The organism is Microcoleus sp. Pol1C5, from assembly GCF_036701115.1.
GTDB lineage: Bacteria > Cyanobacteriota > Cyanobacteriia > Cyanobacteriales > Microcoleaceae > Microcoleus.
Genome location: NZ_JAUBQE010000040.1, coordinates 1 through 57,671, shown reverse-complemented (window position 1 = coordinate 57,671; position 57,671 = coordinate 1). Strand labels below are relative to the sequence as shown.

General features: G+C 46.1%; 42 protein-coding genes, 1 tRNA gene and 1 pseudogene. 20 read left to right on the top strand and 24 right to left on the bottom strand.

The window, feature by feature from the left end:
- Positions 1 to 72: 72 nt before the first annotated feature.
- The 4 genes from QUA23_RS21155 (at position 73) to QUA23_RS21140 (ending at position 5,008) form a co-directional block, all read left to right on the top strand.
- Positions 73 to 606, top strand: coding sequence for a hypothetical protein (locus QUA23_RS21155; protein WP_333073490.1), 534 nt, complete (start codon positions 73 to 75; stop codon positions 604 to 606).
- 10 nt (positions 607 to 616) lie between these two features.
- A complete protein-coding gene (locus QUA23_RS21150; protein WP_333073488.1) occupies positions 617 to 2,746 on the top strand; it encodes a glycosyltransferase in 2,130 nt (709 codons plus the stop codon).
- A 14-nt stretch (positions 2,747 to 2,760) separates the two neighbouring features.
- A complete protein-coding gene (locus tag QUA23_RS21145; RefSeq protein ID WP_333073486.1) occupies positions 2,761 to 3,831 on the top strand; it encodes a glycosyltransferase family 1 protein in 1,071 nt (356 codons plus the stop codon).
- 94 nt (positions 3,832 to 3,925) lie between these two features.
- A complete protein-coding gene (locus QUA23_RS21140; protein ID WP_333073484.1) occupies positions 3,926 to 5,008 on the top strand; it encodes a glycosyltransferase family 1 protein in 1,083 nt (360 codons plus the stop codon).
- 149 nt (positions 5,009 to 5,157) lie between these two features.
- On the opposite strand, the gene petG is transcribed toward QUA23_RS21140, so the two are convergent.
- Entirely contained in the window at positions 5,158 to 5,277 is a 120-nt protein-coding gene (petG, locus tag QUA23_RS21135) for a cytochrome b6-f complex subunit V (protein ID WP_006632329.1), read from the bottom strand.
- A 180-nt stretch (positions 5,278 to 5,457) separates the two neighbouring features.
- Between petG and QUA23_RS21130 the strand changes: the two genes are divergently transcribed.
- Positions 5,458 to 5,838 carry a c-type cytochrome gene (locus QUA23_RS21130; RefSeq protein ID WP_333073482.1) on the top strand — a complete coding sequence of 127 codons (381 nt, stop codon included), beginning with the start codon at positions 5,458 to 5,460 and terminating at the stop codon, positions 5,836 to 5,838.
- A 148-nt stretch (positions 5,839 to 5,986) separates the two neighbouring features.
- Here QUA23_RS21130 and QUA23_RS21125 read toward each other — a convergent pair whose 3' ends face one another.
- The 5 genes from QUA23_RS21125 to QUA23_RS21105 all read right to left on the bottom strand — a co-directional run bounded on the left by QUA23_RS21125 (position 5,987) and on the right by QUA23_RS21105 (position 15,467).
- Positions 5,987 to 11,302: a DUF4347 domain-containing protein gene (locus QUA23_RS21125; protein ID WP_333073481.1), complete on the bottom strand. Its 5,316-nt coding sequence runs from the start codon at positions 11,300 to 11,302 to the stop codon at positions 5,987 to 5,989.
- A gap of 669 nt (positions 11,303 to 11,971) precedes the next feature.
- The gene (locus tag QUA23_RS21120; RefSeq protein ID WP_333039208.1) at positions 11,972 to 12,331 is read right to left on the bottom strand and encodes an NIL domain-containing protein; all 360 of its coding nucleotides are present in this window, start codon (positions 12,329 to 12,331) and stop codon (positions 11,972 to 11,974) included.
- A 157-nt stretch (positions 12,332 to 12,488) separates the two neighbouring features.
- Positions 12,489 to 13,367: a sulfate ABC transporter permease subunit CysW gene (gene cysW, locus QUA23_RS21115; protein WP_333073479.1), complete on the bottom strand. Its 879-nt coding sequence runs from the start codon at positions 13,365 to 13,367 to the stop codon at positions 12,489 to 12,491.
- Positions 13,357 to 14,217 (bottom strand): sulfate ABC transporter permease subunit CysT, encoded by an 861-nt coding sequence (cysT, locus tag QUA23_RS21110; RefSeq protein ID WP_333059981.1) that lies wholly within the window; start codon positions 14,215 to 14,217, stop codon positions 13,357 to 13,359. The genes cysW and cysT overlap by 11 nt, the downstream gene beginning before the upstream one ends.
- Before the next feature lie 89 nt (positions 14,218 to 14,306).
- A complete protein-coding gene (locus QUA23_RS21105) occupies positions 14,307 to 15,467 on the bottom strand; it encodes a sulfate ABC transporter substrate-binding protein (protein ID WP_333073477.1) in 1,161 nt (386 codons plus the stop codon).
- A 365-nt stretch (positions 15,468 to 15,832) separates the two neighbouring features.
- On the opposite strand from QUA23_RS21105, the gene QUA23_RS21100 reads away from it, so the two are divergent.
- Positions 15,833 to 17,989 carry a WD40 domain-containing protein gene (locus QUA23_RS21100; protein WP_333073475.1) on the top strand — a complete coding sequence of 719 codons (2,157 nt, stop codon included), beginning with the start codon at positions 15,833 to 15,835 and terminating at the stop codon, positions 17,987 to 17,989.
- A gap of 125 nt (positions 17,990 to 18,114) precedes the next feature.
- Positions 18,115 to 18,187 (top strand) — tRNA-Thr (locus QUA23_RS21095).
- 164 nt (positions 18,188 to 18,351) lie between these two features.
- On the opposite strand, the gene QUA23_RS21090 is transcribed toward QUA23_RS21095, so the two are convergent.
- The 7 genes from QUA23_RS21090 to QUA23_RS21060 all read right to left on the bottom strand — a co-directional run bounded on the left by QUA23_RS21090 (position 18,352) and on the right by QUA23_RS21060 (position 27,670).
- Positions 18,352 to 20,241 carry an aminopeptidase P family protein gene (locus QUA23_RS21090; RefSeq protein WP_333073473.1) on the bottom strand — a complete coding sequence of 630 codons (1,890 nt, stop codon included), beginning with the start codon at positions 20,239 to 20,241 and terminating at the stop codon, positions 18,352 to 18,354.
- A gap of 16 nt (positions 20,242 to 20,257) precedes the next feature.
- Positions 20,258 to 21,427: a pyridoxal phosphate-dependent aminotransferase gene (locus QUA23_RS21085; protein ID WP_333073730.1), complete on the bottom strand. Its 1,170-nt coding sequence runs from the start codon at positions 21,425 to 21,427 to the stop codon at positions 20,258 to 20,260.
- Positions 21,428 to 21,514: 87 nt separating this feature from the next.
- On the bottom strand, positions 21,515 to 24,556 hold the full coding sequence (locus tag QUA23_RS21080; protein WP_333073471.1) for an SMC family ATPase: 3,042 nt from the start codon (positions 24,554 to 24,556) through the stop codon (positions 21,515 to 21,517).
- A gap of 216 nt (positions 24,557 to 24,772) precedes the next feature.
- The gene (locus QUA23_RS21075) at positions 24,773 to 25,948 is read right to left on the bottom strand and encodes an exonuclease SbcCD subunit D (RefSeq protein ID WP_333073469.1); all 1,176 of its coding nucleotides are present in this window, start codon (positions 25,946 to 25,948) and stop codon (positions 24,773 to 24,775) included.
- Positions 25,949 to 26,028: 80 nt separating this feature from the next.
- Complete coding sequence (locus QUA23_RS21070) at positions 26,029 to 26,370, bottom strand: DUF5615 family PIN-like protein (protein ID WP_333059996.1); 342 nt, start codon at positions 26,368 to 26,370, stop codon at positions 26,029 to 26,031.
- A 3-nt stretch (positions 26,371 to 26,373) separates the two neighbouring features.
- Positions 26,374 to 26,700, bottom strand: coding sequence for a DUF433 domain-containing protein (locus tag QUA23_RS21065; protein WP_333073728.1), 327 nt, complete (start codon positions 26,698 to 26,700; stop codon positions 26,374 to 26,376).
- A gap of 67 nt (positions 26,701 to 26,767) precedes the next feature.
- Positions 26,768 to 27,670, bottom strand: a complete 903-nt coding sequence (locus tag QUA23_RS21060; RefSeq protein WP_333073467.1) for an ion channel — start codon at positions 27,668 to 27,670, stop codon at positions 26,768 to 26,770.
- Between the two features lie 112 nt (positions 27,671 to 27,782).
- On the opposite strand from QUA23_RS21060, the gene QUA23_RS21055 reads away from it, so the two are divergent.
- On the top strand, positions 27,783 to 28,103 hold the full coding sequence (locus tag QUA23_RS21055; protein WP_333039230.1) for a hypothetical protein: 321 nt from the start codon (positions 27,783 to 27,785) through the stop codon (positions 28,101 to 28,103).
- A 362-nt stretch (positions 28,104 to 28,465) separates the two neighbouring features.
- On the opposite strand, the gene QUA23_RS21050 is transcribed toward QUA23_RS21055, so the two are convergent.
- The 4 genes from QUA23_RS21050 to QUA23_RS21035 all read right to left on the bottom strand — a co-directional run bounded on the left by QUA23_RS21050 (position 28,466) and on the right by QUA23_RS21035 (position 32,999).
- Positions 28,466 to 29,800: a hypothetical protein gene (locus QUA23_RS21050; RefSeq protein WP_333073466.1), complete on the bottom strand. Its 1,335-nt coding sequence runs from the start codon at positions 29,798 to 29,800 to the stop codon at positions 28,466 to 28,468.
- Positions 29,801 to 30,332: 532 nt separating this feature from the next.
- Positions 30,333 to 30,854: a hypothetical protein gene (locus QUA23_RS21045; protein ID WP_333073465.1), complete on the bottom strand. Its 522-nt coding sequence runs from the start codon at positions 30,852 to 30,854 to the stop codon at positions 30,333 to 30,335.
- Between the two features lie 300 nt (positions 30,855 to 31,154).
- Positions 31,155 to 31,505 carry a hypothetical protein gene (locus QUA23_RS21040; protein ID WP_333073464.1) on the bottom strand — a complete coding sequence of 117 codons (351 nt, stop codon included), beginning with the start codon at positions 31,503 to 31,505 and terminating at the stop codon, positions 31,155 to 31,157.
- Between the two features lie 393 nt (positions 31,506 to 31,898).
- Positions 31,899 to 32,999, bottom strand: a complete 1,101-nt coding sequence (locus QUA23_RS21035; RefSeq protein ID WP_333073462.1) for a saccharopine dehydrogenase NADP-binding domain-containing protein — start codon at positions 32,997 to 32,999, stop codon at positions 31,899 to 31,901.
- Positions 33,000 to 33,261: 262 nt separating this feature from the next.
- Between QUA23_RS21035 and QUA23_RS21030 the strand changes: the two genes are divergently transcribed.
- On the top strand, positions 33,262 to 33,417 hold the full coding sequence (locus tag QUA23_RS21030; RefSeq protein ID WP_333073460.1) for a hypothetical protein: 156 nt from the start codon (positions 33,262 to 33,264) through the stop codon (positions 33,415 to 33,417).
- Positions 33,418 to 33,486: 69 nt separating this feature from the next.
- Here the strand turns inward: QUA23_RS21030 and crtO are convergent, their stop codons facing one another.
- Together crtO and QUA23_RS21020 are read right to left on the bottom strand one after the other, a co-directional pair.
- Complete coding sequence (gene crtO, locus QUA23_RS21025; RefSeq protein ID WP_333073459.1) at positions 33,487 to 35,184, bottom strand: beta-carotene ketolase CrtO; 1,698 nt, start codon at positions 35,182 to 35,184, stop codon at positions 33,487 to 33,489.
- A gap of 467 nt (positions 35,185 to 35,651) precedes the next feature.
- Positions 35,652 to 36,752 (bottom strand): tetratricopeptide repeat protein, encoded by a 1,101-nt coding sequence (locus QUA23_RS21020; protein WP_333073458.1) that lies wholly within the window; start codon positions 36,750 to 36,752, stop codon positions 35,652 to 35,654.
- A 150-nt stretch (positions 36,753 to 36,902) separates the two neighbouring features.
- On the opposite strand from QUA23_RS21020, the gene QUA23_RS21015 reads away from it, so the two are divergent.
- From QUA23_RS21015 to pstB, 7 genes are all read left to right on the top strand, one after another.
- Positions 36,903 to 37,229 (top strand): YbjQ family protein, encoded by a 327-nt coding sequence (locus QUA23_RS21015; RefSeq protein ID WP_333073457.1) that lies wholly within the window; start codon positions 36,903 to 36,905, stop codon positions 37,227 to 37,229.
- A 269-nt stretch (positions 37,230 to 37,498) separates the two neighbouring features.
- The gene (locus tag QUA23_RS21010) at positions 37,499 to 38,122 is read left to right on the top strand and encodes a hypothetical protein (RefSeq protein ID WP_333073456.1); all 624 of its coding nucleotides are present in this window, start codon (positions 37,499 to 37,501) and stop codon (positions 38,120 to 38,122) included.
- Between the two features lie 323 nt (positions 38,123 to 38,445).
- Positions 38,446 to 39,597, top strand: a complete 1,152-nt coding sequence (locus tag QUA23_RS21005; protein ID WP_333073454.1) for a sulfate ABC transporter substrate-binding protein — start codon at positions 38,446 to 38,448, stop codon at positions 39,595 to 39,597.
- Between the two features lie 50 nt (positions 39,598 to 39,647).
- The gene (locus QUA23_RS21000; protein ID WP_333073452.1) at positions 39,648 to 40,637 is read left to right on the top strand and encodes a PstS family phosphate ABC transporter substrate-binding protein; all 990 of its coding nucleotides are present in this window, start codon (positions 39,648 to 39,650) and stop codon (positions 40,635 to 40,637) included.
- 18 nt (positions 40,638 to 40,655) lie between these two features.
- Entirely contained in the window at positions 40,656 to 41,600 is a 945-nt protein-coding gene (gene pstC / locus QUA23_RS20995; protein ID WP_333073450.1) for a phosphate ABC transporter permease subunit PstC, read from the top strand.
- A 5-nt stretch (positions 41,601 to 41,605) separates the two neighbouring features.
- Positions 41,606 to 42,502 (top strand): phosphate ABC transporter permease PstA, encoded by an 897-nt coding sequence (gene pstA, locus QUA23_RS20990; RefSeq protein WP_333073447.1) that lies wholly within the window; start codon positions 41,606 to 41,608, stop codon positions 42,500 to 42,502.
- Between the two features lie 37 nt (positions 42,503 to 42,539).
- Entirely contained in the window at positions 42,540 to 43,346 is an 807-nt protein-coding gene (gene pstB, locus QUA23_RS20985; RefSeq protein ID WP_333073444.1) for a phosphate ABC transporter ATP-binding protein PstB, read from the top strand.
- Positions 43,347 to 43,545: 199 nt separating this feature from the next.
- Here pstB and metH read toward each other — a convergent pair whose 3' ends face one another.
- From metH to tnpA, 3 genes and pseudogenes are all read right to left on the bottom strand, one after another.
- Positions 43,546 to 47,097 (bottom strand): methionine synthase, encoded by a 3,552-nt coding sequence (gene metH / locus QUA23_RS20980; protein WP_333073442.1) that lies wholly within the window; start codon positions 47,095 to 47,097, stop codon positions 43,546 to 43,548.
- Between the two features lie 142 nt (positions 47,098 to 47,239).
- Entirely contained in the window at positions 47,240 to 47,515 is a 276-nt protein-coding gene (locus tag QUA23_RS20975) for a hypothetical protein (protein ID WP_333073441.1), read from the bottom strand.
- 184 nt (positions 47,516 to 47,699) lie between these two features.
- A pseudogene (gene tnpA, locus QUA23_RS20970) lies at positions 47,700 to 48,131 on the bottom strand (IS200/IS605 family transposase).
- 507 nt (positions 48,132 to 48,638) lie between these two features.
- Between tnpA and QUA23_RS20965 the strand changes: the two are divergent.
- Both QUA23_RS20965 and QUA23_RS20960 read left to right on the top strand, forming a co-directional pair.
- Positions 48,639 to 49,319, top strand: a complete 681-nt coding sequence (locus QUA23_RS20965) for a transposase (protein WP_333073727.1) — start codon at positions 48,639 to 48,641, stop codon at positions 49,317 to 49,319.
- A gap of 734 nt (positions 49,320 to 50,053) precedes the next feature.
- Positions 50,054 to 51,175, top strand: coding sequence for an EAL domain-containing protein (locus QUA23_RS20960; RefSeq protein WP_333073438.1), 1,122 nt, complete (start codon positions 50,054 to 50,056; stop codon positions 51,173 to 51,175).
- A gap of 76 nt (positions 51,176 to 51,251) precedes the next feature.
- Here the strand turns inward: QUA23_RS20960 and QUA23_RS20955 are convergent, their stop codons facing one another.
- Complete coding sequence (locus QUA23_RS20955) at positions 51,252 to 52,127, bottom strand: SDR family oxidoreductase (protein ID WP_333073725.1); 876 nt, start codon at positions 52,125 to 52,127, stop codon at positions 51,252 to 51,254.
- A 171-nt stretch (positions 52,128 to 52,298) separates the two neighbouring features.
- Entirely contained in the window at positions 52,299 to 53,084 is a 786-nt protein-coding gene (gene xth / locus QUA23_RS20950) for an exodeoxyribonuclease III (RefSeq protein WP_333073436.1), read from the bottom strand.
- Between the two features lie 416 nt (positions 53,085 to 53,500).
- On the opposite strand from xth, the gene QUA23_RS20945 reads away from it, so the two are divergent.
- Positions 53,501 to 56,017 (top strand): GTPase, encoded by a 2,517-nt coding sequence (locus QUA23_RS20945; RefSeq protein WP_333073435.1) that lies wholly within the window; start codon positions 53,501 to 53,503, stop codon positions 56,015 to 56,017.
- Positions 56,018 to 56,030: 13 nt separating this feature from the next.
- The gene (locus QUA23_RS20940; protein ID WP_333073434.1) at positions 56,031 to 57,623 is read left to right on the top strand and encodes a GTPase; all 1,593 of its coding nucleotides are present in this window, start codon (positions 56,031 to 56,033) and stop codon (positions 57,621 to 57,623) included.
- Positions 57,624 to 57,671: the final 48 nt, after the last annotated feature.

Here is a 57,671-nt window from a genome sequence, read left to right as displayed (position 1 = left end):
TATAATGATTGAAACAGCAAAGATGCCTGTTCCATAATAAATCATAGTAAGCTATCTAAAGGAGACGAAAGTTTGCAGTACGAAGAAATACCAACTCAACAGATAATACATAAATTGCGACAAACTTTGGAGCCGAGAATTGGTATTGCTGAGCCTCCCCTGTTGAGAACAGAAAATAGTGCGACCGCCCAAAATGAAGATGACGAAGACATCGCCCTTTTAAAGACAGGTTTCGACATTTATAACATCCCCATTACCTCTTACCAAAGGCGACTCGGTTCCGCAGTCATCGCCGTTAGAAAAATAGTCCGAAAATTGCTCAGACCCGTACTAGAACGCCAAGTTATTTACAATTTCGCTAATACCCGCGTAGTTCAAACACTGAGCATTCAATTGCAAAAATTGCAAGAAAATCAGCAAACTCTAGAGAAAAAAATTCAATCCGACTTCAGCAGCGCATCTCCCGAACTTACAGCACAGCTTGAGACTCAACAAAGAGCGATCGCAGCTTTTCAGTCGGAAATAGAGCAAATTAAAGAAGTGCAGCAGCAACATACTGCTATTTTAGAGAAGATTACCGCTGAATTGCTCGATCGACAAAAATAAAGCATCAAAGATGACCACACTGCCCATATGTTCGTTAATTATAGTCAATTATAACGGTCTGCGCCACACGAAAGATTGCTTAAAATCTCTACAAAAACTTGCGTATCCCGAATCGCAACTAGATTTAATTGTAATTGATAATTGTTCTCAAGACGATTCCGTTACTTCCCTGCGCGAACAATTTCCAAAAGTTCGGATTTTTGTCAACTCCGCCAACAACTTTGCTAAAGCCCTCAACCTCGGTATCAGCGAAGCAAAAGGGCAATATATCGCCTTTCTAAATAATGATGCTACCCTTGACACTCACTGGTTAGAGATTCTTGTAAAACGGCTAGAAACTAATAAAGAAGTAGGTGCGACTAGCGGCAAATTGCTGTTTAAAGACGGGCGAATTAACAGCGCAGGCATTCAGCAATTACCTAATTTTTATTGGCAAGATGTCGGTTTTGGCGAAAAAGATTCGGGACAGTACGATACAGAACAGGAAGTCGAAGGGCTTTGTTGGGCTGCGGTGCTTTTTCGCAGAAAATGTCTCGAAGATGTGGGGCCGATAGATGAAGATTTTGTGATGTATTTTGAGGATGTAGAGTTTGCCAAACGCTGCCACAAACGCGGTTGGAAAATGCTTTATACTCCCGCAGCTATCGCCCATCACGAATATAGGGGTTCGAGTAAAGGAAGCAAACTTACCGAGTATTTCTGCAACCGGAATCGGTTTTTGTATTTGGCAAAACATGAACCGTTGCAATTAGTCAAGGGAATTCATACTTCTGATTTTTTTACTAACAAGCAGTACGATTTGCTGTTTGAGAGTTTATTTGTAGCGATTAAAAAGCTGCTGGATTATCAGAAACCAGAAATCATTGAAACTGTATTGCCACAGTTGTCGGAAAAGTTGGCGGTGATTTACAGTCGGATGAAGATCGATCGCATTTTGTCTCGATTGCAGGTGGTTCGGGGCGATCGCAAAATGTCGATCGCCATTTACGATCACGGGCTGCATTTTATTGGTGGTGGCCAAAAATACGTCGCTACTATCGCCTCGGTGCTACAAAATGAATTTGACATTACTTTTATCGCTAACAAACCAGTTGCTGTTTCCGACTTAGCATCGTGGTACGGACTCAACCTTTCAGGATGCAAAATTAAAATTATGCCCTTGGCGTTTTACGAGAAACGCGGAATGCAGTGCATCGATTCCAGCATCATCGTGGAAGATATGGAAAATCCCTTTGATGAAATTGCCACAGAAAGCAAAAACTACGATATTTTTATCAACGCGAACCAACTGGAAAAAGTTAAGCCACTGTCGCCAATCTCAATATTTTTCTGCCACTTTCCCAATACCTTCCGCAACCGTCATTTTGCTGTCGATGACTACACTTTCATTATTGCCAACAGTCAATTTACTGTTAAGTGGTTGGAGAAACGCTGGAACCTACAGCCAACTTTTCTGCTTTATCCGCCGATAGAAATGGCAACACTTAAAGTGCCGAAAGAAAAAATAATTTTGGCGGTGGGACAGTTTGAAGCTGGGGGAACAAAAAAGCAAATTGAACTAATTAAAGCTTTCCGCTGTTTGCTAGCAGATTATCCAGAAGAATTTCAAGGATGGCGGCTAATTTTAGCCGGAAGTAGCATTCCGAAAAATCCTTATTTAAAGACTGTTCAGAATTTATTGAAGCAAGATTCAAGGGCGATCGAGCTAAAAGTCAATGCTGACTTTGATGAGGTAAAATCGCTTTATGCTAGAGCGAGCATATTTTGGCACGGCTGCGGTTTGGGTGAAGTCAATCCTCAAAGATTTGAGCATTTCGGGATGGCGACTGTCGAAGCCATGCAAAATAGTTGTGCTCCGATTGTTTTCAACGGCGGTGGCCAACCGGAAATTGTGGAACATGGGCGATCGGGCTTTTTGTTCAATACCGTTGAGGAACTGTGCCAGCATTCACATCAACTAATTGTTAATCCCGATTTGCTAGCCGAACTTCAAGCTGGTGCACAGCAACGCAGTCAGAACTTTAGACTTGCACATTTCGATAAAAAAGTCAATAGTTTTTTTGAGATTCTTCACCAAGAGTATGCTACAATTCGGCTGCCAAATCCTGCCGATATAGCTCAAATGCTCGATCGAACTTAAAGGCTAATTCAAGCGTGTCTAACCCACTTTTAATCAATTTATCCTTCTTAAGTCCTGAACCAACGGGAATCGGAACTTATGCAGCTAATCTTTTCCCGCAACTGCAACAGCTAGAACCCACATTACTTGTTTCCCAGCAAATTGACAATTATACTTGCTATCACATCCCCGAAACTCTGACACCGAATCGCGGCCCGAAAGGACAAATTAACAGGCTGCTGTGGACTCAGTTTGAATTACCTAAACTTTACCAAAAATTACAGTCTACCCTGATATTTTCCCCAATTCCCGAAGCACCTTTGTATTCCGGCTGCAGCTACATCGTCACAGTTCACGATTTAATTCCTTTGCGATTTCCCCAACGGTTTTCTCGATTAACAGCTTATTTCCGCTACTACATACCGCAGGTTTTGCGGCAAGCAGAACACATTATTTGCGATTCTCAAGCAACGGCGGCAGATGTTGCTAACTTTTTCCAGATTCCGCGTCAGAAAATGACCGCCATTCCCCTAGCTTGCGATAATATTAATTTTAGATATCTCGACTTGCCAACCAAAAATTATTTTCTTTATACCGGCAGACACGATCCTTACAAAAACTTGGAAAGATTAATTACTGCATTTGCGAGTTTGCCCGATCGCGCAAATTGGGAATTGTGGCTAGCTGGGCCTCCCAATGCCTACACGCCACAGTTGACAGCACAAGTTGAAGAATTAGGTTTACAATCTTTGGTAAAATTTCTCGGTTACGTTCCCTATTCTCAATTGCCCGTACTGATGAATCAGGCGATCGCCCTAGTTTTCCCTACACTTTGGGAAGGATTCGGCTTACCAATTTTAGAAGCAATGGCTTGCGGCACACCCGTCATCACATCCAACCTATCATCAATGCCAGAAGTAGCCGGAGATGCGGCATTATTAGTCAATCCTTACAGCGTCGGAGAAATAGCCGAAGCCATGCAAACAGTAGCCACAGATTCAAAAGTGCGATCGAACTTAAAAACTGCTAGTTTAGCCAGATCATCTCAATTTAGCTGGCACAAAACCGGAAAAGCAACCGCCAACATATTACAGCAATATCTTTAAATCTCCCCTCTCTTCCTTTCTCCTCTCTGCGTCCTCTGCGCCCTCTGCGGTTAAAAAAACTCCCACCAAAAAACCGCAATCTACATATTATCCCATGTCCAATTCCCAATCCAACCTGATCATCAATCTCTCATTCCTAATTTCCAAACCAACAGGCTTAGCCATCTACGCCAAAAACCTATTTCCTCACCTAAAATCCCTCAATCCCACATTACTAACAGCCGAAAAATTTCCCAATAGTAACTGCTACCAAATCCCCGCAAACCTAACCCCTGAACAAGGAACCAAAGGACACATCAACCGATTACTTTGGACACAAACCCAACTCCCCAAAATTTACAAACAGCTAAAATCTAACCTGTTATTTTCCCCAATTCCCGAAGCTCCTTTATTTGCAGGTTGCCGCTATATAATTACAGTACATGACTTAATAGCGCTGCGATTTCCCCGCCGCTTCGATCCTCTGAGACCTTACCACCGCTACTACATTCCCCAAGTCCTGCGGCAGGCTCAACACGTCATTTGCGACTCTGAATCAACTGCTAAAGATATTGCTAATTTTTGCAACATTCCTACTAATTTAATTACGCCCATTTTTCCCGGATACGATACCAGTTTTTTCCGTTTTTTAGACTTACCAACAAGCAATTATTTTCTTTATATCGGTCGCCACAATCCTTATAAAAACGTGCAGCGAGTTGTAGCAGCATTTGCTGCTTTGCAGCAGAATTCCGAGTACGAATTGTGGATAGCAGGTTCGGAAGACAAACGGTATACGCCACTGCTGAAGGCGCAGGTTCAAGAATTGGGATTAGTCGATCGAGTAAAATTCCTAGATTACCTCCCCGCAGCCGACTTGCCCAAAGTTATCAACCAAGCGATCGCCCTGGTTTTCCCCAGTCTTTGGGAAGGATTCGGGCTCCCCGTGCTCGAAGCAATGGCCTGCGGCACTCCTGTCATCACCTCTAACCTGTCTTCAATGCCCGAAGTGGCTGGAGGTGCAGCATTATTAGTAAACCCCTACAGCGTCGAGGAAATTGCCTCTGCTATGCACCAGCTTGCAGTCGATGCCAAAGTTCGATCGCACTTGCGGGCTCTCGGTTTAGCCAGAGCAAAACTATTTAGCTGGGAAAAAACAGGCCTAGAAACTGCTGCTATTCTCGATCGATATCTTTAACGAAGGAAGAAGGAAGAGGGAAGAGGGAAAAGGGAAAAGGGAAGAAGGAAGAGGGAAGAAGTCAGTAGGTAGATTAATGCCCCATGCCCCATGCCCAATTCCCAATTCCCCCTCCCCCTGACAGCCTGAGTTAGGGACTGTAGCCCCTTTTACTTATTGATACCCAACTGATCGCCGCGCTTGTACTGCTGATAAGCAGCAAAAAACAGCCCCGCCAGAGTAACAAAAATTAGACCCAGAACAATACCTGAAAGCAGCGGTTCTACCATGAGATCTCCTTAACGTTAAGATTTAACAACCTATTTTTAATATTACCAGCACTTACACAGATGAATTTTCCGAAAAACGCCCCTCCGGGAGTATAAGATCTTGCTCTCCCCGCTGCGAACGATTAAGCTATGTTATGAGAAATAAATTTTCTTGTAGATACTATTTTTAATTGAACTCCTTTGAATAACCAACTTGCCAGGAATGAAATTAAAAACCCGATCGAGCGACTAGCCATATTTGGGGTAGCGGTGTTGCTTGCCATCATCTTGGCAACGATCGCAATTCGTCAGTTTCAAGTCGCCGATCCTTACGTCAGAAGCGTACTATCTCTCACGGGCAACCCGTTTCAAGGTTCTGCCATCTTTCAAATGAACTGTGCGGGTTGTCACATATCCGTTTCAGACAGTCAAGTCGGGCCCAACTTGCACGGAGTGTCGGAGCGCAAATCCGAATTCGATCTGATCCGGCAAGTCACCAGCGGGCAAACCCCACCAATGCCGCAGTTTCAGCCGAGTCCGCAAGAAATGGCCGATTTGCTGAAATACCTCGAACAAATTTGACCAAAGAAGGGGAACGGAATTCGTTCCCCTTCTTTGGCAGCAAAGCCTCGAAGCATGGGTTTCGAGGCTCTGCTTTCGGTTAGTCCCTCTCTGGTGGGACCACAAGCAAGTTTAGGATCGGTTTTAACTACCGAGTTTTATCAGCGCACTAAACCAGCAAGCTAAAACTCTGAGCCGATAACTGGCTCGGCTGCACGCCCGTCAGTATAGCCAAAATCTGGTCGCTGTTGGCGATTCCGATCGCCGTCGAGCCATTAGTTTCGGTCAATGACAGTTGATTGAAGTCCAAGCCTCCCACCAACTCGATCGAATCAACTCCTGCGGTGAAGTTGAAAATCGTGTCAATTCCTCCGCCCGCTGACAAGACAAAGCCATTGCTGCCACTGCCGCCGACGAGGGTATCGCTGCCAATACCGCCAAAGAGCAAGTCATCGCCGGTGTCAGCAAAAAGCAAATCATCGCCGCTGCCGCCAATTAAGGTATTGTTACCCTCGCCGCCGCAGAGAGTGTCATTGGCTTGATCGCCAATTAGCACGTCGTCGCCGCCACCTCCCAAAATTACGTCATCAGCTTTGCCCCCGTACAATAAGTCATTGCCTTCGTCCCCAGAAAGAGAGTCATTGCCACGATTGCCATAAATCGTATCGTTACCGCGATCGCCAAAAATCAGGTCAAACCCTTTGCCACCGAAGAGAGTATCGCTATCGATGCCTCCGTAGACAGTATCGTTGGCCGTATTGCCATTAATGTAGTCACCGCCCCCTCGGCCAAAGATCAAATCGTTGCCGGCCAATCCGAAGATAGAGTCACTGCCGGCACTACCCACGATCGTATCGTCGCCGTTAGGGCCATTGATCACATTACCCGCTGAAGAAGTGCCGGGCTCATTGGGAGTAGCGATTCTGGGGAAGTTCTCAGGGCAAACCAAATCTGTCGGTACAGGTGCAGGTGTCGGCGTCGGTACAGGTGCAGGCGTCGGTGCAGGTGTCGGTGTCGGTGTCGGTACAGGTGCAGGCGTCGGCGTCGGTGCAGGTTCAGGTGTCGGCGTCGGTGCAGGTTCAGGTGTCGGCGCCGGTGCAGGTGCAGGTGCAGGTGTCGGCGTCGGCACAGGTGGCAGTGGTGGCGGGGTCGGCGTCGGCGTCGGCGGAGTCGGCGTCGGCGCTGGGAAGTTCCCGAAGTTGATGCCAGTGACAATAGCACCCGAAGTTAGGGTGATGTCGGCGGGTTCGGGTGTGCTTTGGGTGAACCCAGGTTGGTTGACTTCCCTGACGCGGTAGGTTCCCGGCGTTAGGTTCGCGAACAGGTAGTTGCCACTGTTGTCTGTGGTAGTAGTAACAGGAGCAGGAGCAGTTCCAGCTACGACATTGGTTAACTGAATTTGGAAATTGGGTAAACCCGGTTCTCCAGCATCCTGAGTGCCATTGTTGTTGGTGTCTTGGAACTTCAGGCCTCGGATCGCCCCGGGTTGGGGCTGGAAGTTGCCGAAGTCAATGCCGGGGATGTTATTGGGAGGATTAACAGTAACGGGGGCGGGGTTGGGGGTAGTCTGCGTCCAGCCGTTTTGCTGGACTTCCCTTACCTGGTAAGTACCTGCGGGTATATCTCGGAGAGTGTAGTTGCCTTCTGCATCGGTGATGGTAGTCGGTTCGCCCTGCTGAAACAATCCATCCGGATTGATACTGTCGAGAAATATTTGCCAGTTAGCTAGCCCCAATTCTCCGGCATCCTTAACGCCGTTGCTGTTGAGGTCATTGAATTTTTGACCGCTGATTGTGCTCGACTGGAAGTTACCGAAGTTGATGTTAACGATGTCTTGACCGCTGGTGACAGTGATGTCGGCCGGGTTGGGGGTAGTTTGCGTCCAAGTAGGCTGCAAGACTTCCCGCACCTTATAGGTTCCGGCTGACAAATCGGAGAATTTGTAGTTGCCGGCGGCATCGGTGAGGGTGTTCGGTTCCCCGGTGTCGAGAGTGCCGTTGTTGTTGGTATCGAGGAAGAATTGCCAGTTGGGTAGTCCTGTTTCTGCTGGCGCATCTTGGATGGCATTCTTGTTGAGGTCATTGAACTTCAGACCACTAATCGAGTTGGGCTTGAAGTTGCCGAAGTTGTTGTTTTGGGAGTCGGTACCGCTGGTGACGGCGATCGTAAACGCGCCTGAAAGGGTAGGCGTGGCTGGGTTGACGGGGGGTACAGTTTGCGTCCAGCCAGTTTGTGGCACTTCCCGCACTGTATAAGTGCCGGCTGTAAGGTCGTCGATCTCATACTGACCCGTAGCATCCGTGATTTCGCTTTCTTCATCAGCATCGAAGGTGCCATTATTGTTGGCATCCACGTAGATTGTCCAGCCTCCTAGGGGTTGTTCTGCTGGCGCATCTTGGATGCCATTTTTGTTGAGATCGTTAAATTTAATCCCGCTGATTTTGCCCAACTGGAAGTTGCCGAAGTCTTGAGCCGTAATGTTTGTGCCACTGACCGGGTTAATTGGATAAAAAGTCGGGCCTGCGGTTTGTGAGAAACCCGCCGGCACATCTTCTCTCACAAAGTGCCGACCGGAGCCGACGTTGGGAAAGGTATAAGTGCCAGGAGCCGCTGGCGCTGTTCCGGTAACTTGAGAGGCAATTTCCGTATCACCGGTATCTAAAGTGCTGTTATCGTTAGTATCTTTGAACAAGCGAACGGTAGTACCGTTGAGGGGCGTATCGTCAGCAGAGAAGCCGTTGCCTGTGAGGTCAGTGAATTTTGTGCCGCTAACGGTGATGTTTTGGAAAACGCCGAAGTTTTGGGCGGTGACGGGAGTACCGCTTTGGGCGCTAACGAGAATGGCGGCAGCGGGGAAAGAGATGCTGGAGTTGGCTGGGGCCGTGGCTTGTATCAGGTAATTGCCGGGGCCGATATCGGTGAATGTGTAATCTCCGGCTCCCGCAGTGGTTTGTGCAGTGCCGACAACAGTATCTGTGCCGACTTCTAGCGTACCGTTGGCGTTGGTGTCTGTGTAGAGGTTGACCGTGATGCCGTTTAATACGGTGTCATCGGGCGTGAAGCCGTTGCCCGCGAGATCGGTGTAGGTCTTGCCTGCGATCGATGTCCGTTGGAAGTTGCCGAAATTGGCACCGGTGACATTAACAATACCCGTATTTGCCGGAGTCGGGCCGAGGGTCTGCACCCAAGCAGTCGCAGGCGTTCCAGCGGGAGGCGCTTCTGTAATCGGAGTATCGGTTTTTACATCGCGGAGGATGTAAGTGCCGTCGGCTGCGGTAGTAGCGCTCTTTGTGCCTACAGAAATCACCCAGCCCGGAAGACCTGGTTCAGTCGCCGCGGCACCTTGCAGGCTATCGCCGTTAAGGTCGTTGAATTTAACCCCTGTGACGATCGGGCCGTATTCATAAGCACCGATATCAACACTAGCGCCGATCGTCCGGGGAAAGCCAGCACCCCGCTGGTCAGTCGCGCCCGCAGCAGCCGCAGCCGCGGCATCCCCAGTATCGATCGCCGGATTGGGAATCCCAGTGCTGTCAGCCAAAGCATAAGTCAGGGGAACGCCTGTAGCCTGGTTCAATCCTGCGGTAGGGGCGATGACATTTGCTAGAGGAACGGTCAGTTGCTGGGTGGCTGCGAAGCCAGTGCTGCCAGCAAGATTCCCGATCAAATTGTTGATACTGGTGGCAGCGAATGCCCCGAACACGTCGGGACTTGCGCCGCCGACATTACCTGCGACGATCGAATTTAGGACATTCACAGTACCGCCGTTAGTAGCAATACCCCCGCCCACAGCAAGAGCAGGGGCAGTTGCAGTCGCAGTGTTAGCAGTGATGGTGTTGTTAGTCAGAGTTGCTGTAGCGCCGCTGTTGACAAAAATCGCTGCCCCCGCGCCCTGGCCCGGTGTCGCCCCCGCGCCTCCGGTTGCTGTGTTGTTGAACAAAGTGCTGTTGTTCAGGGTCAAACTACCACTATTAACAAAAATTGCGCCTCCCAAACCAGCACCGCCGCCACCGCCGGCTGGGCTGCCGGCGCCGCCCGGGGTAAAAGCTCCTATAGTCGTGCTAAGCCCGCCCGGTGTACCGCTACCGCCTCCTCCTCCGAAGCCGCCAGCGCCGCCGTTGCCGCCCACACCGCCGCCGCCGCCGCCGCCTCCGAAGCCACCTGCGCCGCCAATGCCGCCAATGCCGGCTGCACCTGCTGTGCCAGTGCCGGCGACGCCACCAGCCCCGCCGTTGCCACCGCCGCCTCCTCCTCCTCCGAGGCCACCAGCGCCGCCTGCGCCGCCTGGGCCGCCCGTACCGCCGTTAGTCCCGCCGGTACCAGCGCCGCCCGTACCGCCTGCGCCGCCTGCGCCGCCGTTAAGACCGGTACCTGGCAATCCCCCACTGCCCGCGCCGCCGTTGCCGCCCGTACCGCCGGGGCCGCCTTCAGCGCCGATGCTTGGCAACCCGGTGAGGCCTGTTTGACCGGCGCCACCTGCGGAAACGAAGGGAAACAGACCTGCAAAATCGGTGTTGCCGCCCGGGCCTGCGACTGCGGGAGCTACGGGGGGCGCGCTGCCCGCACCGCCCGTAGCGCTGTTGCCAGTAAATGTCACGCTGTTAACTGTGACAGTGCCGGTGTTGATAAATAGTGCGCCGCCCATGCCGGCTGCACCGCCGCCGCCACCTGTGCCCGCAGCGCCTGTAGAGGTGCCACCGGTAATTGTCAGGTTGGAAAAAGTGACTGGGGTAGTGGCGCTGTCGATGAAGAAGCCCCGGTTATTGCCGAGATCAAGGGTGAAACCGCCACCGGTAAAGGTGATAGGGGTAGAAATCCTGGGCAGAACCTGTCCGGGCGCGAAGGTGATGTTGCCTGTGATGGCGATCGTGTCTGCATTGGGCAAAGCGTTAGCCAGAGTTATCGCATCTTGGAGTTCGCCAAATGTGGCGACTAAAACTGCACTGTAAGCTTCCCTCGCCTCAGCCGAAAATGCCAAAGCCGTCTCTATTTTGCCCGTAGTTACTTCGAGTTCCCAGTCTCCACCCAGTGCCGCACTGCCGGTCAAGTTATCGGAAGCGGCAATATTTGCTCCCGTGAGCTGGCTCAGCCTTTCCACGAAAGCCACACCTGCTTCTGTGGCAGCGACGTTGCAACCGTAAAGCAGAATTTCTGGTTTAGCTGTAATTGGAGAGTTAGAGTTTGCCTCGGCTGTTGGCAAAGCAAACCATGTTTCTAAATAATTGCGGTAGCTTTCAATGTTGCTGAGATTTAGTTCTGTTGCTCCCAGTTGCAAGCTGGCTGCTGCGCCGTGAGACAAAATGTGGACGGCTGCAATGTTTTTCCCCTGTTTAAGCGTTTCGGCGATTTGCTCGATGCCGTCGCGATCGGCTTTCAGAATAACAATTTCTGTATCGGGATTGACCGTTTCTGTTAAACTTTCGCAATCTTTAACTTGTGAATCTGCAAAAACTATCTGGTGTTTCGGTTCTTTATAAAGTTCCACGTTCAAATCCTCCTGGTACACGCACACATCAAATTCATATCACAAACCAACCGCAACAGCGATCGAGCTTTTTCCGGTGAGTGCGGATGAGAGTCGATCGCCCCTAACTTTCACCTAAATTGAATATTGACAAAAACGTTTTTTTATGCTCCCCTGCCCTAACTGAGTTAGTTTGATTGTTTAGAAGTTTTAAAGGGAGATATTGTTCCGGCTATTCCAATAAAGTTGGAGAAGATTTGTGCGCTGTTTATTGATATGCCAGAGATGGAGAATTTACCAGATTTTATAAAAAATGTCAATCTAATAGTTAACTGATGACGATCGATATTTGTGAGTCAAGAGTTATCAATCACGGTTATTAGCTGTAAGCTGATATTATTTGGTAGTGGTTAGCTGCTGAATGAGGTGTATGTGCGATCGAACAATCGCTATCAAATTTGTTTGTAGTGAGGAATGCAAGTCCTGTGAGTTTTATGAGGGCTTGCATTCCTCACTACCAAACTTAGAACAGTTATTTTACAGGAATATATAGGACTGATAAATGCTGACTGATGACTAATATTTCTGGACACTATTTTACTCAATAAACTGGGAAGAGGAAAGAAAATTTGGCGTCGCAGTCCAGAATATTAACTCCTCTTCCACTAGGGTGCGTGCAAGACTCACTAATTACCAAGTTTCTTCATCGGGATTATTGGAATTGCTCCAGATTTCCACATCTAAATCATTGAGATAAAGCAGAGCACTTTCAATCTGTTTACTTGTACCATTAAGTTCCAAATCAAACCAGCCATCATCTAAAGTTTTGACACCTAACAAAGCTGCATTAAAATTCACCGTCAAACCGTATTCAGAAATCAAGTTAGAGATCACAGGTTCCTGATGGTACTCTTTAGGAACACGAATGCGAATGCGGGTTTGAGTTGGTCTGCTGTCACCACTATCAGATTTGGGAATATCTGATTCTTGGGTTCTGTGAAAATTGCCGATCGCCTCAAATTCAGATTCGCTAGTGTTGTGAGCTAACATTTGGGCCTCCTAATGTTTGTTTGAGTTTACATTTTGCACCAATATCTTGTAGAGTGCGGATCTGCGAAATTTTCGAGATTCCAAGCAGATTGTCGATAGCCACGCACCCTACTAATGACTAACAACTGCGTCTAGCCTACAGCCTAATGACTGATGATTATTCTTCAACTTCCTTAATGCTAGTTTTTCGTTCCAAAATCTCCTTAAGCACAAGGGTAATAACTCCTAAAAAACCTAGAATTACCGCCGCTGAAAATGCAGCTTGCGTCGCATACTGCTTGTAAGCATCCTCTACAAACAAAGGCAAAGTTTGCGTTTTTTTAGCAATATTTCCCGATACCACAGAGACGGCTCCAAATTCTCCCATTGCTCTAGCATTGGTCAAAATTACTCCGTAAAGCAATCCCCAGCGAATACTGGGAAGGGTGACATTCCAGAAAATTTGCCAGTCATTTGCTCCCAAAGTTTTAGCTGCCTCTTCTTGATCTGTACCGACTTCTTCCAAAACGGGAATTACTTCGCGGGCCACAAAAGGCAAGGTAACAAAAGCAGTAGCCAAAACCATTCCAGGGAAGGCAAAAATAACCTTAATATTAGCCCCCTCCAGCCAAGGTCCGAACCATCCCACCCGACCGTAAAGCAGTACAATCATTAAACCTGCAACTACCGGTGATATGGCAAACGGCACGTCTAAAATGCTGATTAATAGCGTGCGCCCGGGAAATTTATTGCGGCCAATTACCCAGGCTGCACACAAACCGAAGACTGTATTTACAGGCACAACTATCAGAGAAATTATCAGGGTAAGTTGGGCTGCATGCAGAAAATCGGGCGAGGTTAAGTTAGAAATAAATGGCTCAAATCCTTTTCGGAAAGCTTGGTAAAAAACGTTGAGCATGGGGATGAATAAGACGAGAGCAAGATAGCCACTCGCAATTCCGATTAAAGTTGGTTTTACCCAGGCTTTCTCCTGACTCCGACTAGAACCCGCAGGCGGAAACTTGTAATCAGCGGGTGAATTGATATTAGCCGTCATAGCGTCTTCTCCATGCTTGTAATAGATTAATTGCGAACAGCATTGCTAGGGAAATACCTAACAGGATAGTGCCGATAACTGTTGCTCCTGCATAGTCGTACTGTTCTAATCTTTGAAAAATTAATACTGGAGCGATTAAATCTTTGAAGGGTATGTTAGAAGCTACAATTACAGTAGAACCATACTCACCAACGGCTCGCGAAAATCCGAGGGCAACTCCGGTTAAAATAGACGGAAATAACGGGGGTAAAACTACTCGCCAGAAAGTTTGAAATTGAGAAGCACCCAAGCACCAAGCTGCTTCTTCGATGTCTTTTTCCATCTCGTTTAAAACTGGCTGTACAGTCCGCACGATAAAGGGCAAGGAAATAAAGATCATGGCTATTCCTACGCCCAAGCGAGTAAATGAGATCTTGATTCCCAAGGGTGCAAACAGCCCGCCGATCCAGCCGTTATCGCTGTAAACTGTGGCGAGAGTTAAACCCGCGACGGAGGTGGGCAGTGCAAAAGGTAAATCGACTGCTGCATCGACAACCCGTTTTAAGGGAAAGTCGTAGCGGACTAATACCCAGGCAATTAATGTGCCGAATACTCCGTTAATTAATGCCGCCATTAAGGCCGTAAAGAAGGTGACATCGTAGGCGGAAAGAGCGATCGGACTGGTGGCAATTGCCCAAAATTCGGCGGGGTTTGCTGTGCTGGCTTTCAGCAGCATTGCTGCAACTGGGAGCAATAGCATTAAGCTGAGGTAGCCTAGGGTGATTCCCCAAGGTAATGTGATTTTACCGATCGCCCTTTTGATATTTTCGATCGGAGACTCAGGGTTGCTGGTTGGAGATGATACAGCCATAAGTGAATAGTTTTGAGTTGTCAAGAATAGTGAATCTTTTAGAGCCCCGACAACTTCCGGGAAGTCGGGGCTCTGGGCATTCTGTTTTTTTACTGTTTAATTGAACCTTGGATTTTGTCAAAAACAGCTCCGTCATCGAAGAATTTCTGCTGAATATCTCCCCAACCTCCTAAGTCTTGAGCTGTAAATAGGGTTTTGATGGGGGCATATTTTTTGACAAATTCTGGTTCTGCGGCTATTGTCGCATCTACTGGGCGGAAGCCTACTTTGGCAAATTCTCGCTGAGCTTCTGGAGTGTAGAGAAATTTGACAAATGCTTCGGCGACTTCGCGAGTACCGTGTTTATCAACGTTTTTATCGACAATGGCAATCGGATTGTCAATCGAAACATTGACTTCGGGAATACTATAAGTCGGTTTTTCGCCTTTCTCACCTGCCAGAAGAATCTCGTTTTCGTAGTTAATTAAGGCGTCGCCTTGCCCTTGTTTGAAAAATACATCAGTGGCTTCGCGGGCATCTTTAGTCAGAATCGGGACGTTTTTGTAGACTTTAGTAGTCAAGTCTAATGCTTTGGTTTCGTCTCCTCCGGTTTTAACAACCGAGCCCCAAAGTGCGAGGAAATTCCAACGGGCAACGCCTGATGTTTTGGGATCGGCAGTAATCACTTTTACTCCGTCTTTGCTTAAATCTTCCCAGGTTGTGATGCCTTTGGGATTGCCTTCGCGGGTAACTATTGCTCCTACCGATTTGCTGACTATGCCTTCGTTGGGAACTTCTTTTTCCCACCCAGGTTGAATTAGTCCGGCTTTTTCGATTTTTGCGGTGTCGAGGGCGAGGGCTAGGTGTACGATGTCTGCTTCTAAACCATCAATTACGGCCCGAGTTTGCGAACCGGAACCGCCGTAGCTTTGGTTAAAAGTGACGGTTTGACCCTTTTCTTTTTGCCACTGTTCTACAAATTTGGGAATTATCGCTTCGTGGGCGGCTTTGGTGACGGCGAAGGATACTAGGGTTAATTCTACGTTGCCTTTGTTGGCTGCTGGGCTAGCACCGCCTGGAGTAGTACCCCCTGGAGTGGCTGCGGGGTTGTTGGTGGTTCCCTGGCCGCAGGATGCAACGGCCAGACTTAATGTTATTCCGACTAAAAATAGGGACACAAATCTTTTCAGGGCAGTAAATGATTGATTTGTGCTGGCTGATGACTGTTGTCGCCAGCGAAGGTGTTGATTTAGGCGTTGCCACGGACTCATTATATTTGTTCCTCTAGAGAAAGTACGGTTATTGGGTCGGAATACCGTAATTATGGTTGTGAAGTACGATTATAGACAAGAGCGAGTCAAAAGGCAACAAAAAAAAAGAATTGGAGGAACTCAGGGTCGATCGCATATCCTGAAGTCTTTTCCATCGGTGCTTTCGATCCAGATTTGGGGTAAAATGTAAAGTGTATAAATACTATAATTGAGTTAAGGTGGTCAACTTGCGCGGCTGCACGATACGCCCTACGACTACCATCGGCCGATCGCCCAAATGTAATAGCCCTGCCAAGAGTCGCCGCCCCAGCGAGATATGCCTGACTCGCGCGATCGTCCTTAACTAAGAAAAAGTTTTAACTGGTATGTCCTTACCCCGCCCAGTCTCAGACACCCTAATTGAACTGTTGAAGCCTGTAGCCTCTGAATTGGGAGAAAGATTGGGAGCAAGCGCTGTCAACGAACGCTATGCAGAAATTGAACCTTCTGGTTCTTCAGCTTTAAACCAGCAAATCAAAAAAGACCCTCGCTGGATTAAAGCACAAATGAAATATTTGCAGCGTCAGCAGGCCAGAGAACAAGAATTAATCGCCCTCGCCGGCGCAGAAGAAAGGGTAAAGGAAGAACGGGCTAATCGAATTAAGGCACAAGAAGTAAGAGATAAGCGGGCAATTAGCCGGCTTTGTCGCGACTTAATGCGGGAGTTTCAATCAGAAGCAATTCGAGTTAAGCTGAGCGAAATTCAAACTATTTGGGACAGGGACAACTGGTTTTCTAATTTGAGCAGGCAGGAAACTGAACAGATTTTGCAGCAGCAGCAGCACCGATTGCTGCTGTTAGTTGCTCCCGCAAAAATTAGCCAAGATTGCCCTGATTCGTTCCGCCACAATCTGAATATCGAGCTGCCGGCTAAGTTAAGAGCTTTTTTGAACCAACACTACCCCCCCCATGGAGAGTTGTGTCCGGTTCAGTTTTACGGAGACTATTTCAAAAAAGCGATTTCTGATATTGATGTGGAGCGGTTGCAGACAGTGTTGTCTCCCGTACCGACAGCTATACTTTACAGCGATATCAGCGATTATGAAGTTAATTTTCATGTGGGTTTTTGGGGAGTCATCAATCAGAGCGTTTCTCTAGTGGCGATGCAGCCTTGGAATTGGGAAGAAGTTTATCACCAATTGGAGGCGGAGGGGAAAGACAAAAAGCTGAGTCTGCGGATTATTAGACAAATAATTGTGACTATTCACAAGTTATTGGCGGCTTTTTTAGCTGATTTGTATTATTTAAATATCGATTTTACTCACGAACCTCAGTTATTTAAATTAGAGGCGGAATTTGCTCAGGAATGGTTTTCTAAAGATTGGGCCCAACCGTATATTGAAACTCTTAAAGAAATTCAGGAGCAACAGCGAATAGTCTATAAGGGAGAGATGCGGCGGCTGGCGCTGCGAGAGGCGAAAGCTAAGGCGGAACGCCAGCGTTTGGAGGAGGCTGAACTCAAACGCAGAGAGGAAGCTGAGGCGGCAGCTAAGCGGGTGAAGGAATTAGCTCACAAATTAAAACATCAGAAATGGCGGTGTGTATATACGCTGCCGGGACATTCATCATTTGTGAATTCTCTGGCGATTAGCCCTGACGGTAAAATTATGGCTAGCGGTAGTTGGGATAAAACTATTAAGATTTGGAATTTAGAAACGGCGGAATTAATTGGCACTCTGACGGGACATTCCGATCGCGTAAATTCGGTTGCTATTAGCTCTGACGGAAAAATGTTGGTCAGTGGCAGTTCGGACGAAACAATTAAGTTTTGGAATTTGCACAACGGTGATTTGCTGTGTACTTTTCCGGGACATTCTATGGAGGTGAATTCGGTGGCGATTAACCCGAAGCGCCAGGTAATTGCTAGCTGCGGCGGTGCTGATAATACGATTAAGCTGTGGAATTTGCGGAGTGGTGAGTTGCTGCGGACTTTGAAGGGTCATTCAGACAATGTGAATGCGGTGGTTTTTAGCCCGGACGGTAAAATATTGGCGAGTGGCAGTTCGGATGCGACGAGCAAGGTTTGGGATGTGGAAAGCGGTAAGTTGCTGCGGACTCTTTCGGGGTTGAATGTTGGGGTGAATTCTGTGGCGATCGCGCCAGACGGTCAGATTCTTGCTAGCGTCAGCAATGATTATACGATTAAGCTGCGGAATTTGCACACGGGCAGTTTGTTGCGGATTTTAAATACTAATTATGCGAAGGGAAAGGGTGTAACGAATTTAGGAACGAATGAGGCGGTGCATATTTTGCAGAATTATGTGAGTAGGGGCGATTCGGTTGCTATCAGTGGGGACGGTTTGACTTTGGTTAGTGGCTGCGATGATAATACGATTAATATTTGGAATTTGCAGACGGGGGAGTTGTTGAGCAGTCTGAAGGGACATTCGGGTACGGTGTACTCGGTGGCGATCGCACCTTCGGGCAATTTGCTCGCCAGCGGCAGCGCTGATCAGACGATTAAGATTTGGCGGTGCGATTAGTTAATGGGCAATGGGCAGACAATTTCGGTTTTGCCCTTACGGGGAGGGGTTTTGGGCGAATTTGAAAAAAAAATGGCTGGGGGGGTTGCGCTGATGACTATAAGTTTGCTATATTAAGTTTCACTGCTGGTGTAACTCAGTTGGTAGAGTAGCTGATTTGTAATCAGCCTGTCGCAGGTTCAAATCCTGTCACCAGCTTTATAGCAGTTTTTAATCGGATCAAACAAATTAGGGACACGGCAGTGCCGTGTCCCTATCTGATATGTGCTATTTTGTACCTTTGGGGCGGGCTCGCGTGCCCACCCCACAAGAGTTTTAATAAGAATAGCTGCACAAGTTAAATGTGCGACAAATTACAAGGCTTAACCTAACGCAGCGCAGGCTTTTTTCAACCATTCAATTGTTGCTGCATCAAGTACGGGTTCCAGCTTCTCGACTACCGAAGCGTGATAATTATTCAACCATGCTAGTTGAGTCTTTGACAGCCGATCGACATTTATCAATTTGCGCTCAAACGGAATATACGTCAGCGATTCAAATCCGTACCAAACCGAACCGTTTTTTGAGGGCATTTCCCTGACAACATAGAGATTTTCGATGCGAATTCCGCCCCATCCCGGTTCGTAATATCCCGGTTCGATGCTAGTTACCATTCCGGCTTCCAGGGGATACTGCACAGATTTGCTGATGCCGTTTGGCCCTTCGTGACCGGCTAAAAATGCGCCGACTCCGTGCCCGGTGCCATGTCCGTAGTCTAGCTGTTCTTGCCATAATACCGCACGGGCGAGCGCATCTAATTGCGCTCCGGTTGTTCCTTTGGGGAATTGCTGCATTGCACAGTTGATGTGGGCGATTAAAACTGTTGTGTAGTGTTCTATTTGTAGCGCCGTCGGTTCTCCGATACTTATTGTTCTCGTATCGTCGGTTGTACCTGCTAAATATTGCGCGCCTGAGTCAAGCAGCAGCAATTCTCCGGGTTTTAAGGTGACTTCTGGGCTGGGGGTTCCGTAATGTACGATCGAGCTATTGGCTCCCGCACCGGCGATCGTTCTAAAAGTTAAAGTCTGAAAATCTGTTTCTTCCTGGTAAAATCTTTCGATGCTTTCTTTGACATCAAACTCTGTCAAGACCATACCATTTTCTAGCTGTTCAGTCAACCACTTTAAAGTCAAAGTTTTCGCTCGACTTGCTTTGAAATTGGCTGATTTCATCTGCTCGATTTCTACGGGATTTTTGCGAGCTTTCATCCCTTCTACCGGATGCGCCTCAAAAACTATTTCGATGTTGTAAAACTGCGCTTCTTGATGGTTTAATATTAACTGGTACGTGCCTGCTGTGCTGTGTTTCGGGTCTAAAAGTACCCGAACTTTATGTGGCAAATTTACGCAAGTTTCTAATGTATGCGGATAGTCGGCGTAGGGAAGCAAAGTTACATCCGCCCGCAATTCTTGCTTGATTTCTAGCGAAATTCGTTCGGGATTTGTAAACAAAAACGCTGAATCTGTGGTGACAATGGCATAGGATATAAAAATGGGAATGTGGGGAATATCCGAGCCTCGGAGATTGAACAGCCACGCTATTTGATTGAGGTTGGTAATCGGAAGCACATCTATATTGGCTTTGTGCATCGCTTCCCTGACTCTGGCTAATTTTTCGGCGGCGGTTTCTCCTGTCAGGGATACAGGTAAGCTAAATATGGGTTCTGCATCAATCGCGGGTAAAGTCTCTGCTGTTTGCCAAGGAGTTTGCGATCGCACTTTGTCTGTCAAATTCTCCCGGATCGGTATGAGTTCAATCTCTGCATTCGCGAATTTTTTCACCCAATTTTGATATTGCTCTGTCGCTACGGTAAACGGATCAAAACCCAGGCGAATTTTCGTAGATTTTTGGGTCGATTCTACAGCCAGTTTTTCTAAAGTTTCAATTAAGGTTAAATTTCCTTCTAAGCCGAGTTTCGATATTTGAATAATTCCAGTATCGACTTGCAATTCGGCTTGTTCGTAGTAGCGGGAATCCACAAACAACCAAGCGGCATCTTTACCAACCAACAAATCACCGGCGGAACCCGTAAAACCGCACATCCAAGCTCGCCGCTGCTTGGCTGCTGGAACTGATAAATTTAAGTGTTCGTCAACCGCTGGGATGAAATAGCAATCTAATTCATAATCGGCCATCAAATCGCGCAAGTCTGCCAGTCTTGCAGCGGAGGTATCTTGGATATTTGTATTTGCTTTTAAGTTAGTGGCAACCATTTTTAATTTTCCTATTTTACTTGTTTAAAATTGTCTTCAAACCTTTAACTAATCTCCTAATACCTGCGGTGGCGGTTGCTTTTTCCAAAGCACCGTAAGCAACCCGCAAATAGCAGCCGCTCTCCATGCCGAAGGTTGTACCGGGAAGCACTGCTACCTGATATTCGCGAATTAATTTTTCTACTAATTCCATTGTATCGATTTCAGTATCAACTTTCAAGAAAAAGTAGAATGCTCCGCAGGCTGGGGAAATTGTACACAAATTTTGGATGGTATTGAGTTCGTCTAATACGAGTTGTCGCACAGATGCGATCGCCCTTACATAATTATCGCAGTAACCTCTACCAACTTGCAAGGCTCCCAGGGCTGCATACTGAGAAATTACTGGGGGACAAATTAAGATGGTATCTTGAATTTTTCTCACTGAAACGAGCAAGTGTTCTGGGATTACCATATACCCGATCCGCCAACTCGCAAAACCGTAGGCTTTGGAGAGGCTAAATAGAGAAATTGTATGTTCGCTGCTGTGGGGAAAAGCGGCGGGCGAACAGTGTTTGACGCCGTTATAAGTAAAATATTCATAAGCTTCATCGCTGATGTGATAGATGTTGTGCTGGCGACAAATTTCGTTAACTTCCCGCAGTGCTTCGGAAGGATAAACAACACCAGTGGGATTATTTGGGGAAATGGTAACTATGGCTCGCGTTTTGTCGGTAATTGCTTTTTTTATAGCATCGATATTAAGTTGATAATTGGCGTCAGTTTCTACTATCACAGGTCGGCAGCTTGCCATAATTGCCGCCATTTCGTGGTTGAAGTAATAAGGTGATTGGATAATAACTTCGTCTCCCGCCGAAGTGATAGCGAGAATGGCGTTGGTAAATCCCATATTGCTACCTGCGGTAACGACAATGCAGTTTTTGCTGTTAATTTCTATGTCGTTATCTGTTTTTAGTTTGGCTGCGATAGCATCTTGTAATTGTGGAATTCCTTCCACGGCTTTGTATTTGTGATTGTCGGGATTTGAAAAGAATTCGGGGATTTTTTCAAATGATTCTTGTGGCGGATTATAGTAAACTACGCCTTGTCCTAAAGATATGGTTCCCGGATTTTGGCGGATCAGTTCGCCAACTACTGGAATTATTGGCGACTGTACCGATTGCATTCGAGTCGCGTGATTTTTCATCATATATTATAGGTAATTGTAGGGGCAGGTTTAGTGATAATGTACGTCCTTCAGCAAGTTTACTATTTCACGCACGCGCCTCTCACTTCAGGCTCTATGTACTTCTATTTTAGAACCTTGGGGTGATTTAGAAACTTTAACTTGTGCGGGCAATCTTTCGCCCAATTCTCGAACGTGGGTAATCACTCCAATCAGCCTGTCTCGCTGCCGCAAAGATTCTAAAATTTGAGTAACGCTTTCGAGAGTTTCGGTATCTAATGTACCAAATCCTTCATCGAGAAACAAGCTGCCCAAGTGAGCTCCTTGAGACAGTTTTTCTGACAAAGCTAAAGCCATTGATAAGGAAGTGGCAAAGGTTTCGCCACCGGAAAGAGTGCGTACTCGTCTAGCTTCGCCGCCGTTCCAATTATCTGCTACCCAGTATTCGCCGTCTTGGTTTATTAGTTTGTAGCGATTTTCGGTTAATTCTTGCAAGATTAAGGTGGCGCTTCCGACTAATTCTGCTTCTAAATGTTCTAAAATGTATGATTGAAATTCGTTGGATTTGAGGTTCTGCGCTAAGGTGTGATAAGTTTGCTCTTGTTCTGTGAAATTTGTGATTTGCTGTGACAGTCTTTCGGCTTGTTCGAGATTTTGGGCTGCTACTTGAATCCAAGCTAAAAGTTCGGCGCGGTTGTTGTTGGCTTGTTTGAGGTTTTCTTGGGCGGTATGTTTTGCCGATCGCACTTGTGCTAAAGTATTCTCATCGGTAGTTCTGCCTGCGATCGCCTCGCTCAAATCTTTCGCCCGCGTCTCTAACTGAATTTTTGATTCCCGGTGAGAGCGAATAGCATTTTCCCATTCTGATTGTTCCTTAACTGTCGCAACCGCTGCTAAAAATGTCTCTTCTGTGAAATCAGCCGCTGTTAATTTTGCTGACCAATCCAGGTTTAACTGCTGTTTCTGGGCTTGGGCTTGTCCAAAAGCTTCTCCAGCTTGTTGCTCTCTCTCTGCAGCTTGAATAACCTTATTTTGAGCCGTTTGATATGATTTTTCGGCAACTTTCAGCAGATTTGCCAAGTCTTGCTTGTCTTGTTCTAAGACTTTTGCTAAGTTAGCATAAGGTTGATATTCGGTAATTTGATAGAGCGCATTGACACAACTTTGCAACTGCTGCTGCCGACGGTCTGATTCGGCGATCGCATCTTGATATTCCTGCTGTTTAGCTGCTTGAGTCGCCACAGCAAAATTAAATTTTTGTTGAAAATTATCATATTCCAATGATGCGAGTTGGAACTGCTGTTCAGTTTGGCGGTATTGGCGATCGCTCTCTTTAAGGATTGCCAACTCCTGCTGCAACCCCAAGCTTTCCCAATGAGGATTTTCCAGCACTTGAGTGATTTGCTGCTGCAATTGAGCAACTTTATTCGCAGTTAATTCCAACATTTGAGCAATTTCAGACTCTTTTTGCCGGCAGGCTGAAACTGCACTTTTTCCCTCAGCAGCCAACCTTTGAGCATCTTGAAAAACCTGATTTGCATCCGCCAATTTCCGCCGCAAACCAGCGACATCGACAATATTAGAATCGGGCAAAGGAGGGAGCCGATCGCTCTCAGGATGCACCCCCCCACACACCGGGCAAGTATCGCCAGAATTCAGCGACATTCTGACAGCAGCAACACTCTCTAAACGTGCCGCTTCCGCATTAGCAGTTTGGGCCGCTTCTAACTCGCGATTGCACTCTTTTAATCGGATTTCGGCTGCTTCTAAATTAGTTGCAACCTCCACATAATTTTGTTGAGCGCTTTCCTTCTCTGCAATAGATTTCTCCAACTGTTCTTGCTGAGTCTTTTGCTGCTTGGTAATTAGCTGCAATTCCATCAATAAGGGTGCAATTTGCTGCAATTGCTCTAAACGCTTTCCTCCCGGCGCATACTGTTCGAGTTGTGCCGCTGCTTGAGTAACTCGAAAACCCGCGCCTTGAATTTTAGTGTTAGCAGCTTGCAGGTCTTTATCTGCTGCCAGAAAAAAGCGGAGTTTTTCCTGTTGAATTTTTTGGGCAAGTGTAACTTCTTTTTCTAATTGAGCGCGCTGTTCTTCATATACTTTAGCAGCAGCTAAAGCATCTTCGCGAGCCTTAATTTGTGGCGCTAGCACCTCTTCTTTCGCTTTTGCCGCGTCAAGTTGCTGCTGCTCTACTGCCAGCTCAGAGCGAGCTTTAATTAACTGCTTGCGCGCTGCCACCGAGGCACTTTCGGCACTTTCATACTGACTGCGAGCCGATCGCACTAAAGCCCAATCTCCCTGTAAATGATTGGCAGCTTGCGCTCTGTCTAAACGCTGTGCTAAAATTGCAACCTCAGTCGAATTAGCATTTAATTGGACCAGTTGTTGTTGTAACTCTTGCCAGCGAGCTATTTGCGAAAATAGCTGTTCCTCTTCATCTAGATCCTTCTGAGCTTTCATCACAGCGCGATCGAACTGGGGCAACTGCTGCTCTAAAATCAAAAGTTGCGATCGTTTTTGAGCCACCTCCTCAGCCGTCGGCGCACTCAAATCCGCTAGCTGCCTTTCCACCATTTCCCGTTCCTGTTTCAGCAACTTTGCGAGTTCATTGGTTTCCTTGCGCATCTGTTCAAAAATCTCAAATCCCGCTAGCTGCCGCAAAATTTCCCGGCGTTTTGATGTATCCCCTTTAATAAACTCATCAAACTTGCCTTGAGGCAGAACAATTGCTCGCGTAAAAGTATCAAAATCCATTCCTAAAATCTGTTCAATGGTATTTTGAACAGCAACGATACTCGTCCCCAAAGTTTCCCATTGACCATTTTGCCAGTTGTCCAAAATTACCTTATTTTCCGGAGATTTTGGACGGAAACGCCACCTTCGCGTCACCCGATACTGTGCCGAACCCACAGCAAAACGCAACTGCACTTTTAAATTTTCGCTGCCTTGACTCGCCAAATCACTTACTTGTTTCCCGCTGCGAGTTGTCGTGCCAAAAAGAGCGTAAGTCATGGCATCTAACAGTGAAGATTTTCCCGCACCTGTAGCACCAGTAATTGCAAACAAATCGAGTTGAGAAAAATCTAAACGCTGTTCGCGGTGGAAGCTGGTAAATCCTTCGAGAATAAGTTCGAGTGGACGCATACTAATTTTAGTTTTAGGATTTGGGGTTTTAGATTGTATTACTCTTTACCAGGCTCCGCCTGGTAATGCAGATCGGGAGGCTCTGCCTCGAATTTTCCTATTTGCCTGGTAACGCATATCCAGAGGCTCTGCCTCCAATTTTCCTATTTAAGCGCGAGGCAGAGCCTCTGGATATTTCCAGACGGAGCCTGGAAGTTATTGTATCTTTTTACGCATTTAATTGTTAACTGTTTCCTTAAACTTCTTGTACAAATTTTTAAATTCCTCCAATACTGCCGGTTTCGGTGTCGTTCCCAAGCGGTTTTGATAATAGTTGCAAAACTCTGCTGCAGGATCGAAATTATTGGGATCGATATTAGTTATTTCTGTTGCTTCTAGCGCTGCATCTGGATAGCGCGGTTCAATTAACAGCGCTTGAGAACAAATTTGGCGCACTCGATCGGCAAGTCCGATTTGCGGACTGTCCAGTTCTACAATTACTTTCAAGAAACCCGGATGATACTGATGAGCTTGTAAAGTTTCATCGAGATTGTCGTTATGACATTTAAGCACTTTTAACGGCTTGTGGCAAGCCACAGGCTTAAATTCCACCTTTGCCTGACTTCCCGGCTCAACTTCTATCAAGCAAAATCCTTTTTCCTGTTCCGCTTCTCCAAAATCTAACTGAATCAAAGAACCGGAATAATAAGCGGGAGAAGTCTCAGAAATCCGCTGGTGAATGTGGATGTGTCCGAGGGCAACATACTGAGCTTCCGGCGGCAGAGTTTGCGATGAGAGCAGGTATTTTTCTCGCGTGTAATAAGCAACTTCGGATTTTGCCAATCGAGCGCCGTCAATGCTCATGTGTCCCATGAGAATATTGACAGTATTGTCTCTAAAATCCCTGGTTAAATCTTCGAGTAAGTATGCTACTATTTCGCGGTAATCTTTGCGACGATCGGCATCGCCCGACTGCCAGAGAGAATTAGCATCTAACAGTCTTTGTTCGGAAGCAAAAGGCATCGCTCCCACGCAAAGTTTACCGCTTTTTGTATTAAGAGTAATTGTGCCGCCGTCTGCAGAAAGCCTGGGTTTGCCTAAAGCGCGAACACCGGCGAGGGAAAGCAATTGCGCGATGCTGTCGATGCGGGATGCCGAATCGTGATTACCGGCGATCGCAATTGCGGGAATTCCTGCCGCTTGGAGTTCGCAGAAAAAGTTATAAGCAATGCGTTCGGCGTAAGCGGGCGGGTTGGGCACGTCGAAAATGTCACCGGCAACGAGTACAGCATCGACATCCAAGGCTTTTGCTTGCTTCAAAATCTGTTCGAGGGCGATCGCAATTTCAAAAGTGCGATCGATCCCTCGAAAACGTCGCCCTAAATGCCAGTCAGCAGTATGAATTATTCGCATAGTACGAGGAGTATTTTGTTTATTTTAATACTTTGTGCGATAGCTGCTATACGAATTGATTCCTTCTGCGGCTGTTATACTCACTCCGACGGCCGATTAACTCGAATCAGTAGACTTCTCAGTGTTTCTAGATTAGAAATAGCTTCATTAATGCGTACAGCCAGCCGTTCCCAGTTTTGGTCGTTTGTGCAGACAATTATGCCCGTATGGTCAGAGTTAAACCTATGCAGTCGAATAAAATCAGGTCTATTTAATGTCAATACTGCACGATTATTGCTAATAGCAAAATCTAGAACTTCTTCATCCGGAATTTTTTGGTTAGCCTTTCCCGCTTCTTGAACTGTCAGGACATCATGGCCCAAATTACGCAGTAATTTTACAACAGGAAACGGGTATTGTTCATCTGCATAAAGACGCGCCACAGTTTATGCCTCTTCCTGTTCTCGAATGGCTCTTTCAATCTCATCAGGATATGCCTCAGCATAACTAAAAGCATTCACCAAATCTGCGGCACTCAGATCGGGATGACCTTCTAAAATATGAGCATCGGTGGCACTTTGACGGCGATAACTTACCAACAGCCAAACAGGAATCCGAGTTTTTCGGATACAGGCTTCTCCGCCCATGACACCGGGAGTCTTTTGAATTCCCGGCCAAAAGTTGCTTAAACTTTGGGCGAGGAATTGTATAGCTTGAGCCTTTTCTTCGGGAGTTAAAGCCAAGAGTTGCGGTTGCAATTCTTTGAGTGTCATCTTCGTAGTAACTGAAGTCATAAATATCAACTTTTGTCGTCCTAGAGGTATTCTAGCACTATTATACTCACAACTTTTCTTCCACAGGCTTCACATCGTGAAACCGAGTATAATCAACCACCCGCCCTCCCGTCGCCGATTTCAAAAGAATATCTACAAATCGCATATCCCACATAATTTCCGAGGCTACAAAAGAATGTCGCGCGTGAATAGTTTGCGAAACAGTTTCGTCAATTCCTGTTAAAGTAATTACAATTTCTGCTTGCTGTTCCATCAAGTCTTCGGCAGTAAGTTGGTACAAAGGACTGCTCTCCTCAATGGCGTGCATAACCGTCCAAGTTAAGGCAAAAACCGGAGAGTGACTTCGCACTAATTGCAAATCGTAAAAACGCCGCATAAATTCTCCTTCCGCTGTTACCTCGTTGCGGATCAAAGTAGCTCGCTGCTGCGCTTCTAAAATTTGGTTAAAACGCTGATTTGCAGTGCGGTACATCAGAGTCGGAACGCCGTTGAAAGGAGCGATCACAGCTACCCGGCTGAAGATAACTCTAGCTGTTGGTCTGGAAAATCTCGAAAAAGCCAGTCCCGTCACCATCGCCACTCCCCACAAACCAAAAAGCGCTTGGATCGCGACTATAGTATTAGCGTAATCCGTGCGCGGATACATAGAGCCGTAGCCGATCGTCGCCATTGTTTGCACGCTGAAATAAAAGGCATCTTGGAAAGAACCCGGCCGCGCGTTAGCAATGCAATCTCCTCCCGCCAAGTAAGCTAAGGCAAATAAAGAATTTGTGACTATATAGGAGAGACAAATGAGCATGAAAAATCGCGGCCAACAAAGAGTTAGCAGCCTGTGGTAGAGGTCGGCAAAATGCAGGCGCGGTACTCCCAACTTGACAATATTTAAGGGGAATTGTCCTTGGCGGCTGACTAAACGAGCCTGTGGCTGGTGGTTGCGGTTGATTTTCATTGCGATTTGTAACTGCGGCTGTTTCAATTTGTAACTATTGCTTTGACCGGGAAAACTTATCCTTTAGACTGATGTCTGATTCCAAAAATTCGGATAAAAGCGGAGTTTAGAAATGGTTGAGCTTAACTGGCATGACTATCTCGTTATGGTTTCTTTTGTGGCTTCTATTGCGGGTCTAGTCCTGCTGGGTGATAATCGCAACTCGCAGCCAACGGACGATCGCACTTTGAGCGAAGAAATCCTAATCAAGATGAGCTTTACTTACTGGATAGTGTACTGCATCTCTTTTTTCGGGCTGAAACTTCACCTACCAGAGGATAGCTGGTTATTGCTCAGTTTGAAGCTGACTACGGTTCTTTCTTACTTGTTGACTGCTTCTAGCATACTCAGCCTGCCACTGCAACGCATGGCTGTCCGACGAGTTGAAGATTAAAAAAAGTGTTTGTAGTGAGGACTTCAGTTCTTTCGATCGCGGTGAAGAAAAACTAAAGTCCTGACTGCAAAGCTATTTGAGTAATATTACCGGGCCATAAGCTCACAGCTAGCTGTGAGCTTGTTTAATGGTTTATTATCTGAGGGATGCAGACTAACGCGCCCAAAATAAAATGGCTAGGGTCGATCGCACTGGCACTTGAAATTGCCATTCTCTTCCTGCTTTCCCTTGGCTGTGGCAATCTCATCGAGTATCCCTTGGCAAAGCCGGCGCGTTAGCCCATAGCATGAGGTGGAGTTGGTGAGCAGCCTACACTGTATGCGATACCATAGCGTGTAGGAGTATGCCACGAACTTACTTGCTTAGGATTTAAAGCCTTTAGAGCTTTTCTTTTTCTCCTGCGGTTTAGACTTTGACTTATTAACTTCGCCTAAAGCTTCCTGAAATAAGTTGTGCAGGTGCACGGGAACGCTGGCAATTTCCGGGAGTTCGGGTTCTAAGGGTTTTTTAAACTCTTGCAGCAGGGCATCTAAATCGCGATCGATCTGAAAATTAGTCCGCTGCAATACAGTTTGCAAAATTTGTTCTAATTTCGCTGCATTAACTTTAGCTAACCGCTGCCAAATCCAGGCATTAATTGCAGGATCTTCGAGATAGTTACGCACCAGCTTTTCGTAACCGGGAACGCTTGAAAAGTCTTCGGCAGATAGCAGTGCAGTAAATTGAGCGTAAGTAGACAAAAAGGTTTGTCCCCAGCGAGGATGAGAAAGTGCTGTCACCTGTTCGGCTTTCTTGAAGCGATCGGGCAATTCGACTTTCGGCATTACCATTTTTGAACTAGCATTGCTGTCGAGCATTACCTCAACTGCGTTAGCATCGGCACCTGCCGCCGCGATTGCTGCTGCTTTGACTTCTTCTCGATCCACTCCGGCATCTTCAACGATATCCGCCAGAGATTTACTTCCATCAACGCCGATATCAGCTAGGCGTTTTTTAGTAATGAATTCCTGAAATTCAGCCAACTGTTTATTTAAGTGATATCCCGATAGCGTTACTTCCTCACTGCCAAAAAATTCGGTAAAATCTTCATGGTACTTTTCTACTGACTGCCAAGCTTGCTCTAACAATTCGGGCGCATCGCTGTATAGGTTCTTTTTCTGATTTTGCTTGAAATTGCCGATCGCCACCGCCAACTTCGGCTTACCCAATTTCCCCTTCATAATGGGAGAGCTCGAAAGTATCCACCAGTCATCGGTAAGGGGAGCAATCCGAGCCAGCAAGATTTCTCCTAACTTAAAGCGAGACATTTCTGCTAGAAAATTAGGACTGTTCGGCTTGACAACGTAGTGCTTTGCTGTCAGCCAGTTCATCAGTTCAAACTTGTCGGGGGAAAGTTGAGTGATTTCAAATAAGCCCGTGAAGCTTCTGTGCTCCCAACTTTCGAGCAAGCTACGATCGCTCTCGGTTAAATCCGGCTGACTTTCGACAAATAGGTCGATCGGCGTTTTGTCTCCGACTTTACCTTCGACTGTAAAACTGTCAATCACTTGATTTTGCTGAGCAATATCGTAGCGCTCGCCGGTCGATCGAGCAGCAGCATAAGCTTCCAAAGCTACCGCCAACTCTCCCTCAGCATCCAGCACAAAATCAATTAAATTTTGCTTGAGTGTCCAAGCTCTTTCCAACATTTCATCCACAAGTAATACCAATTTTGAATGAGAGGATTTAGATTAACAATTATCGGACTTGAAGCCACCGACGCTTTACGATCCGGCTCCGATTGAAGAAAGCTTATCGCTATCGATGTCTCAGTCCTGAATAAGTTTAATTTTAAGGCTAATAGTCAAAAAAAAATGTTAATCTCAAACGGAAGCATCCCGATTTGGTAACAAAGCGTTTATTAGGAGTGCGATCGTCCCGCAGAGCAAACCCTCTACGTCTCTAGCGAGTTCTCACAGCGAACAGTCCTGTCAAATAAAAAGCCTGCTGAAAAATGCGATTTCAAGGGAGCATAAAAATACCCTCTCCGATGTAGAGAGGGGCTGAAAATCCCCAAAAACTTTGCTAAACTCGCGTTAAAAACTGTGCCATCTATCAACAACAGTCCAAGGCGCAGCAGCCGGGTTTTTTTTTATCAAACACTTCGCTCCATTCCGGTACCCGGCTAAAAATAACCGGAATGCTTGAGTTTGTATGTCTTCAAGACTGAGAAATACTTGGTGTCAGCCCTTAGCGGCCGTCTTTGTCAATGTCGCCAGGGACAGCCCGTTCCACCCGATCCCAAGCGTCGCGGGTGGCGTGCTTAGCTTTTTCCCAAGCCACATTAGACTTACCGCGATTTGTTTCGTAATCGCGCTGCAAATCCGGTTCAATCTCGTGGTATTTCTTACCAGTAGCGCCATAGCGGCTGTATCCCTCATAACCCGTGCGGTATGCAGGCTGATAGTCTTCGTAAGTCGCGCTAGTGTCCACGTAAGGACGGGAACTGTAGTTGCTTTGCCAGTAAGCATCTTCTACCGTGGGGTCGATCGCCTCGGCCACACCTTTGCCCACCAAACCGCCACTAAACGAACCCACAACAGCGCCTACAACTGCTCCTACAGGCCCGCCGATGGCACCGCCGATGGCAGCACCGGCAGCACCGGCACTCGCCGCACCAATACCCGTTCCCACTGGATGAGCCCCTGTTTCCCCCGAAAGCGGGTCGAGGTTAGCATCAGGTTCATGTACCTTTTTTTTGTCATCGCTCATGATATTTTTTTTCCTTTTATCTAACTGTAACTATGATTAAATTTACCTTTTAAATTCATATCTTTTCATCTGCCTTAAGGATGAAGCTGCTAGCTTTAAAAGAAAGGAAATGATAAAATATTTGATAAAATATTTGTGGATTCAAAATGTATTTTTAGACGCTACTCTCAAGCGATAAGGTGCGCCAAGGCGCACCCTAGATAATTATGTTCTAGTGAGTTCTGATATCGGCTCACTTCTGTAATCACCGAAGCTGTTTATTTACCAGCAACTTGAGTTAGATATAAATCTCTTGATTTATTAGTTGCCCGTGACCTTTTCGATCAAATCTTCAGCTTTTTGAACTATGCCTTCTTGCGGGTGCTCTCCCTTGTACTCCTTTAAGCTTTCGTCGTAAGCTTTCTCGACCTTTGCAGGATTTTGAGAAGTTTTGACTATTTCATCGTAAGCGGCTTGGGGATTCAGATCCTCGAAACTTTCTGCAGGGTCAGTCATTTTAGCTTCCGGCGGCGCCTGAGTTCTGTCTTGACCTGCGTAAGCAGCCTGACTGGGTACTACCGCTAGATTTAGCAGACCAATGAAAGCCAGGGTACAGACCAGCAAAATGCTTTGGCTCAATGTTTTTCCGAGAGATTTTAAAACCCGCTTCATATCAACTTCTCCTCGTATTTTTCCGCAAAAATTATGTTGTTTGTCGCTTCTTCACTGCGATCGCACATTGACAACCTTGGTTCAAGCGCAATCTTTGTCGCAGCTACCGCATCTAGAGCGAGCCAAAAGGGATGTTTCCCGTGACCTTCCATAATCTTAAGCGCCTGCTTGTTATTATTACTTCTACCAAAAGATAGATTAGTTATACAAGCGGAACTCATCTCCTATGAGGTGCGATCGCAATTTCTGCGGCGAACCCTATCTAGGTGTTCTCCCATCAATTGCGAACCTTTACTCTTCTCCTTTCTTTCTTCGCGTCCTTTGCGTCTTTGCGGTTCGTCAAAAAAACTCATTTACCAAACAGATGCAAATTGCAAAAAACAACCGATAAAACTACAAAACAACCTGCTCTATCTTGAGGTTCCGATTCTGCATAGCTCGTTCAAATAGCTCAGTAGAAAGAGCTTGTTCCACCGACCAAACGCCCGGTTTTTCCAGTTTACCTTCTAACATTAATTGAGCGATGCTGCCAGTACCGATGCCAGTAGCGGCGGCAGCATTGGGGTGTATCGCTGTCGAGCAAACTTTAGCCTGTTGACCGTTTTTGAGACCGGTCACTTGCGATCGCACAGCTACACCAACCCCACTAAAACTATTAGTAACACTGGTCATCCCGTAACTGACGTAGGAGAGAAATTCAATCACGGAGTTATTTTTGAGCCAGCTAGCGGGCCAATACTTGGCAACAAACCAGGTAAGGTGATTGTAAAGGTCGGGAGACGTACCGAATTTAGTCACAACTGATTTGACGGCGAATGTGTCGGGCAAAGTGATTGCTTCCGGCATATCAAACCAGTAAACCCCTGTTTTACCGTAGGGCGCGGGAAATTCAATTGTTTCGCGATTACTGTAGGGTTTTACTTGGTGCCACTTGCGCTCTTCCCAAACCTCAAAAGGAGTTTGCAAACCTAAAAAAGTGGTTCTCATAACGGTAACACCAGCACCGCCAGAACCTCCGACTACATAACTCAAATGGATGTCTTCTGCTTCATCTAATTGTTCTACATCTCGGCGCACCATGCTATTAGACACACCGGGGAAAATGCCCGTATTAATAATAGCCGTAATCCCGGAGTTTTTAGCAGTTTCGCGCAATTCTAAAGCTCTGCGAGTAAAACTGCGGCTGTCGCTGACATCAGTATAATTAACACCTGCTTCTATGCAAGTTTTCAGTACACTAGCATCTCGGTAGTGAAAAGGCCCGGCACAGTGAACGACGAGGTTAGAGGATGAAACCGCTTGGTGCAGCGCTGCACTGTCTGCTAAATCTAAAGCTAGATAGTGCACCCTATCCGGCGGCAATCCCGGTCCAATAGAGGCTTCAGAATTGCGTCCGGTAACAGTAATTTCCGCGTCGGTGTGGGTAACAAGGTCTTGGGCAACGCTGCTGCCAATCCGTCCCCGCCCGCCGACAATCAACACTCGATTTGCCATCGCTAAAAAAAGGGTAACGCCACTTCTCAGTTTCTCAACTTGGGGCCAGCGTTTTCATCCGCATAAAGTATGAATTGAGGAGAATGCAAGATGCTGGGGGATCGGCGGCGATCGCCCCGATCCGCAGATGGGGAGCGACTTCTACCAGCGACTTGCCTGTTCTGCTGTCATTAGAGTTTTGGCGGTGACGCTAAGTTAAAAAATGGCTTCACCGTTAACTTGTTCTTCTAATATTGAAAATTTTATCGATGGAATATGCTCTGTGATGCAAAATCTAACAGGTTTGATGGAACGGGAACCGCCGCCACCGATCGCGAAAGATGCACAAGATTTAGAAAAGGTATTGAGGGCGATCGCCCGCCGTTTTCCTTTCACAGGGAATCAACCAGAAAAAATTCTCGCACTCGGACACTTATAAATCAATACAAACAAACGCAGATGTGATTCATCTGCGTTTATCTGCGTTCATCTGCGGTTGCTAAAAATCTTACTTCTCATTACTCCGAAATACCGACTTACCCTTCGCTTTCAGAGTATTAGCCGCATCTGCGAAAGTCTGGGCGAAAGGCTGCTGCGAGTGCATGAAAACGCGAGCAGTATTGCGTCCCGGCATACCCGAAATCGATCCGCCCGGATGCGTTCCCGCCCCGGTGAGGAACAAACCGTCGATCGGCGTTTTGTAATTCGCCAACTCCGGCAAAGGACGGAAAAATATCATCTGATCTAGCGTCATATCAACGTGATAATAATTTCCCTTCAAAGCCCCCAAACGCTCTCCCAATTCCGCCGGACTTTCCACGTGGCGGCCGATAATTGCATTTTTGATATTGGGGGCGTATTCTGCTAATTTATCAATGCAGCGATCGGCAACTTTGTTTTTCAGCTCATCCGTCCAACCCGTACCGTGTTGGCCGGTTCCTTCAGCATTTTCGATCATGTAAGGAGCAAAAAATTCAATCCAAGCCGTATGATGTCCGGGGGGAGCCATTGACGGGTCTAGTACCGTCGGAAACACTACATACATCGATGGGTCTGAGTCGGGAATTCTGCCGATTGAAGGGTCGCTGTGAGCGATTTCAACGTGTCTCACCGAGTCTGCAATTAAAACCGACCCGATTAAATATTCGTCCCGATGATTCCAGCGCTCGAATCTAGGCGCTTCATTGAGAGCTAAGTCTATTTTGAGAATAGTCTCGTTGTTGTTAACAATTTTGCGCTCCAATCTATCCCGCAAATCCGGGTCGGCACTGTCAACATCGCTCGAGTCCATTAAGTGCAGAAACAAGCGCTTAGCATCAATATTAGAAATGACACCTTTTGTAGCGCGGTATTCCGTGCCACCGGCAACTCGAACTCCCACAGCGCGACCGTCATCAACTAATATTTTCTCGACGTGCTGGTCGGTAAGTACCACACCCGAGTATTTTTTCACTACATTAAGCAGCGCTTGCACTAATGCACCCGTCCCTCCGCGCGGTCTTGCCATGCCGGGATTGTGCCTCATTGCCAGCATAATTGCGCCTACAGCCAAGGTTTTTTGCGAAGGAGGGGCGCCGAGTTCTGAGGCGAATCTTGCGAGGGGTGCTTTGATAAATTCCTCGTCAAACCACTCGTTTACAATGTCTTCAGCGCTGGTGAGCATGGTGCGAATAAAGTCCAGCGTTTTGTCGGGGGAACCGATGACTGACAATAAATCTTTGATCTTTGCAATATCGTAGTTGCCCAGAATATCTATGATGGATTTTGGTGGCGCATTAAACATCGGAACCATTGCACCTAACGCCCGCTGCCAAAAGTCTGTATATTCGGCATATTTTTTAGCATCGCGCTCGTTGTAGCGGGCAATTTCAGCACAAGTTTTTTCTACAGATTTGTGCGCTAAGAAATATTTGCCGTCGGGATGCGGACAAAAGGCAACTGGATCGCAGAAAAGATATTCTAAACCGTGTTTTTCCAGTTCTAATTCTTCTACAACTGGCCCTAAATGGATAAATTCGTGGTCTATCGCGCACATATTGAATTTAAAATCCGGCAATTCGGGAATCGCAGCTTCAGTAGTTGCCGCGCCGCCGGGAACCGAACGTTTTTCTAACAAAAGGACGGTATATCCAGCTTTGAGGAGATAAGACGCACATACCAGTCCGTTGTGACCTGCGCCGATGATAATCACGTCATACGTTTGCATAGATGAAGCTCTGGGGATGGGATATTTTGCTTATTTTACAAATGTTAACAAGTTGCAAGTCTCTATCAATAGAAATAGATTCCCATTCAGGAAGCTGTTTTAACATCTTACAAAAGATGGAGCTTTTACCAAATACTACTGTGCGATCGCCCTTATTTCTTCTTAAACTTACAGAGCGATCGCCGTTCTAAAATCGCGCCAAGATTATACTGCATTTAGCCGCGTTGCTCTGCGACCAATTAAAAAATTAACTAGACGAAGGAAGAGGAAAGAGGGAATAGGGAATAGGGAATAGGGAATAGGGAATAGAAACAGTTTTGAGATTGCTTCTTTCCTCGCAAGGCTGCGATTGTCAGGAGTTAAGCCTTACGAAAATTACTTACTCAACACTCAAAACTGCTAGCAAATTACCAATTGCTAATAGCCAATTGCCAATTACCAATTACCAATTAGTAAATTGAGAAATATTACTTCAGCTCCCGCAATGCTGCCTCAGCTTTTTGTGCACCATCATTGTTGCCTTGCTGGCGGTAAGTGTCGAGGGCTTGTTGAAAAGCTTCAATTGCTTCGGATTTGCGATCGCGCGCTTTGAGTGCCTTACCCATATTGTAATAAGCTTCTGCCCGGTTTGGATCGAGCTTAATCACTCGCCCAAAAGTGGTAATCGCTCCTAAAAAATCTTGTTTTTCCAGTTGAATTTCCCCAATTCCTGCGTGTGCTTCCACTAAATTAGGTCGCACCGCAATAGCCCGCTGATAAGCTGCCAGCGCTCCGTCGAAGTCGTTTTGAGCCTGGAGAAGTTCGCCAATTTCTAGCTGAACTTCTGGATTGCGGGGCTCCAATTTGGCAGCTTCTTCAAAAGCTGCTAGCCCTTCGGAAGTATAGCCGGCACGCAGCAAAGCAGTGCCTAATTTTAACTGGACACCTGCTTGTTTGGGAGCGAGTTCGGCTGCTTGTTGGAGTACGGTGACAGCACTGGCAAAACTTCCCTGCTGGATCAATACTAAACCCATTGAAGAATAAGCTTGCCAATTTTTCGGATCGAGGGCGATCGCCTCTTGGTATGCTTTAAAAGCACCGCTGTAATCTTTTTGCTGAAAGAGTACCACTCCGAGACCGATCCGGGCATTAACATTTTTGCGATCGAGCTGAGCGGCGCGGCGATAAGCTGTGGCTGCTGCAGGATAGTTTTGTAAATTCGCCATAGCATATCCTAATGCGTATTGGAAGTCAGCATTGTTCGGTTCCAGACCGATCGCTTGTTGGTAAAATTCTACTGAGGCTTGATAGTTGCCTTGACGCGCTTCTAAATAGCCAATACCAGAAAAAATGCGGGGGTTTTCCGTATCTAAACGCGCCGCTTCCTGATAAATGGCGATCGCCTTACTGTAGTCTCCTAAATCTACAAACTCGCGCCCTTGTCGCAGCAGAGCATCTAAATTTGAATTGTTTTGAGGGTTGACTTGAACTGATTTTTCTGCTGAGAGCGCTATCTGCGGCGCTGCGACAGCGAATCCTGCTACTAGCAACGTACTGAATACCAAGAGACTTTGTTTGTGCACGGCCATTTGTTTCAAAGAGTGTGTGGAATGAAAGAGCGAGTTGCTGTCAGCTTAGCAAGCTGACAACTTATGGTTTACCAGGAATCTTTGAGGGGCGAGATGTAGTAAATCTACAGAACAAGACCCACTCAAAATTTTCGCGACTGAGGCCAACTGATGATTGTAACAACAACTGATATCATCCAAGGAGCAGAAATTCAATCTTACCTGGGAATAGTAACTGCTGAGGTTGTCTACGGCACCAACGCCCTGCGAGATTTCTTCGCGGGCATTCGCGACATCATCGGCGGGCGCACCGGCAGTTACGAGGAAGTGTTTCTCAAAGGACAGCGAGATGCCCTCGCGGAACTGGAAAAACGGGCCCAGCGCCTGGGCGCCAATGCCGTAATCGGGGTGGAAGTAGACACCGGCACGATTAATTTAGACTCTAGCGGGGCTTTGCTGCTGATTACTGCCGTTGGAACGGCTGTAAGATTGCGTTAAGCTGTATTTTCTGTATACGTCCGCATTTCCTGTATACGTCCGCGAACTTTTCTAACGGGATAAAATATTCATCACTCATCAGTCATCAATCATCAGTCATTAGCTAATAGCGACTGGCTGAGGGCTGATGACTTTTTCGTTTCTTTCTTCAGACATAGAGACTGGTTATTTCCCCAGGCAGATATAGTTTTTATCAATCTCAGCCACAATCAATGCTTAGGTGAAAGATTCTTAAAAATTAAAGCAACTCTCAGAGGAAAGAAAAACCTATGTCATACGTAAATAGACCTGTAGATAACGTTGGTACCGAACCGGTAGTTGTGAATTCAATGATGGAATACCACGATCGAGTACGTTGGGGTCCGATTTTTTCGGGTTTGGTAATTGCGATCGGCACACAACTGGTGTTAAGTGCATTGGGCGCTGCGATCGGGTTGAGCAGCATTGCTGGTTCAGGAGCTCCGCGCACTATTTCAGGCGACGTGGGTGCCGGCGTCGGAATTTGGTCAATTATCAGTTTGTTAATTAGCTTGGCCGTTGGCGGTTGGGTAACTGCTCGCGCTTGCGGGCCGATGAATCGCAACACAGCGCTTTTGAACGGAGCAATTTTGTGGGCAACTACCTTAACAATTGGCTCTTGGCTGTTAGCAAATGGCGTGGCCGGTACTTTTGGTGTAATAGCTGCGAATGCGGGAGAAGCAATTAATCAAGCGCAGCAGGGCGGGGTCGATTTGCCGAACCAAGCGCCTAACGTATCTGCTCAGGATGCTCGCAATATTGCTGGTAATGCCGCGAAAGCTGGTTGGTCGTTTTTGTTCGGCTCACTATTGGGTTTAGTTGCTTCTATGGTAGGAGCATCTGCCGGTGCGCGCACTCCTCGGAATTACTCGTAAAAGTTTCGTCAGACACGGAAAGTTCTATATTCATGAAAGCACTTTTTTTAAGGTGCTTTTTTGTTGGTTTCTCGTTCCCAAGTTCTACCGGGGAACCCATTTCTTGAGGCTCTGCCTCCAGGTTTTTAAAGTTAGTCAGTTCTAACTGTTTAGCGAGCACGGCGGGCGGGTGTGAGTTTGGACTCTTTGTCATGGTAGCGCTAGGTTAAGACGATTTATTAAGAAAATATTAAAAAACTGAAGACTCTAATTTGATGACTTTATACTCCTCAGAGTAACTACGAAAGCTTGATAGAAATACCGTAGTTAAAGAAAAAGTATCGGTGAATCAACAACAAATTTGGCAAAATTCAGTGACTTCGATCGTTCAGTCTCTAAAATTTGCGATCGCAGCCAGTTCCCAATTGGTGCGATTCTCAGGGCAATTTCTCAAAAAAGCCCAGCATCTAGGACGCTCAGTCCAAGCGTACATCGTCTTGTTTTTACTAGGTATAATTCTAACTGCGTCAATTGCTGCTTGCTCTGCCGCGAGTGGGGCCAATCAAAGCGAGGTCAAGCTCAACCTAGTTTCCTTCTCAGTGACGAAAGCGGCCCATGACCAAATCGTCCCTAAATTTATTGAAAAGTGGAAGAAAGAGCACAACCAAAACGTCATTTTTGAACGCAGTTATGGCGGGTCTTTAGCGCAAACCGACGATATCATTGCTGGCAAACAAGAAGCCGATGTGGTGCATCTTGCCCTCCCATTAGATGTGGTTCGCATCGAAGAAGCTGGTTTGATTAATTTTGGCTGGGAGGACAGAGTTCCTAGACGGGGAGTAGTTAGTCATTCTGTGGCGGCAATTGTCACCCGAGAAGGCAACCCCAAAAATATTCAAACTTGGACAGATTTAGCCAATGAAGATGTAAACGTGATTGCAGCAAATCCTCAAACATCGGGTATTGGCGTTTGGGAATTTTTAGGTCTGTGGGGGTCAGTAACCCAAGAAGGAGGCGAACCTCAACAAGCCCTTGATTTTGTGGGCAAAGTCTATAAAAAGATTCCCACCCTAACCAAAGATGCCCGCGAAGCCAGCAACTTATTCTTCCAACAAGGTCAGGGAGATGCCTTAATCACCTATGAAAATGAAGTGATTTTAGCTGGAACGAACCAACCAAAAACCAGTTACTTTGTTCCTCCCCTCAATATCTCTATCGATAATCCCGTGGCAATAGTTGATAAAAACGTTGATAAGCATGGAACGAGAGAAGTGGCAGCAGCCTTTGTCGATTTTCTCTATTCAGACGAAGCTCAGCAAGAATTCGCCAAATTAGGCTACCGTTCGGTCAATCCCTTTATCGCTCAAAGCGCACAGGTGCAATTTCCCCCAATTAAAACTTTGTTCAATGCTCAAGATTTAGGAGGGTGGCCTTTGATCAAAGAGCAGTTTTTTGCAAAGGGTGCCATCTTTGACCAAATTAAGGGAAAGTTGTGAACCTAAACGCCTAATTCACTTTCATTTTTCCAAAGTTACACTCAAATTCTATGAAATTTTCTCGTTTGTTTTACCTAATCCCTCTCATCGTCATGGGCAACCTGATGACGAGTTGTGGCAATTCAGGAGAGAAGGAACAGCAAATCAGTATCGATGGTGGTGCTGTGGGCTTTAGCGTTTCCCTCGCCGTCGCCGAAGAATACCAAAAACTTTATCCCAATGCCCAAGTCAGCGTGGCTGCCAGTGGCACAGGCGGGGGGTTTAGCAAGTTTTGCGCCGGAAACCTTGAGATTGCGGGGGCTTCTCGCACCATCAGAGAGGAAGAAATCAAAAAATGTGCCGACAAAGGAATCGAATTTATTGAACTGCCGATGGCTCTTGATGGTCTTGCGGTAGTGGTTAATAAGGAAAATAACTTTGCCAAATGTCTAACGATTAAAGAATTAGACATAATGTGGAATGCCAAATCCGAAGGCAAGATTACCAGTTGGAAGCAAATCAATCCCGACTTTCCCGACGAAAAACTCTTGCTGTTTGCCCCTCCTTCCGATACAGGAACCTTTGATTATTTCACCCAAGCTGTAACGGGTAAAAGAAAAAATAGTCGTACCGACTTTACTCCCAGTCGCAACCAAAATACCCTCGTTCAAGGGGTGATTGGTAATAAATCGGGAGTGGCCTATCTGGGAATTGCCTTCTTGCTCCAAAACCAAGACAAATTGAACGGGGTGGCGATTGAAAATGCGGATGGAAAATGTGTTAAACCAGTTCCCCTTGATAACGTTCTGAGGAATATCTATAGCCCCCTCTCTCGCCCCCTCTTTATCTACGTCAATAAAAAGGCCCTGACAACCAATCCTTCCCTGGAAAGATTCGTGAAATTCTATCTAGAAAATTCTTGGAAATGGGTAGATGGTGTGGGCTATGTGCCGTTACCTGATGAAGCTTATGTGAAAACTAAGCAAAAATTTGAGCGGCGTGAAACCGGAACGAAATTCAAAGAAGCCAAACCCGGTGAATCCATTACTAACTTTATTTAAGGAGGAAATCTCAAGCCCATGACCCTAACTCCTAGTTCCTTTGATGACTCCCTTTTCGCTGCGGATGACTCCTTGCTTAAGAAGGGTTCGGAAGATGTCCCAGAAAAGATTATTGGCGCGGTTTTATTTGCCTGTGCCTTCGTGTCCGTTGCCACAACCTTTGGTATTGTCTGGATCATTTTCCAAGAGACTTTGGGTTTTTTCCAAGAAGTTTCTTTAGCCCAGTTTTTTCTGGATACCCGATGGACTCCCCTGTTTGCCGAACCCCATTTTGGCATCTGGCCGCTGCTGAACGGAACGTTTTTAACCTCTGCGATCGCTATGGCTGTGGCGGTTCCTTTGGGTTTGTCTTCAGCCATTTACCTGAGTGAATATGCCCAACCGAAAGTGGCAGCCGTTTTACGCCCTGCTGTGGAGTTATTGGGGGGAATTCCCACAGTAGTTTATGGTTACTTTGCTTTGCTCTTTGTCACTCCGGTTCTGCGGCATCTTTTCCCCTTAGAGATTTTTAATGCCCTCAGCGCTGGGTTAATGATGGGCATTATGATCACCCCCACCGTCGGTTCGATCAGCTTAGATGCCATTCAATCGGTTCCCCGTTCTCTGCGGGAAGGTTCCTATGCCTTGGGCATTACCAAACTAGAAACCATTTTTAAAGTGGTGCTTCCGTCAGCCTTGTCTGGGATTATGGCTTCGATTATTTTAGGCGTTTCCCGCGCAGTGGGAGAAACCATGACCGTTCTGATTGCGGCTGGATCGCAGCCTCGCATCACCGTCAATTTCATGGAATCCGTCGCCACCCTGACCGCTTTTATGGCGGAGATTTCGGGGGGAGATAGTCCCAGGGGTAGCCTCAGTTTTAAGACTTTGTATGCGGTGGGAGCAGTTCTTTTCGTGATTACATTGTCTCTCAATATGGCCAGCTTCTGGATTTCTAGTCGCTTTAAGGAAAAATACGACTGATTGCTATGCTTAAATCAACTCAAACAAACAATTCCGTCAACACTGCCGAATTTACCGATAACCTAGAACGCCGAGAAGCGATCGGTAAAGTCTTTGAGTATCTCTTCTTAATTGGGTTACTCATCGGTTTATTTGTCCTCGCGTTACTGGTTCTTAATATCCTTCATGATGGACTTGGCAGATTGCTAACACCGGGGTTTATCACGGAAACGCCTTCCCGTTTTGCCGAACGCGGAGGTATCCGTCCAGCCATTATTGGGAGTTTCTTTCTGGGACTGATCGTCCTTCTGGTGGCGGTTCCCATTGGGGTAGGGGCTGCTTTGTACCTAGAGGAATATGCCCCTAAAAAGTGGTGGACTGCAGTGATTGAGATAAATATCGGGAATTTAGCGGGGATTCCTTCTATTGTCTATGGCTTACTAGGTTTAGGGGTCTTTAACTATTTACTAGGGTTTGGGCCTACCTTGATTTCGGGGGCATTAACCCTTGCCTTATTGTCTTTACCTGTCATTATCGTCACGGCGAGGGAAGCTATCCGCGCCGTTCCCGATTCCCTGAGAAATGCTTCCTATGGACTGGGAACTACCAAATGGCAAACCATTCAACACCATGTCTTACCCTATGCCATTCCGGGAATTCTTACGGGGGTGATTATTTCTGTCTCCCGCGCCATGGGAGATGCTGCTTCTTTGGTGGTCGTGGGTGCTGTCAGTTTCCTCACGTTTAATCCGGGTTTATTCCAACGATTTATGGCGTTACCCATTCAAATTTTCAGCTATATCACTCGTCCTGAACCGGGGTTTGCCAATGCAGCCGCAGCGACGATTATTGTGCTGATTATCTTGATTTTGGCGCTTAATGGCGTCGCTATCTATCTGCGCCAACGCTATTCCAGCCATTAATTAACTTGAGTTGTCAAGATTAAGGAGACTATTTCAGATGACTGACAGTAATACCAACCTCAAAACGGACGATAGTGCGTTTGATGCAGAAGGCATAAAGGTTTATTACAGTGGCTTTTTAGCCCTGGTCGATGTTTATATCAAAATTCCCCGTCAAAAAATTGTGGCCTTTATCGGCCCTTCAGGCTGTGGCAAAAGTACCTTATTGCGTTGCTTCAATCGCATGAATGATTTAATCCCTGGTGCCAAGGTGGAAGGGAAACTCATTTACCGCAACCGTAATATTTACGATCCGCAAGTGAATCCCGTCAAATTGCGGCGACAGGTGGGAATGGTGTTTCAAAGGCCGAATCCGTTTCCCAAGAGCATTTATGAAAATATTGCCTATGCCCCCCGAACCAACGGATATCAAGGAAATCTGGATGAATTAGTGGAATCTTCCCTTACACAAGCAGCTATCTGGAAAGAGGTTAAGGATAAACTGCAAGAGAAAGGAACGGCGTTATCCGGGGGACAACAACAAAGGCTTTGTATTGCCCGCGCGATCGCTATGAAGCCCGATGTTTTATTGATGGATGAACCTTGCTCTGCTCTCGACCCCATTTCTACGCGACAGGTCGAAGAACTGTGCTTAGAACTTAAGGAACGATACACAATTATTACGGTGACTCACAATATGCAACAAGCGTCAAGAATCGCGGATTGGACGGCTTTTTTCAATACAGAAACGGACGATGAAGGCAAACGACGCGGCAAATTGGTAGAGTTTGGTCCCACTGAACAAATTTTCCGTTCTCCCCAAACCAAAGAAGCCGAAGAGTACATTAGTGGACGCTTTGGTTAAACGCAAGTGTCAGATTTAGGCGTTACGCATTGTCAGCAATGACATTACCTTCTGGGCCAATACTCCGGACAGTTTTGGGAACGATACTACAAGCTTTTCTGCTGTAAGTGGAGCCAGAAACTCCGGAGCTGCGTTACCAGGAAGAGCCTGGTAACGAGTATAATTCACCGAGGAATGTGCGCGCGGGGCACCCTAGAAATTAAGCGGTGAAGTATTTGGCTGCTGGGTGATAGGTGATAATTGCGGTTGTTGATTGTTCGGGATAAAGTTGTTCGCTTTCATCCATGTAGAGGTTGATGCGATCGCACTTTAATAATTCCAATTGCTTGTACTGATCCGCCATGTTCGGACAAGCAGGATAGCCGAAACTGTACCGCGAACCGCGATATCTTTGTGCCAGCATATCGCGAATGTTGTCCGGTTCCTCGCTACCAAATCCCAATTCCCGGCGAATCCGCGCGTGAGTCCATTCTGCTATTGCTTCCGCCGTCTGAACCGCTAACCCGTGAAAGTAGAGATAGTCAGTATATTGATGGTTAGCAAACAGCTTTTGCGCGTACTCTGTAGCAATTTCTCCCACTGTCGCTACTTGCATCGGAAATACATCGATTTTACGCGATTCTTTGGGGGCGAAGAAGTCGGCAATGCACAGCCGGCGCGCCGATTTTTGCCGGGGAAATGTGAATGTTGCAGCGGGTGTCGATACATCTTGCCCGCTAGCCATGATTTCTGGATCGTACAAATGCAAAGAATTGCCTTCAGCTTGACAGGGAAAATACCCGTAAATTGCTTGCGGATGCAGTAACTTTTCCGCGATGACTTTGTGTTTCCATTCTTCCAAGATGGGATAAACTTTTTCCGCTAAGAAAGCATCGTATTCTTCTCGCGATTGGTCTTTTGGCTTGCGGAACTGCCACTGACCGGCAACTAAGGCTTGCAAATCTAAGTGCCAGAAAATTTCCTCAAAGGGGATGTCTTCTCCCTGCAACAGTTTCGTTCCCCAGAAAGGAGGATTCGGGCGATCGATATCTGCTGCAACTGCTTCTGACCGCCTGGTATCTATCACCACAGGAGTGTCTGCTTTCTTGGCATCTTCTACAGAAGTTTCTGGCGAAGTTTTAGCTTCTTTAACCGCCCCATTATCCTGCCCTATTTCATCTAAAAAGCCTTGCAAGTCTTCCCATTTTCCAGCAGATTTTGCTGGCATGAGTTTGTCCATAAAGTGTAAGTCGGAAAACGCATCTTTGCCGTAAACAACTTTACCTTTGTAGGTATTTTGGCAGTCTTCATGTACAAACTTGGGAGTCAAAGCCGCGCCGCCCAAAATCACGGGAACCGTGATTCCTTTCTGGTTGAATACTTCCAGATTTTCTTTCATGAATGCGGTGGATTTTACCAGCAAGCCACTCATCGCTATACAGTCGGCTTTGTGCTTTTCGTAAGCTTCGATGATATTGTCAACCGACTGTTTAATTCCCAAATTAATCACTCGGTAGCCGTTGTTTGATAAGATAATATCAACTAAGTTTTTGCCGATGTCGTGAACGTCGCCTTTGACAGTAGCGATGATAAATGTTCCTTTGGCGTTGTCCCCGGATTCGGACTTTTCCATGTGCGGTTCTAAATAGGCAACTGCCGCTTTCATGGTTTCTGCTGACTGCAATACAAATGGCAGTTGCATTTGTCCGGAACCGAACAATTCTCCGACTACTTTCATGCCGTCTAGCAAGAAGGTATTGATAATGTGGAGGGGCGGATAGGTTTCTAATGCTTTGGCGAGTTGGATGTCGAGCCCTATGCGTTCGCCGTCGATGATGTGCTGCTTGAGGCGTTCTTCGACCGGGAGGTTTGCGTCTTCTGTACGATCGCGCTTGGTAGTTTTGCCCGCAAACACCGTTGTCAGGTCGCCCAAGGGGTCGTAAACGCAAATTTCGCCGTCAAACTCCCGTTCGTCGTAAATGAGTTTACGGCAGATTTCTTGGTGTTTGGGGTCGATTTTGGCTAGGGGCAAAATCTTATTGGCGCTGACAATTGCCGAGTCCATCCCGGCTTGCATTGCTTCGTGCAAAAACATGGAATTCAAAACTTGCCGCGCCGCCGGATTCAAACCGAAGGAAATGTTAGAAACTCCTAAAATTACGTGACAACCTGGCAATTCTTGGCGGATGCGGCGGATGGAATCGATGGTAGCTTTGCCGTTTTTTCTGTCTTCTTCTATCCCGGTAGAAATGGGCAACGCTAGGGTATCAAAAAAGATTTCCTCGGCGGGAATTCCGTAGGCGACGGCAGCGTTATAGGCGCGTTGGGCGATCGCAAATTTTTTGTCTGCGGTTCTCGCCATCCCGTCTTCGTCAATCGTCCCAATAACTATGCCCGCGCCGTATTTTTTCGCCAACTCCAAAACTTGATAAAAACGCGGTTCTCCGTCTTCATAGTTAGTGGAATTCAGCAAACATTTGCCGCCCGCAACTTTTAAGCCGGCTTCCATCTTTTCCCATTCTGTGGAATCCAGCATTAAAGGGAGAGTGGCATTAGTCACCACGCGGGAGACTAACTCTTTCATGTCTCGCACGCCGTCGCGGCCGACATAATCAACGTTAACATCGAGAATGTGGGCGCCTTCTCGCACTTGTTCCCTGGCCATTGCTACTAAACCGTCCCAGTCTTCAGCGTTTAGCAAATCGCGGCATTTTTTGGAACCGCTGGCGTTGAGTCTTTCGCCGACAATTAAGAAGGAATTCTCTTGTTCGTAGGGTTGGGCGGTGTAAATTGAAGCGGCGGATGGTTCCCAAGTAATTTCGCGAATTTTGGGTTTAAGAGTTTTGCCAATTTCTGATAGTTCGCGGATGTGATCGTAGCGGGTTCCGCAGCAGCCGCCGATGACTTGCACGCCTAAGTCTTCGACAAAGCGCATCAAGGCCATTTTTAATTCTATGGGCGTGAGTTTGTAGTGCGCGTGGCCGCCGATGTTTTCGGGCAAACCGGCGTTGGGAACGCAGGAAACGACGAAGGGCGAATGTTCGGAAAGGTATTTGACGTGTTCTGCCATGCGATCGGGCCCGGTGGCGCAGTTCAGGCCTAAAATGTCGATCGGGTACGGCTGCAAAATTGCGAGGGCGGCGCTGATATCGGAACCGACTAACATTGTGCCGGTGGCTTCCATTGTGACTGATACCATTAACGGAATCCGCGCACCTTTTTTCTTAAATACTTCTTCAATGGCATTTAATGCTGATTTAATTTGCAGCACATCTTGACAAGTTTCGACAATAAATAAGTCAACGCCGCCGTCATAAAGTCCTTCTGCTTGTTCGGTAAAAGCGGCGGTGAGTGTGTCGAAATCGATGTGTCCTAATGTTGGCAATTTGGTGCCTGGCCCGATAGATCCTGCGACAAATCTCGGTTTTTCTGGGGTGGAAAATTCGTCGGCGATACCCTTGGCAAGTTCGGCGGCAGTTTTGTTGAGATAATATGCTTTGTCTGCCAAATCGTATTCGGCGAGCACGATGGAAGCGCCCCCAAAGGTGTCTGTTTCGATGACATCGGCCCCTGCTTCGAGGAATCCTCGGTGCACGTTGGCGACGGCTTCGGGTTTGGTGTGGACGAGATATTCGTTGCAACCTTCGTATTCTTTGCCGCCAAAGTCTTCTGCGGTGAGGTTTTGGACTTGCAGGTTGGTTCCCATTGCGCCGTCGAAGACGATGACGGGGCGCGAGGGGTGGTGGAGTCGATCGAGGAATCTGCTATTCATAAGCGGTCAAAAAAAACGCAGGTGCTATATATTTACAATTTTATCTATTGTGCAATATTGTCAACAATTATGTGACTGTTGGCAAACGACTAATGACTGAAGGATTTAATGCTGCTGACAATAGTTCATCGTACCTGTAATTTTACCGATCGCCCTGGATAATTGTCAAAATTCTGTTGTGGGTGAGGCTGCGGGGGGGAAAACGGGCTAGTTGTGATGGATTTTTTCGCTTAACTGTTGAGGAATTTGGCGAAAATGCGATCGAAATAATTAAACGAGTGATGTTTAATGGCGATTTAATTCTCGGCTGTCTCGTAGTTAGGCTGATAACTACGATCGCTACTCCTGGTGCAAGTAATGGTTTGAGTGTTTGTTCTACGAATAGACGGAATTCGATCAGAACCCATTGCTTGTTCATCAGATGTTTCCTTGATTAGTAAACGAGCTGATTGAATGGTTGGTACCGAAGAAGCGATAGCAAATGCAATTAAGTAGGTACCTGCACAGCTATCTTTATGGATAACTAGAAAAATTCACAAATTAGGTTGTGGGATTGTCTTAAGGGTGTAGAAACAGCAAACATTGTTACATCAGGAGAATTATCACCAAGAAATTGGGATACAAGCCCCTTCTTCAGTGGCCGGCTTTTCTTGATTTCTAATATACTCCTTTAAAATCTCTAAAGGCGCACCCCCTACAGAAACAGCAAAATAGCTAGGACTCAATAATGCTTCCTTGTGGGGCTTCTTATGTCCAGCCTGTCCGTAGCGACGGCTAGAGACGCCCTTTAATGCGTTAACTATTTGAGAGATAGACAACTTGGTCGGATACTCAATCAGCGCGTGAACATGATTGCCCTCGCCATTGAATTCCAGCACTTGAAAATTCATTTTTTATGCCACATCTCGAAACGACTTTTCAATCAAATCAATACTTTCACCTGTAAATACAGACCGACGATACTTTGTAACACAGACCAAGTCTATTGTAAGTTCTGTAATAGAATGGCGTTCCCGGCGGCAAACAGTGGTCATAGTTTGCAAACCAATATATAATTCAGCCTAAAGACCAATATCAATATAGCCATGAAAACAAGGTTGCGTTACAGATTCTATCCAACAAGTCAACAGCGGTAGAGCTTACCTCAGTTGTTTGGATGCGTCTGGGTAGTCTGGAAGGATGGTCTAGCTCTGTGCAAACCGTCCGAAAAAAAGCCAAGTTCGGTTGAATTACAAAAAGTAGTAATAACCCAGGCGAAAAAGACCGAATAAAGAGCTTGGTTAAGTGAAGCTTCTAATATTCCTTTACAGCAGTATCTAGCTGATTTGGACGCAGCTTTCAAAAACTTTTTCAACTGCTGTAAAGGAAAGCGGAAAGATCGTAAAGTTCTGTTTTTTATATTCAAAAAAAATAGCCAATCGGCGCGATTTAGGATAGGACGTTTTTCTTTTAGGAATGGCGGTGTCTATTTAGCTAAAATTGGTATCGTCAACCCAGTCTGATCGAGAAGCCTCCCGTCTGAACCTAGCTCCGTCACAGTAATCAAAAATTGTGCAAATCGCTATTTCCTGAGTTTTGTCGTAGAAGTTCAACCAATTCAATCTGATGTGAAAAACCAAAGTATCGGAATTGACTTAGGGATGAAAACTTTGGCAGTGATGAGCAATGGTGAAAAAGCTGAAATTCCTATTTATAAAAAGTTAGATCGAAAAGCTCGTAAACTCCAACGCAAATTAGCCCGTCAGCTAAAAGATTCTCAAAGAAGAAATGTAACTAGAATCAAAATTGCTAAATTACATAATCCCATTGCCGATACCCGTAAAGATTTTATGCATAAAGTGTCAACCAAAATAGTCAAGCAAAACCAAGTGATTATTCTGGAAGATTTGAAGGTGTCAGAAATGCTGAATAATCGGAAACTCTCAAGGGCGATTAGCCAACAAGAATGGAGAGAATTTAGAACTCTCTGTGAAGCCAAATCCGAGAAATTTGGCAGAGAGTTTCAAGTAATTAGTAGGTGGGAACCTACTAGCCAAGTCTGTGCGGACTGTGGCTTTAAGTGGGGAAAAACTGATCTGTCTATCCGTTCATTGCTTTGCATGAGTTGTGGCACTGAGCAAGACAGAGATGAGAATGGGGTTAAAATTATAGAGAAAGTCGGGATGGGGAATCGCCACGACTCTAAACGGGTGCAGAGGGTTTGTCAGACTAGCAACGGTTAGCAGAACCCTATGAAGCGTCAAGAATCACCGCACCTTCAGGTCGGTGAGTATTTTAATGAGTTAGATTTTTCGCTCATCTTTCGCTCAATTGTCCCTCTTACTGAGTCTGCTTATCGTGTAAAGCATACAGCAGGTCACTCAGTTTTCGCTCAGACGCAGAACAGGTTCCCTAGATTGAGCGAGGGTAGGAGCTACGATGGCGGAAAGTGGTAAAATAAGTCAGAAAGCTTAATTCAAATCCTGTCATCCCGATTATAAAATTAAACTGGATATTCCGCAGTAAGTGAGTTTGTTTTGGGCGATCGTCCGGCTGTTTATATTTCGGGTTGGAATAAATTAATGGAGCGGGCGATCGAGCGTTTTAATTCCCTTTTGCTAGAAAATCAACTGTAGCCACTGTTTTGGCAAAGGGAATTATAGAATATATAGAATAAAACGTAAACAATCAGAGCAGCAGTAGAGAATACAGAACAAGTCTTTGTCTTCTCCCTCTGTGATGATTTGGGACAGTGTTCAATCACAGCTACTTGCTCAATGCTGAGAACTTTGACTAAGGTTTGAAACCAGAGGTAAGTATAAATACTGCAAGAATGTATAAATATTGCAATAATTCTTAAATACCAGTTCATCAAGATTTACATCTTGAGATAGATGAATTAATAGGTGAATGAGCTTAAAATAAAATCTACTTGTTAGCGTGTCTAAAATTAACCCCAAAACCGGAGGATATTCCAATGCAAATAAGTGGGAAAGGCTTCGGCTCCTGCCCTCGCTGCGAAACAGTACCCGCAAAAATAGAGGGCAGCGGAGGTTTATACCTGTGGTTTCCAGTATCGCACACGCTGACCAAGGTTATTTCTGCGCTGGCTAAGGCTAAACTTGAATTTCGGTTTTTAGAAGAGAGCAAGTGCTTGTACGTTATCCTTGAGGGAATAGCGAGAGAAGATTTTAGCGCCCTAGCATCATCGGTGCTGACAACTCAAGAGTTGAAAGAGACAAAAGTTTTGTGGATGCGCGAAGTTGAACAGCCAAAGCTTAGCGATTTTTATCGTAGCACTTCCTTAGACTCTTTTATTAATTTGAGTAACTCTGATTGGCTGTTAGATTTATTGTCCCAAGAACGCATTACTACACATTTTCAGCCCATTGTTTATACCTCAGATACTTCTAAAATTTTTGCCCACGAAGCGCTGCTCCGAGGAATTGACGAGCAAGGAAAATTAATTTATCCGGGTAGGATTTTTGCCCAAGCAGAATCAGCAGGCTTAATTTTTCAACTAGATGTTTTAGCCCGGACTCGCGCTATCCGCGAAGCCCATGTTTACAATATCAAAGAACTACTTTTTATTAATTTTTCTCCCACTTCAGTTTACGATCCAGCTACGTGCCTGCGAAGAACAGTACAGGCTATTGATGAAGCGGGAATTCCTCACAGCAATATTGTTTTTGAAGTAGCGGAATCTCAGCACCCTCCTGATATCGATCACTTGATTAATATTCTGAGGTTTTACCGAGAGGCGGGATTTTTAATTGCCCTAGACGATTTTGGCAGCGGTTCTTCTAATTTAAATTTAATGCACCAACTGCGTCCTGATTTTATTAAGTTGGATATGCAATTGATTCGCAATGTCCATCAAGATTATTATAAGGCACTCATTACGGAAAAGATGTTAGAAATTGCTGCTCAATTAGATATTAAAACTGTTGCTGAAGGTGTGGAAACTTTGGAGGAGTTTGAGTGGGTGCGGGAACGGGGAGCAACTTTTGTTCAAGGTTATTTGATTGCGAAGCCGACTTCTCCGCCGATCGCAGTTACGAGCTATATTGGTGCTGAACCACTACCTATTTCTGCTTAAATGGTTTTCAGTTGCGATTTGGCGCTACATTTGCTCGTTCCCCGGCTCTGCCGGGGAACGAGAATACACTAGCATCTTAAACGCTCAAATTGCGCCGCAGAAAGCTTTCTAAAGATTCCATTCTCATGCCGTAGATTGATTCCAAGTTTTGCACTTCTTCGGGAGTGCAGAAATACTCGTTACCCAGCAATACGCGCAAAGTTCCTAAGTCTTTTTGAGCTTGAGGATTCAATAAACCCAAGGCATTTCTCAAACCGTCAAACACAACCAGTGGCGGGTTGATTACCATCGGTTCGCGATTGAATAGGCGTCCAAAAATGCGGGGAATGTCGTCTCTTGTCAGCACATCCGGGCCGCCGACTCGCAGAATTTGGTTGCGGGCACCTTCGACTGTTGGCGAGTCTGCGGCAATCTTTGCTAAGTCGTCGGTACTGACAACAGATGTGCGGTTTTTGCCGTCGCCAATCAGCAGGTAAAGTCCGGTTTCTCGAAATCTTTCTGCTAGGGGTAACAAGCTGGAAGCAAAACCGGCAGGCCGCAAGATTGTATAATTCAATCCGCTGTTTTGCAGGTATTTTTCAACTTCTCGCTTGGCTTTGAATACTGCGGAATCTTCGTATCCCCGATCGACTCCCAGTACCGAAATAAAGACAAAGTGCTGCACTCCCGCTTCTTTGGCGCAGTCGATCAATTCTATGTTAGCGCGGTAGTGTACTGCTTGAACGTCGCCGCCGGTGCCGTGGCTGCTGATGATGTATTGCACTCCTTGGCAGGCTTTTTTAATATCTTTGTCTTGTTTTAAGTCGCCGATAAAAATCTCGGCGCCTCGGTTTTCTAGTTCTGAGTAGCGAGATGCGAGGCGAACGAATGCGCGGACAGGCTTTTCTTGCTGTCTGATTTCTCGTACAATTCGGCGGCCTAGTGCGCCTGTTGCTCCGGTTACTAAGAACATGATTTTTAGTTGTTGGTTGTTACTTACATCTTGCACATTTCTCAATAGTAGCCAAGATGCCTGTTCCACAAAGATTGAATTTTGTTGTGGGGTTGGCCTCTTGCCCGCCCATCCAACGCTTATTGAGAATGGGGCAAGATGTCAATTGTTATTAACCTTATAACTTATAAATCAAATTTCGACAATTACGGGGGCGTGGTCGCTGGGTTTGATTAATTTTCTGGGAGCAACATCTATTGTACAGTTTTTTGCTTGTTCGTACAGGGGAGGGCTGAGATAATGGTGGTCGATTCTCCAGCCGTTGTTGCGGGGAAATGCGGCAGCGCGGTAGTCCCACCAGCTATAATGGCCGCCTTCTGAGGTGAATTTGCGAAAGGGGTCGTTTAATCCTAATTCTATGATTTCTGTGAGTGCGAGGCGCTCGGCGACAGACAAGCCGACGGAGTTAGCATTGGCTTTGGGATTGTGGATATCTCGATCGTCCGGGACGATGTTGAAGTCGCCGCAAATGCACAAGTTGGGGGATTTATCTAGTGCTATTTTGAGGTATTCTTGGAGGAGTTTGAGCCACTTTAGTTTGTACTCATATTTCTCGCTGCCAACTTCGGAACCGTTGGGAACGTATACGCAAATAATGCAAATATCGTCTATAACCCCGGCTATTAGGCGTTTTTGTTCGTCAAAAATACCTGCGGTTTCGTCGCCGAGAAGGGGGGCAAATCCGCTGCTGATTTCCGACATGGGCGATCGGCTAAAAATGGCAACGCCGTTGTAGGATTTTTGACCGGAAATGTAACAGTTGTAACCGAGGTTGGTGAATGGTTCTAAGGGGAAGTCTTTGTCTGTAACTTTGGTTTCTTGGAGGCAGAGAACGTCTGGGGAGTTGGTTTGCAGCCAGCTAGTAACGTGTTCTAGACGGGTGCGGATTGAGTTGACGTTCCAGGTGGCGATTTTCATTTTTTGTTTGTTATATACTCTCTGATTACTGGCACGACCTTAAAGTGCGATCGCCTATTTTGTTGTAGTGTTTCAACTAATGACCGTCGTCCTAAAGATTGCATGACATTTAATAGTTATGCTCGTGATATTTGCAGGTTTTCTGGTATTTTTGAGATGTCTGCTGGTTCGGGGGTACTTGCTAGCCAACCCATAGCTTGTTGTTCGGATGCGGTTAGGCGATCGCACTGCTGGTGCAGCAGAGATTCTAAGTCACCTAAGAACAGGGTATCATAGGAGAGGAATTCGGAAACGATGTCGCCGAATAAGTTTTGAATCTATGACTTTTTCGGTAGCAACCAGCTAAATGTGACTTTTTATGGTCGAGTGGGGATGCAAAAACCTACTAAATATGACTTTATATTGAATAAGTTAAGATGTCTGATATAACTTCAAGAACCACTGAACACTTAGACTACCTATTCCTATTAGTCACGCACATGGTCTGTGCGGATCAGCAGATTCACAGTGAAGAGTCGAAAGCACTACGCGAACTAGCGAGGCAGATCACCGCTTCTCAACGCACTCTAGCTGAGATGGAAAAAATTCTGGCTCAAGATGAAAACCACCTTTCTGTAGAAGATTTAGCTCGGAAAGTGTCGCCCGGTGAGCAAAGTGAGGCCATGTCCCAAATGTTGGCGATCGCCTATGTTGGCGGTTTCTGTTCAGCATTAGAGCGCCAGATGGCGGAACAAGTAGCAGGGATTTGGAACTGGCCACCGGGAGAAATAGAGCGACAGTTGGCAGAAGCAGGAGCCTTCACTGATACCCGATTCATAGGCGAACACAACCAACAACAGAAAGTCTCTTTCGGTGCGCGTTTCCTTGCAGGGGCTGATTCTCTTCTTTCACGCGCATTGGTGGATAATGTAGCAAAGCTCACTGGGACTGAGCAAAAAGTTGAGCAACTGCGGCGAGAAATTCTGTTAACGGGGCCAGAATATGACGAGGCGATTCTTCAGTGTGCAGTCATCGCTGATGAAGATTACAAATTTGCCGAATTGGCACTTAAAAGAGCTTTACTAGCACTTTCCAATTTGGGTCTAAATATCCAAGTTGCTATTGAAGACATCAAACATAAAACAGGTGGTAAAGGTCAAGCTACCACCGCTAAGGAAGTAACCAAGCAACTTGAGGATACTAGAAATGCTCTAAGTGCCCAAATTATCAAAGAAATGGAAATTGTACCGGAGTCGTTTCGGGCCAAGGAACGCGCTCTCAATCATTTCAGCATCGCTTTTATGGGCAGAACTAAGGCGGGAAAAAGCACTCTTCACGCCATAATTACAGATGGTGGATGGGATGCAATCGGTGTAGGCAAGCAGCGCACAACAACTGAGAATCGAGACTACAAGTGGAAGAATATTCGCATCATTGATACTCCTGGGATTGGCGCTCCGGGTGGCCAAAGTGATGAAGAAATTGCTAAAAGTATTATCGACGAGTCAGATATGATTTGTTATGTGGTGACAAATGACAGTATCCAAGAGAGTGATTTTGCTTTCTTGCGGTTACTAAAGGAAAAAGCCAAGCCCTTAATTATTCTCCTGAATGTCAAGAATAACCTGCGGGACTCTCGCCGATTGGAGCATTTCTTACAGAACCCTGATAAACTGTTTGAAATGGATGGTCCAAGTGGTCTAGGTGGACACATTGAACGTATCCGTCGCTACGCTCGTGAGCATTATGCTAATGACTATTTCGATATTGTTCCTGTGATGTTGCTGGCGGCGCAGCTTTCCCGCGAACCAAAACACGAAGAGAAGAAACAGGAGCTTTTTAAAGCAAGTCGGATGCAGGGTTTTCTGGATTCAATCCGTGTATCTCTGCTTAATCATGGGGCAATTTGTCGCTCTCAAACTTTGCTTGGTTCTACAGTAGGCGCAATTGATAATCCTAATAAATGGGTGAAGCAACAAGCTTTAGTCTATGAAAAATTTGCAGAAACTCTGAAAAATAAGCGGGAGGCAATCCAAAATGATATCCAAAAAGTAGCTAAAGATGCTAAAGGCTCCTTACTGCAAAAAATCGAGAGGATTTTTCAAGATGCTATAGAAGCTGTTCCATCTTTTGCAGAAGATCATTGGAACTGTAAAGAAGTTACCATGAAGCTGGGATGGGAACAAAAATTAAAAGCACTTCGATTTGAAAAACGCTTAAAGATAGCTTATGAAGAGACTAGCAAAAAATTCAATAAGGAAGTTCAGGAAGTTCTTGAGGAAATAGGAAATGAATTACAGCTAATATCTCAGCTTGGCAGCAATGATTTCAGCTTTACTGAGCAGGATTCAACAAATATTCGAGATTTTGTGCGAATTAGTGGCAGCCTTCTAGGGGTAGCAGGAACTATTATAGCGTTATTCGTAGCCCCTCCTGTTGCGATTTTTATCGGGATTGGAACTGGTGTTTTTAGCATGAGCACAGAAATGTTTAAATCTAAAGATGAAAAGCGACGCGAGGCTGTTATAAATATCTCTACTTCATTAGAAACTCAGCTCAACACTCAGAGGGACAACACTCTACAGCAGGCTCAGGGATATTTTGGTAAGTATGCTGATTCTGTAACCACGAACATCAACATCTATTTTGAAGAATTGATTGCAGGGCTAGAGGCTATCGCCACTCATCTTGAAGAAGCCAAAAAGAAGTTATCGGATTCAGAAAATTATCTAAATCGTGCTTATGCCAAGCGAATCCTTGACTGGTGTGCTGGAAAACATGAAACTCTGACAGATGAGTGTATCAAGCAAACCATTGCTACAGTCGAACGAGATTTCGGGCGCAACATGAAGATTGTCACAAAATCCCAAGTTCAACAACTAAAATCACTAGAGGAGATTAAACACATCCTTCAAGAGGATATTTCCTTTAGCGATCTCAAATCTCCCAGATAAGGACTAAACTACCATGACTCAGAACAACCCCAACTTTAAAGCTGCGGAAGTCGGTGCATCTTTCCAAAATACGCTAGTAAAATTTAAGAGCTTACTGGAGCAGGGAAATACATCGGAACTAACAGCTATCCGCAAAAAAGTGGACGATGAATTAAAAGAGTATCAAGAGCAGGGGATTCTCGGCGTAGCTTTTGTCGGGCAATACAGTGCTGGTAAATCAACTCTTATCTCTGCGATGACAGGGCGGCGCGATATCCGCATTGATGCTGATATTGCTACTGATAAAACTACCAATTATGACTGGAACGGCATCAAGCTAATTGATACGCCTGGACTTTTTACAGACCGCCAAGATCACGATGAGATTACTTATGAGGCGATTAACAAATCTGACTTGCTGGTTTTTTGCCTCACCTATATGCTCTTTGACTCATTGACAGCAGAGAATTTCAAGAAGTTAGCCTATGAAAAAGGCTATCACTGGAAAATGATGCTGGTCATCAATAAAATGTCTGATGAAGCAGGAGAAGAAGAGCAAAAGATTTCCAACTACCGCCAAAGTCTTGCCGAGGCACTGAAGCCTTACAGTCTTGATGAATTTCCCATCTGCTTTATCGATGCCAAAGACTACTGTGAAGGCATTGACGGCAATGATGATTTTCTGACGGAAATCAGCCGTTTTCCAAGCTTTATTGATGCTCTAAATCAGTTTGTAGAGCGTCGTGGCTCCCTTGCTCGTTTTGATACACCTGTCCGCATTGCTCTAAGCTGTGTTGATGATGCCCAATCGAGCTTTACTCGCAACTCTAGCAGCGAAGATTCGACTTTTTTTGAAGCGCTGACACGGTTATCTCGCACAGTCCGTAAAGAGCGCGATCGCCTGCGAACCAAGGTTAAAAATATAGCCCTGGAAATGTCATCAGGAGTTGCTAGCGAAGGTAACACTCTTGCCGCAGCAGTAGGTAGCGATCCGAACTTTGGAAAACTTCATAAACAAGCTGAACTGAATGTGCAGAAGCATTATGAGAAAGCAGAAACCAAACTACAAGAAGCTGTAAATGTAGCAGTTGAAGATATCCGGCAGGAGGTTGAAAAAGTGCTAAAAGGTGATCTAGTCAAGAGTTTTGTTGCTTGCCTCGATAAAAATCAAAATATATCAGCCCAAAATCTGGAGCCTGGTATCGATGTGGAGCGACTTAGAAGCCAAGTTAACTGGCTTAAAGGCATCGGTGAGACGGCCGGGGTGAAGTTGACCACTTTGGCATCAAGGAGTTTTGCAAAAACCGCTGCTGAACAAGGATTTCTACGTTCTATAGATGTAGCAGGAAGCGGTCTACATCAAGGTGTTGTGGCTGTGGGAAAATTTGTCGGCTTTAAGTTTAAGCCTTGGCAGGCGGTTGGTATGGCCAAAAACATCGGCAATGCTGCTAAATTCCTGGGGCCGGCTCTAGCACTTGTTTCGGTAGGAGTAGATATTTTACAAATGGGACAAGAACATGAGCGAGAAAAGCAAATGTCTGATGTTCGTCGCGATATTACGAGTAAATTTCAATTAACCGCAAAAGACTTGGAAAATCAGGCGTTGCTGAATTTATGTATGATGTAGCGATCAAGAGCCAAAAACATTATTCAAAACAGGATGGAATCTTTAGCT

What these genes read in the sequence shown, in the direction of transcription:
- QUA23_RS21150 (WP_333073488.1), top strand. Translation starts at nt 617, where the DNA reads ATGACCACACTGCCCATATGTTCGTTAATTATAGTCAATTATAACGGT.
- QUA23_RS21140 (WP_333073484.1), top strand. Translation starts at nt 3,926, where the DNA reads ATGTCCAATTCCCAATCCAACCTGATCATCAATCTCTCATTCCTAATT.
- petG (WP_006632329.1), bottom strand. Translation starts at nt 5,277, where the DNA reads ATGGTAGAACCGCTGCTTTCAGGTATTGTTCTGGGTCTAATTTTTGTT.
- QUA23_RS21120 (WP_333039208.1), bottom strand. Translation starts at nt 12,331, where the DNA reads ATGTTAGCTCACAACACTAGCGAATCTGAATTTGAGGCGATCGGCAAT.
- cysW (WP_333073479.1), bottom strand. Translation starts at nt 13,367, where the DNA reads ATGACGGCTAATATCAATTCACCCGCTGATTACAAGTTTCCGCCTGCG.
- cysT (WP_333059981.1), bottom strand. Translation starts at nt 14,217, where the DNA reads ATGGCTGTATCATCTCCAACCAGCAACCCTGAGTCTCCGATCGAAAAT.
- QUA23_RS21105 (WP_333073477.1), bottom strand. Translation starts at nt 15,467, where the DNA reads ATGAGTCCGTGGCAACGCCTAAATCAACACCTTCGCTGGCGACAACAG.
- QUA23_RS21100 (WP_333073475.1), top strand. Translation starts at nt 15,833, where the DNA reads ATGTCCTTACCCCGCCCAGTCTCAGACACCCTAATTGAACTGTTGAAG.
- QUA23_RS21090 (WP_333073473.1), bottom strand. Translation starts at nt 20,241, where the DNA reads ATGGTTGCCACTAACTTAAAAGCAAATACAAATATCCAAGATACCTCC.
- QUA23_RS21085 (WP_333073730.1), bottom strand. Translation starts at nt 21,427, where the DNA reads ATGAAAAATCACGCGACTCGAATGCAATCGGTACAGTCGCCAATAATT.
- QUA23_RS21080 (WP_333073471.1), bottom strand. Translation starts at nt 24,556, where the DNA reads ATGCGTCCACTCGAACTTATTCTCGAAGGATTTACCAGCTTCCACCGC.
- QUA23_RS21075 (WP_333073469.1), bottom strand. Translation starts at nt 25,948, where the DNA reads ATGCGAATAATTCATACTGCTGACTGGCATTTAGGGCGACGTTTTCGA.
- QUA23_RS21065 (WP_333073728.1), bottom strand. Translation starts at nt 26,700, where the DNA reads ATGACACTCAAAGAATTGCAACCGCAACTCTTGGCTTTAACTCCCGAA.
- QUA23_RS21060 (WP_333073467.1), bottom strand. Translation starts at nt 27,670, where the DNA reads ATGAAAATCAACCGCAACCACCAGCCACAGGCTCGTTTAGTCAGCCGC.
- QUA23_RS21055 (WP_333039230.1), top strand. Translation starts at nt 27,783, where the DNA reads ATGGTTGAGCTTAACTGGCATGACTATCTCGTTATGGTTTCTTTTGTG.
- QUA23_RS21045 (WP_333073465.1), bottom strand. Translation starts at nt 30,854, where the DNA reads ATGAGCGATGACAAAAAAAAGGTACATGAACCTGATGCTAACCTCGAC.
- QUA23_RS21040 (WP_333073464.1), bottom strand. Translation starts at nt 31,505, where the DNA reads ATGAAGCGGGTTTTAAAATCTCTCGGAAAAACATTGAGCCAAAGCATT.
- QUA23_RS21035 (WP_333073462.1), bottom strand. Translation starts at nt 32,999, where the DNA reads ATGGCAAATCGAGTGTTGATTGTCGGCGGGCGGGGACGGATTGGCAGC.
- crtO (WP_333073459.1), bottom strand. Translation starts at nt 35,184, where the DNA reads ATGCAAACGTATGACGTGATTATCATCGGCGCAGGTCACAACGGACTG.
- QUA23_RS21020 (WP_333073458.1), bottom strand. Translation starts at nt 36,752, where the DNA reads ATGGCCGTGCACAAACAAAGTCTCTTGGTATTCAGTACGTTGCTAGTA.
- QUA23_RS21015 (WP_333073457.1), top strand. Translation starts at nt 36,903, where the DNA reads ATGATTGTAACAACAACTGATATCATCCAAGGAGCAGAAATTCAATCT.
- QUA23_RS21010 (WP_333073456.1), top strand. Translation starts at nt 37,499, where the DNA reads ATGTCATACGTAAATAGACCTGTAGATAACGTTGGTACCGAACCGGTA.
- QUA23_RS21000 (WP_333073452.1), top strand. Translation starts at nt 39,648, where the DNA reads ATGAAATTTTCTCGTTTGTTTTACCTAATCCCTCTCATCGTCATGGGC.
- pstC (WP_333073450.1), top strand. Translation starts at nt 40,656, where the DNA reads ATGACCCTAACTCCTAGTTCCTTTGATGACTCCCTTTTCGCTGCGGAT.
- pstA (WP_333073447.1), top strand. Translation starts at nt 41,606, where the DNA reads ATGCTTAAATCAACTCAAACAAACAATTCCGTCAACACTGCCGAATTT.
- pstB (WP_333073444.1), top strand. Translation starts at nt 42,540, where the DNA reads ATGACTGACAGTAATACCAACCTCAAAACGGACGATAGTGCGTTTGAT.
- metH (WP_333073442.1), bottom strand. Translation starts at nt 47,097, where the DNA reads ATGAATAGCAGATTCCTCGATCGACTCCACCACCCCTCGCGCCCCGTC.
- QUA23_RS20975 (WP_333073441.1), bottom strand. Translation starts at nt 47,515, where the DNA reads ATGAACAAGCAATGGGTTCTGATCGAATTCCGTCTATTCGTAGAACAA.
- QUA23_RS20960 (WP_333073438.1), top strand. Translation starts at nt 50,054, where the DNA reads ATGCAAATAAGTGGGAAAGGCTTCGGCTCCTGCCCTCGCTGCGAAACA.
- QUA23_RS20955 (WP_333073725.1), bottom strand. Translation starts at nt 52,127, where the DNA reads ATGTTCTTAGTAACCGGAGCAACAGGCGCACTAGGCCGCCGAATTGTA.
- xth (WP_333073436.1), bottom strand. Translation starts at nt 53,084, where the DNA reads ATGAAAATCGCCACCTGGAACGTCAACTCAATCCGCACCCGTCTAGAA.
- QUA23_RS20945 (WP_333073435.1), top strand. Translation starts at nt 53,501, where the DNA reads ATGTCTGATATAACTTCAAGAACCACTGAACACTTAGACTACCTATTC.
- QUA23_RS20940 (WP_333073434.1), top strand. Translation starts at nt 56,031, where the DNA reads ATGACTCAGAACAACCCCAACTTTAAAGCTGCGGAAGTCGGTGCATCT.